Genomic DNA, 57,671 nt, shown 5'->3' on the forward strand with positions numbered 1-57,671 from the left:
TCGCCCGGCCGGGGTGACGGGGGAGTTGTTTATCGCCGGTTGCGGGCTGGCGGCCGGCTACTGGCGTGATGCAACACGTACTGACGCTGCCTTTATCTGCCATCCGCACAGTGGTGAACGACTGTATCGCACCGGCGATCTGGCGCGCTATGACCTGCAAGGCTGCATTGAATTTCTTGGCCGCCGCGATGCGCAGGTAAAAGTTGGCGGCCACCGGATTGAACTGGGTGAGATTGAAGCGGCGTTGCTGGCAGAGGAGGCGGTGCAGGGCGCCGTGGCTGATGTGGTCACCACACCAGCCGGCGCGCAACAACTGGTGGCATGGCTGGTGATCAAATCGCAGCCAGCGGAGGTCGCGCCGTTAATTGCCGCCGGTCAGCAGGCGGCAGAGCGTTTACCCGCGGCCAGTCGTCTGGCCGCGCTGGCGGCATTCCAGTCGGAAAGTGAAGCGCTGGCGCCGCTGATGATGCTGCACATTTTGCGTCAGCTGCGGTTTTGCCAGCCACCGGGCTGGACCATTGCCGCGCGACTGACGGCATTGCGCATTGATCCGCGGTTTAACCGTTTACTGACGCGCTGGCATCAGATTCTGGCGGCGGAAGGTATGCTGATATTGCAGGCGGGTCAATGGTATCAGAGCGATTGTGCACCAGGGGAGGTGGCGCTGGCGCAGCGACTTGATGATGGTAAACATCGTCTGCGCCAGTTCCTCAGCTGGCTGGATGAGGGCGAACTGTTTGCTGACTGGCTGTTTGCCAGCAGCAACGCCATCGAAACGGTATTGAAACAGCCGCAGCTGGCCAGTTCACTGCTGTTTCCCGATGGCGACAGCCGGGCATCAGAAGCGCTGTATCAGGGCAATATTATCGCCGATTACCTTGGCGCTATTGCCGCCGGGCTACTGTCGCAGCTGCTTGCTGCCCATCCGGCGCCGCGGGTGCTGGAGATTGGCGCCGGTATCGGCGGTCTGACCGCCAGCACCTTGCCCGCATTTGCCGCACTGACTGAGCAGGGGGAATATCATCACACCGACGTGAGTCCGTGGTTTTCCCACTACGCGATACAGCGCTTTGGCCACTTCACGGCGCTGCGCACCGGCCGTTACGACATTAATCAACCCGCGGCGCAGCAGAACTATGCCCCGGCCTCGATGGACGCCATTCTGGCGGCCAACGTACTGCATAACGCCCATCACCCCGATGCTGCGCTGAGTGAGATCTGGCTGCTGCTGAAACCGGGAGCCAGCTTACTGCTGCTGGAAGCGACGGTGGATAAACAGCTGCAATGGGTTACCGCTGCCGCGGTGCTGGAACATGCCGCCGAAGGTGGCGAGAGGAATGGCGATTCGCCGTTACTCAGTGAATGCCAGTGGCGCAGCGCCTTAGTTCACGCGGGATTTGAGCTGGTCGACGTCTGGCCGCATGCGGCGACGCCGATGGCGTTTACCGGTCAGCAACTATTTCTTGCCCGTCGTCCGCAGCAGGCGGTGACAACGCGCCAGTTGCAGCAGACGGTGGCGCAGCGCTTACCGCCGTATATGCTGCCCGATCATCTGATTAGCGTGGCGAAACTTCCCCTCAGCGCCAACGGTAAAATCGATCGTAAGCAACTGCCGCGTATTGCGCAGCTAATGACGCAACCGCAGAGTTACAGTCCGGCTCAGGGGCGCTCCGAACAGCGGCTGGCGGCCATCTGGTGTGAGCTGCTGCGTGTGGAGCAGGTGGGGCGCGATCAGGATTTCTTTACCGCCGGCGGTGACAGTCTGTTAGCCACGCGACTGGCCAGTCGCCTGAGCAGCGAGTGGGGAACACACGTGCCGATTCGGCTGATCTTCAGCCATGCGGTGTTACACAAAATGGCCGCCGCGCTGGATGCCTCCGGCGTTCAGACCCTGACGCTACCGCTGGTGGAGTTGAGTGAGTCGCGTGAACAGCAACTGATCTGTCTGCATGCCAGTGATGGTTTCGCCACCGCCTGGCAACGGCTGGCAGCGGCGCTCGGCGAACGGTTGCAGTGCATTGGGGTGCAGGCCAGTGGTTTACTGGCGGGCGAAACGCCAACAGAGGGTCTGGATTGTCAGGCGGAGCGCGCGTTGCATGCTTTGCGTCAGCAGGGCATCAGCGGCCCCTGGCGCCTTGCCGGCTGGTCGATGGGCGCGTATCTGGCGCTGGAGATGGCGCGGCGTCTGCAACAGGCGGGCGAACAGGTGGCTGCATTGATCCTGATCGACCCGCCGCCGCAGCAGGCGATGGCCGCTTGCGCCGCCAGTGAATATGCCCTCTGGCGTTCGATGGCTGATCCGCATCTGAGCAGCGAAATCAGCGGTTTTGACACCCTGACGACAGCGGAGACGCTCTGCTGCTGGCGCCAGGTATTACCGGCAGAATTGCGGATAGAGGATCAGGCGTTAACCCGGCTGATCGCGGTGATCCGCGCCAACGTGCGGGCGATGGTTAGCGCCCCCTGTCGTCCGCTGACGCTAACGGCAGATATTTTCACTGCCAGCGAACGGGCGGACGCGTGGGGCGATGACAGCCGGGTGCTGGAGCAATGGTTTAGCACCGCTCCCCGGCGACACACCATCAGCAACAGTAACCATCTGAATATCATTACACAGCCGGAACTGTTTGCCGCGCTGCAACACATAACACAAGGATAAGGGTGAATGGCAGAAGAGATTATTGATACCAGCCGCTGGCCGCTGGTGCACTATGTGATGCCTGAACAGGTTCCGGACTCGCTGGCGGAACAGCATGTGGCGGCGCTACAGGCGATACTCGACCGGCAGCAGCCGTTTGTGTTGATCTTCAGCGGCGTCGAGTTGCCGAAGAATTCCGCGCGCTTTTTCCGTCTGTATAAGCAGTGGGGCAGCCGCACGCGCGCGGCGCAGCAGCGCTACTGTCGTGGCGCAGTCCGCGTAGAACCGGATGATGCCAGGCGTCGTTCGTTCTGGCGTCAGGCACTGCGCTATCTGACTACCCGCGCCATTCCCTATCCCTACCAGCTGGTGGCCAGCCACGCTGAAGCTGAACAGCAGGCACAACGCTGGTTACAGGATAATCATTAACCTAAGGTCGGGTACCATGTCATCACCACAAAATGCAGCGCCAGTAGCGACGTTACTGGCGCTGGTTAGCAGTGAAAAACGCGCGTTGATCCAGGCGCTGAGCCTGGCCAGCCTGTCCGTGCTTCTGGAGTTGATCCCTTACTACCTGCTCTGGCTGGCAGCCAGCGTATGGCAGCCGGATTTGCTGGCTGCCGACCGGTTGCTGCAACTGGCCGGCTGGTTAGCGCTGGCGCTGGCGCTGAAATATTTGCTGCTGTCATTTGCCGGTTATTTTAGCCATCTGGCGGCGTTCCGCGTGCTGTATCAGGTTCGTCTGCGCATCGCCCGCGCGCTGACCCGCTTGCCGCTGATGCAGCTGGCCCCTTACAGTTCCGGCAGTTTACGCAAAATTATTATCAATGATGTCGAGCGGCTGGAGAGTTTTATCGCCCATCACACAGTGGACCTGATCTCCGCGCTGGTTAGTCCGCTGGCGGCAGCCCTGTTTCTGTTCTGGCTAGACTGGAAAATGGCGCTGGCAGCGTTGATCACCGTGCCGCTGGCGCTGATGGCGCAAAAGCTCTTTTCGCGCGGCATGGCGGAGCGCACCCGCGCTTATCACCGCGCCACTGAACAGCTGAATAATGCGATTGTGGAGTTTGTCCGCGGCATCCCGGTGATGAAAGCCTATCGCCAGACCGCGCAATCTTTTCGCTTACTGCATGACAGCCTGACACAATACCATCAGTTGGTGGAGGGGTTTACCCGCCGCGCGGTACCCGCATGGTCGCTGTTTGTCGTGCTGCTGAATGCCAATATTTTTATCCTGCTGCCGCTGGGTATCTGGCGGATCAGCAACGGCGCACTGACGCTAAGTGAACTGGTGTTGATCCTGATGCTCGGCAGCGGGTTGCTGAAGCCGCTGCTGCGCGTCACTTTCCTTGGCACCCTGATGCGTGAAATCCTCGCCGGAACGGCGCGAATTCAGCCGTTTCTACTGGCGGAGACGCCGGCAACCACCGGCATCATGCCGTCCGGTAGTCAGCTCTGCGCGGAAAAACTGTGCTTTCGTTACGATCAACGTGATGTTGTCACCGATGTTTCGCTACAGTTATCCCCCGGCGGATTCTATGCGCTGGTTGGCCCATCTGGCGCCGGAAAGTCGACATTAGCATGGTTACTGGCCGGACTGCTGCCGCCTGATGCGGGTGAAATCCGTCTTGGCGCCGTACCGCTGAGTGAGCTGGACGATCGGGCGCGCGCCGCGCTGATTGCCGTAGTCAGCCAGGAGGTATTTCTGTTTAAGGGCTCGCTGGCGGATAACCTGCGCATCGGTAACCCGCAAGCCAGCGACCGGCAGATTGCACAGGCGCTGGAGATCGCCCAGGCGCAGGCGTTTGTCAGCGCGCTGCCACAGGGGCTCGATACGCCACTGCATGAACGCGGGCTGCGTCTTTCCGGGGGGGAGCGCCAGCGTATTGCCATTGCCCGCGCGCTGCTGGCCGACACGCCACTGCTGATCCTTGATGAAGCCACCGCATTCGCCGATGCCATTACCGAAGCCGCTTTTTATCAGGCGTTACGCCGGGCGCGTCCGCAAACCTGCGTACTGACCATTGCCCATCGTCTGTTTGCGGTACAGCAGGCGGATGAGCTGCTATTGATGGAAAACGGCCAGCTGGTTGCCCGCGGCAGTCATCAGCAGTTAATCGCCGATAACCCGCTGTATCAGCGTCTCTGGCACAGTCAGTATCAGCTACAACACTGGCATATTCGCTCACAGGAGTGCCGCAATGTCGATGCTTAATCAAGTTCGCAGCGCAGGCGGCAGAGGCGTACAACGTATCTGGCTGGGCATTATACTGCGGGTTTTGGCACAGATTTTTGCCATCGCGCCGTTTTTTATCGCCTGGCTGGCGTTGCAGAAACTGGTGTTTCAGCAGGGCAACTGGCAATACTGGCCGCAACTAACGCTGGCTCTGCTGCTGTGCTTTTTCGCGCAACTGGTTTGCTCGCATTTTGGTCAGCTGGGCTGTTTTCTCGGCAGCTATGACATTATGCTGCGCTATCGTGAAGCGGTTGCAGACCATCTGCGTAATCTCCCGCTGGGCTATTTTCAGCGCCACCGACTGGGAGAAACCAGCGCGCTACTCACCGACCATATGCGCCGCGTCGAAGAGATCTTCTCTCATCTGTTGCCGGAAGTGATTGTCGGCCTTAGTGCGCCGCTGATATTTGTTGCTATGTTGCTGACAGTCAATGTGCCGCTCACGCTGGCACTGCTCGGCACTTTACCTGTGGGACTGCTGCTGCTGTGGATTATGTCGCGTTGTATGCTGCGCGCCACCCGCCAGCAGGGCGAACGTTTTGCGCTGGCTTCCGGGCTGTTGCTGGAGTTTATTGGCGGCATTAAAACCCTGCGTCTGTTTAACCGTCATCAAAGCATGATGGATAAGATCGAGCGCAATTTTGCCGACATTAAACAGGCCAGTATGGGCATTGAGGCCTGGGGTGGGGGGGGCGTGCAGCTGTTCCGCCTGTGCGCTGAGCTGGGATTGGTCACCCTGTTTATCTGTGCAGCGATGCTGGCGCAGCAACATGCGCTCGATCCTTTCAGCTGGCTGCTGTTTGTACTGGTGGCAGTGAAAGTAATCGATCCGCTGCTGGATGCGGCGGCCTGGTTCACATTAATGAGCGTCATGCGCCAGTCGTCACAGCGCCTGAACGCGCTGATGGCGGAACCCGTGCAGGCGGAACAGAGTGATATCCGCTTACCGGAACGCAATGATATTGCCTTCAGCGGCGTCAGTTTTGCCTGGGAGCCGCAACGGCCGGTACTCAACAATATCAGCTTTCGCGTGCCGCAGGGCACGGTGACCGCACTGGTGGGCGCCTCCGGCAGTGGTAAAAGCACCATTCTGCATCTGCTTGGGCGCTTCGCGGAGGTTCAGCAGGGCGAGATCACGCTGGGCGGCGTGCCGGTTTCCCGGCTCGGCAGCGCGCAGCTGTATGAACGCCTTGGCTACGTGTTCCAGGATGTTCAGCTGTTTGATGGTTCGGTACTGGATAATGTGCGCATTGGCCGCCCTGACGCCAGCGACGAAGAGGTGATCGCCGCCTGCCAGGCCGCCTGCTGTCATCGCTTTGTGCTGCGGCTGCCGCAGGGTTACCACACTCCGCTGGGCGAGGGCGCCGGCCGGCTCTCCGGCGGTGAACGCCAGCGGCTGTCGGTGGCGCGTATGATGCTGAAAAACCCGGCGGTGATCCTGCTTGATGAAGCCACTGCGCTGCTCGATCCGCTGACCCAGTCGGAGTTGCAGCTGGCGCTGTCGCGGCTGGCGGTAGGGAAAACGGTGCTGATGATTGCCCATCGCCTGCGTACGGTGGAGTATGCCGAACAGATTCTGGTGGTGGATAACGGTGAGATTGTCGCCCGTGGGGATCATCAGCAGTTACTGGCACAGCAGGGGATCTACCAGCGGCTGTGGCAGGCGCAGGAAGCCGGAGCTATAGCGCAATGAGTCAACTCACACAACAAGCGCAGCAGCGGCAGAAAAAACGACTGTTTACCCTGTTTGCCCTGTTGCTGCTGGTCGCCGCCTTACTGCTGGCGGGCTGGTGGTGGTTTTTCTTGCGCACGGTGGAGAGTACCGACGATGCTTTTATTGATGGTCATCTGGCGCAGATTTCCGCGCAAATCGCCGGACGGGTGGAGCGTATTGCGGTGCAGGATAATCAGCGGGTCAGCAAGGGACAATTGCTGATCGAGCTGGATCCTCGCGACCGGCAAATTGCCCTCGATAAAGCGCTGGCGGCGCGAGCTATTACCCAGGCGAAAATTGAGCAAAGTACGGCGGAACTGACGGCGCTGCAGGCCACTGTTGGCCAGGCTGAAGCCAATGCGCAACTGGCGGAAGCGGAATATCAGCGCGATCAGAAGCAGTATCTGCGCTATCGCCAGTCTGGCAGTGCGGTCAGCCACAGTGAACTTGATGCCAAAGCGGCCAGTGCGAAAACCAGTGCCGCCACACTGCTGGCACAGCGCAAAAATATCAGTTACAGCCAGGCGCAATGGCTGAAAGCACGCGCGGCGCTGGCGGAGAATCAGGCGACGCTGCGGCAGGACGAGGCTGAAATCGCCAGTGCGCGCCTGTTGCTCAGCTATACGCGCATTACCGCGCCCGCTGACGGCTATGTCGCTAAGCGCAGCGCTGAAGCCGGCAATATCGTCAGCAGCGGTAGTGTGCTGATGTATCTGGTTGATAATCACATCTGGGTCACCGCCAATTTTAAAGAGAGTCAGCTGGCGGCGATGCGTCCGGGACAGCGCGTGGAAGTGCAGGTCGATGCCTGGCCGCAGCAGCGTTTTCAGGCGCAGGTTGATAGTATTCAGCGCGCCACCGGCGCGGTGTTTAGTCTGTTACCGGCGGAAAACGCCACCGGTAACTATGTGAAAATTGTCCAGCGCGTGCCGGTAAAAATTGTCTTTACCGATACTGATATCACGCGCTATGCGCTGGCGCCTGGGATGTCGGTAGTGCCTTATGTCCACGTTAAACCCTGAGTTACCGCGTTCGGCTGCCGGGCGGCACAATCCATGGCTGGTGGCGGTGGTGGCGTCGATCGCTACCTTTATGGAGGTGTTGGATACCACCGTCGCCAGCGTTTCCCTCTATCATATCGCCTCCAGTATGGGCGTCAGCTATAACGAGGCGTTGTGGGTGATCACCAGTTATATCGTTGCCAATGCGCTGATCCTGCCGGTCAGTGGCTGGCTGGCGAATGTCCTCGGGCGCAAGCGCTACTATATGATCAGCGTGGCGCTGTTTACCCTGGCGTCGTTGCTGTGCAGCATCGCCCCGACGCTGGAGTGGCTGATTCTGGCCCGGGTGTTGCAGGGGATCGGCGGCGGCGGACTGGCGCCGGTAGAGCAGTCGATTTTGGTTGACTCTTTTAGCGTGAAAAAACGCCCGCAAGCCTTTGCGCTGTATGGTGTGGCGGTGCTGCTGGCGCCAGCCATCGGGCCGCTGGTCGGGGGCTGGCTGACGGATACGCTCTCATGGCACTGGGTATTTTTGATTAATCTGCCGGTGGGGCTGCTGTCGTTGCTACTGTGCTACTACCTGATTGAGGAGCCGCCGCTGATGATCGCTGAGCGCAGGCAGCGACTGGCTGCCGGAATTCGCATCGATTATATCGGACTGTTGCTGATAGTGGTGGGCTTTAGCGCGTTGCAACTTTGTCTCGATCGTTTTGACCTTTATGATGGTTTCTCCTCGCCGTTTATTGTGACTTGTATGCTGATTGCCGTGGTGTGTCTCAGTTTTCTGCCGCTATGGCAGTGGTTTCATCCGCAGCCGATCGTCGATGTACGGCTGTTCTTGCAGCGCAACTTTGCTATCGGCTCGCTGCTGATGTTTCTGATTGGTTTGCTGGTGGTCAGCACCACGCAGCTGTTGCCGCAGATGAGCCAGGAATTGATGGGCTATGATGCCTGGACCGCTGGGTTAACTCTGGGCGCCGGTGGTCTGTTTATTATGCTGGCGATGATGGTAACCGGCGCGATCGCCAGTAAAGTTGCGGCGCAGCGTTATCTGGTGGTACTCGGACTGGCCTGTAGCGCGTTTGCCATGTGGCATTTCAGCAGTTTATCGCTGGAGGTCGATTTCACCACGCTGATGTGGGCGCGGGTATTGCAGATGATCGGCCTGCCGCTGATTTTAATTCCGGTGGCCGCCCTCTCTTATCGCGGTTTACCGGCAGATAAGAGTAATGAGGCGTCGGCGATCTCGACCCTGTTACGCAATCTCGGCGGCAGTATCGGTATCGCCTGGGTAGTGAATTTGCTGCATCAGCGCACCCACCTGCATTATGAAAGGCTTGGTGAACATATTACGGCAGCTAATACCCCGGTCGCGACGCTCAAACCGGTAGCGCAGGCGCTGTATCAGCAGGCGCGCATCATCAGCTATCTCGATATTTACACCGTGATGGCGCTGGTGGCGCTGAGTGTGCTGCTGCTGCCGTTGCTGTTTAAGGAACAGTGATAGCGCCGGTCGCATGCTGAAGGCTTGCAGCGGCGGGAATAATTGCGCAGTATCAATCACCAGAAAACATTTTTATTTAACCACCGCCGCGCCGGGCTGTGGTCGGGGGAATGCTGATGTCCGAAATTAAAACGCTCTCTTCAACGGAAGTGTATCGCAATAAATGGATGGCGCTAAAAGAAGATCGGATACAGCGGGCCGATGGCAGTGAAGGGATCTATTCGGTGGTGGAAAAAGCGGATTTTGTGGTGATCATTCCGCTGGAAAATGATTGTATCTATGTTGTCGAGCAGTACCGCTATCCGCTTGGCAGAAGAACCACCGAACTGCCGCAGGGAGCGTGGGAGCATCTGCATGATGCCGATCCTCTGGCCCTCGCCGCCGGTGAACTGAAAGAGGAAACCGGCTTAATCGCCGGGCGCTTTACCTATGTTGGTTACCAGAAACTGGCGCAGGGCTACTCCAGCCAGGGCTATCATATCTGGCTGGCGCGCGAACTGACCTATGACCGGCAGGAACTGGATGCGGAAGAGTACGGCCTTACCGCGCGCAAAATGAAAATCAGTGACTTTACGGCGCTGATCCGCGACGGCAAAATCAGCGATGCCACCTCGGTTACCGCTTTTCTGTTAGCGCAAGTCAAGGGGATGCTTGACTGAACCGCAGGTGACTTTCCGCAGTCATCGGCGCGGCGGCGCCGGTTAACCTTTCTCTCTGCCGGACAGCTGCCTTTTGCTGCCCGTCACTCTCCGCACTGCACTTGGCCGGGTTTTTCGGCTGCAAACACACTATATTCGCAATGTTTTCAATTGTTTCATGGCGAAATGTTAACAATAAGTAATTAAACCCTAAAGTCAGCAACGCGTTTACCGATAATCACCGATATGCACGATTTCACAAGGTGATTATCGGCTGCCGGGGTTTTATCAGTTAATTCTGCCTGCTCTGCGAGCGGGCTAATCGCAGACAATTGAAAATAAGTAGTTAATAATATAGAGGTTTAGTATGACTATTACCAAAAGGCTATTGCTTGTTTTTACTTTACTGGCATTGTCGCTCTGTACACTGACTGTTCTTTCACTTTATACCATCACTGGGTTTCAGAACCGATTTGAATATGTGCAGGTAAATTCGCTGCCCAGCATTAAGGAGCTCAATCAGTCTAATAGCGCCGCAAACCGGCTAAAAGTTGCGGTCTATGAGCATAAGAGCACCGCTGACAACAGTATGCAGGCTGATATTGAAAAGCGCATTAATGACCTGATTCGTCAGCTAAAAGGTTTTTCCGAATACTATATGGCACACTATCTCTCCAATGAAATGGATAAAACCATGACGGAGAATTCGCTTAAAGAGATCGCTAAAATAGAAGCCGCATTGCCCGGCTTTATCGCCGCGTCGATGGCTCATGATGATATGGCATCACAAAGTGCTATGTTAAGTGACAGGGGGATTGCTACCGAAATTGATAAACTGACGGAACAGTTAAATCGCCAGATACAATTCAATATTGAAATTGGCGATGGCCTGCGGGCGGAAAACGCCGCAATTTATTCGTCGGTATTCTGGGGGATGCTGATCTCTGCGGTAACGGTAATTCTGCTGGTTGGCACGCTGGCGTTTAAAACCATCTTTAATGTGCGTAACAGCCTGAATAATATTCAACAGGTAATGGCTGATGTCAGTGAGAATCTTGATCTTACCCTGCGGGCGGATGATTCGCGCCAGGATGAGATTGGCAAAACCGCTGCGGCGTTTAACCATCTGACCAGCAGGGTCTCCGGCGTGCTGTCGGCGGTGACCTCTTCCGCACAATCGGTGAGCTCCGCTTCAACGCAAATTGCTGCCGGCAACGAAGATCTTTCGGCGCGTACCGAACAGCAGGCGGCATCACTGGAGCAGACCTCGGCCAGTATGAGTACCCTGAACGATACTGTGAAACTGAACGCGGAAAACGCCAGACAGGCCAGTGCGCTGGCCAGCAACGCTAATGTCTTTGCCGTCAATAGCGGCAATGCGGTAGCGGCGATGGTCGGCACTATGCAGAACATTAAAACCAGTTCGGCAAAAATTTCTGATATTACCGGTCTGATTGAAGGTATCGCTTTCCAGACCAATATTCTGGCGCTGAATGCGGCGGTAGAAGCGGCGCGCGCCGGTGAGCAGGGGCGTGGTTTTGCGGTGGTGGCCAGTGAGGTGCGTAATCTGGCGCAACGCTCGTCCACGGCGGCAAAAGAGATTAAAGACCTGATTATTACCTCTTCGCAGCTGGTGGAGAGCGGTTCAGTGCAGGCGGCGGATGTCGGCGAGAACATGTCAAAAGTACAGGGTTCAATTCGTCAGGTAGCGGATATCGTCGGTGAAATGGCGGCGGCAACTTCGGAGCAGAGTCAGGGGATTGAACAGGTTCATCTGGCCGTCGGGCAGATGGACTCGGTGACCCAGCAGAACGCCGCGCTGGTTGAAGAAGCCTCGGCCGCATCGCTGTCGCTGCAGGAGCAGGCAACCTCCCTGACTAACCTGGTGAGCGCATTTAAGGTGCAGGGCGGTACCGGTATTGCGCACCAGGCGCCGACATCTGCTGCTGCAAAACAGGCGCCAAAGAAAAATCTGGCGCTGGCGAATGCAGATGATAACTGGAGTTCTTTTTAACTGACTGTGGGCAGTGAGCGCCGGGAAACTGGCGCTTACCTTTACGGCGCTAGCTACAGTGTTTCAGATATTCCCGCCCGCGCCCATGATTCGCACCGGTCATGATAACGCCATTGATATTACGGGAGCCATAATTGGTTCCCGTACAGTGTTTCAGATATTGAGGTGAAACGAAATACCAGATCATTGATAACTTATTTACTGTGCCAGTAAGCCACGGCACGCAGCAGTTGTTGATCGATACCGTTATTCTCAAAAATCTGGCAATACTGTTTCACCGTTTCCCCTTCGCCCGTCAGCCACAGGAAATAATCCTCTGCCGGAACGCTTAGCTGCTGCAAACGTTCAGGGATCTGCGCGCGCTCTGCGCCAACAAACCACTGTAGATTAAACCCGCTCAGATGATCGAAATAGGCTTTACTGGCAGCATCTTCCAGCGCAATCAGGGCGGTAACGTCCACCGGCGTCGCCAGAGTGCTAAGTGCTTCCAGCCGACGCAGCAGTGCCGGCATACCGGTTTCATCACAGACATATAACTGCCAGTGATAATCTTCCGGCACCACCAGTGAACCGCGCGGACCGCCGATAATCAACGTATCTCCCGGCTTTGCCTGTTGCGCCCAGTCGCTGGCGATGCCGGACTGATGCAGATAGAAGTCGAAGGTCAGCTCATTACGTTGCGCATTAAACAGCGGGGTATAATCACGGGCAAGCGGGCGGGATTCCGCTGGCCAGATAATGCCTTCGTCGCCGACGGTCGGCGCCTGATAAGGAACGCCCGCCTGCGGGAAAAACAGTTTTGTATGGTCATCAAACCCTGCGGAGACAAAACCGGCAAGATCGGCGCCCGTCAGCACCACGCGCTGAAAATGGCTGGCAACACGCTCACTGCGTTGTACGCTCAGGGTACGAAAGCGCAGTTCATTACGTACGCGCTGCGGATATTTTGCCGGACGAATGTCACCGGAGAGTTCTGCTGTCATTACTACGACCTCGTATCAAAGAAAGTGAACAGGGGAGTCGCGGGCCACCCGCAATGATAATACGATATATCTAAATCATGTATCTGAAAGCAATCAGGAGTAACATAATATTACCAAATGACTTTCAGATATATCGAAATTAGCGGAATGCGGCGTCAGTGCCCGCAGGTTTATCATGGCAAAGATGAGAACGACAATCATTAATATCGCCAGCGGCAAGGCTGGCTGCTGGTTATATTCAGTTACATATTCGCCACTGTTATTGCCTGCGCGCTACCATGCACAATCCGCCAGAGGTTATAGCGAATGTTAAGAGGTCGACCCTATGTCACATCACTCCCGGCGCCCTACGGATTGCCACGACGAACAGCAGCCGGAGGAACGGCATCAGCCGCATCGTCGTCAGCGCCTGTTTGCCCATGGTGAGTTGCGCCTGCTGGTACTGGATATCCTCAGCCATCATGCCAGTCATGGTTATGAGCTTATCAAAGCGATCGAAGCGCTGACGTTTGGCCATTACACCCCCAGCCCCGGGGTAATCTACCCGACGCTCGATTTTCTGCACGATCGGCAGTTCATCACGGTTAACGACGCTGAACATGGTCGCAGGGAGATTGCCATTACCGATAACGGACGCTTCTGGCTGAATGAGCAGCGCGCGCCGCTGCAGCAGATTAAACAACGGATTAGAGCCCGCACCATTGGCCATGAGTTACGTAAAAATCCGGCAATGAAACAGGCGCTGGATTCGATGAAAGCGGTGCTGGATCAGAAGGTGAATCAGCAAAATGCCAGTGATGCGACGCTGGATAAAATTATCGCCATTCTGCAGCGGGCGGCAGAAGAGATTGCCCTGCTGGATAACGGCGCCGGCGACAGAGAATAACGCGGGGCGTCTGCTCTGAAAGTTGCCGGTGATAACAATCCTGCGTGGGGACTTGTCTGGCGGCTATCGTTCACGGCATGATAATCCCCCCATGCTTCTGAGTATCACCTTGATGCAGATAGAACCCCTACCGCCGTTGAACACCCTGATTGCCTTTGAGTGTGTTGCCCGCTACTGTAGTTTTTCCCGCGCGGCGGATGAACTGAGCCTGACGCAGAGTGCGATTAGCCGGCAGATTATTCAGCTGGAAGAGATGTTGGGCTGCAAACTTTTTCAGCGTACCCAGCGTCGGGTGATCCTGACGCCACGGGGTGAAGCCTATGCGGCACAGATCCGTAAACAGCTGGCGGAGATCTCGCAGGCCACTGCCGAAGTGATGGGCTGGAACGGATTACCGCAGGTTACCGTGGCCTGTACCAGCGCAATGGGATCGCTATGGCTGTCGCCACGTCTCTCCGCGATGCGCCGGGAAATGCCCGAATTGCAGATGCGGATGAAAATTTCCGACAGCTTTGCGGAACTGAAATCCTCCGAATTCGATCTGGCCATCTATTATCTGCGTTGTCCGCCGCCCGGGTTCCAGGCGATCCCGCTGTTTGATGAGGTCTGCTACCCGATGTGCGCTCCCGGTTACCTTGCCGGGCCACCAGCGCAGGCCGAGCAGCTACTGAACCATACGCTACTGATCCAGGATGACCCGCAACGTGAATGGACCGGCTGGCGTGACTGGTTTGCCGCCCAGGGGGTAACGACTTTTTTTCCGCGGCTGACGTGGCGGGCGAATAACTATCCATTTTTGGTGCAGGCGGCGCTCCAGGGGGATGGTATTTTGCTGGGCTGGGAAGGGCTGGTGCAGGACTATATTAATCGCGGTGAACTGCTGCCGGCGCATGGCAGCAAGCTGGCAGTCGACGGTAAATGTTATTTACTGATCCCGCAGGAGCGTTTTACCCGGCCGGTGATCCGCCGGGTGATCGAATGGCTGCAACTGTCCCTATAACAATAAATGGCCCGGACAACGAAATATAAGAAATTCCTATGAAAGATTACGGAATAATTCCCGGTTATTATTTAACCGGGTTAATTTATTTATCCGGCAGGAAATCGATCATTAGAGGAATATATTTTATCTGCACAACATAGCCATACCACTAAATAGCCATTTAAATATGATGGGTATTTTTTTCAGCATAACGCCTTTTTCTGGAGGTATGCATACCAATCAGGGTGAAAATTAACCACATGGTTTGCGAGATGAAAGCCGCCAGATTGAAATCATGGCTGAGTGAATACAGGCCAAACACGCCGCCAATAATGTTAAGAACAGCATAACGGTCTGAGCTGATTAGTAATTTCCTCATCTGCACCAGCGCATAGGCCAGTAAATAGCAGAATACCCCAATTAAGCCCACAAAAGTGTGCACTTCCACGCGTTAATTCCTTAGCAAAAGTCGATATCCGGCAAAGTATCGCGTTCGGGGGTGTTTTGCCGCGCATTTTTTGCATACTATCATGATAAATACTCATGCAAACACAACATGCTGTTTTGATATAAATCATGCTTAGCGTTTTTACGGCAAGTGAGCGAATTACCGGGCAGGCCGGGTCTGACACTATGGAGAAAATAAATGAAGAACGATAAATCACCGACAAGAACATTATTTCAGGATGCGCGGATGAATCGGCGTGATTTTATTACTGCTGCCGCATTATTAGGTATTTCCTCCGGCATATCGCTCTCGCCATTGTCGGCTTTCGCTGCGCAGGCCGCCGTGCCGAAAAAGGGCGGGACGCTGAAGCTGGGGATGTCCGGCGGTAATACCAGCGATACCCTCGATCCAACACTGTACAGTGACTGGGTGGCGCTGAATCAGGCGTATATGCTGATGAATGGCCTGGTGGAGATCGACGAGAATAATCAGGCGCAGCCTGAACTGCTGGCGAGCTGGGAAGCCAAACCAGGGGCGAAAGAGTGGCTGTTTAAGGTACGTCAGGGCGTCACTTTCCATAACGGCAAAACCCTGGATGCCGACGACATTATCTATTCGATTAATCTGCATCGCGGCGATAAATCGCGCAGCGCGATTAAGACCCAGCTTGCCGCCATTACCTCGCTGGAAAAAAGCGGCAATGACCAGATTGCGCTGACGCTGGACAGTGGCAATGCGGATCTGCCATTTCTGCTGGCGGATTATCATCTGGTGGTGGTGCCCAACGGTTTTACCGACTGGGCACGCCCGGTTGGCACCGGTGGTTTTATCTTTGAACATAATGAGCCGGGCGTGCGTTCACTGTTTAAGCGCAACCCAAACTACTGGAAGCCGGATCGCGCCTGGGTTGATGCGGTGGAAGTGCTGGTGATTAACGATCCGACGGCGCGGACTAATGCGCTGATTTCCGGCCAGGTGCATGCAATTAACCGGGTTGATTTTAAAACCGTCGATTTTCTCAAGCGCAGCCCGTCATTACAGATTATCCGCTCCGCCGGTGGCCAGCACTTCACCTTCCTGATGGACTGTCGTATTGCGCCGTTTAACAATAACGATGTGCGACTGGCGATCAAACACGGTATTGACCGCGAGAAACTGCTGGCGACGGTACTGCGTGGCTATGGCTCGCTGGGTAATGACCATCCGATCCCGAAAACTGACCGCTTCTTTAACCACCAGTTGCCGCAACGCGCTTATGACCCGGATAAAGCAAAGTTCTATCTGAAGAAAGCCGGACTGGATAGCCTGTCAGTAGAACTCTCCTCATCCGATGCCGCCTTTACCGGTGCGCTGGATGCCGCCGCGCTGTTCCAGGGACAGGCCAGTAAAGCCGGCATTCAGGTGGCGATCAAACGCCAGCCGGCCGACAGCTACTGGGATGACGTCTGGATGAAAGCGCCGTTCTCAATGGGCTACTGGGGTGGGCGTCCGACCGCTGACCAGATGTTTTCCACCGCCTATATGTCCAGCGCTAAATGGAATGATTCGCACTGGAAAGATGAGAAGTTTGACGCCCTGTTGCTGCAGGCGCGCTCGCTGCTGGATGAAGGTCAGCGTGCACAGTTGTACGGTGAAATGCAGGCGATTGTCTCCGATAACGGTGGCGCGATGATCCCGTTGTTTGGCGACTACCTCGATGCGGCCAGCAATAAAGTCGGCGGTGTGAAACCTCACCCGATGTTCAACTTTATGGGAGGCCGTCTGGCTGAACGTGTCTGGCTGGAGTCATAATGAGAAAGCATATTTTGCACCGCCTGCTACTTGGGGTGCTGACGCTGTTTCTGGTCTCGGTGCTGATTTTTGCCGGTACTGAACTGCTGCCTGGTGATGTCGCCAGCGCTATCCTCGGACAGAATGGTACGCCGGAAACCGTCGCCGCGCTGCGTACGCAACTGGGGCTGGATCAGCCGGCGCTGCAGCGTTACCTGAGCTGGCTGGTCGGTGTGCTGCATGGCGATCTGGGGCATTCGCTGGCCAGCGGCCGCGCAATTAGCGATGAGTTGCTGCCGCGCCTTGCTAATACGCTGTTTCTGGCAGGCTATGCCGCGGTGATTGCCATTCCGCTGGCGGTGACGCTGGGGATCGCCTCCGCTATCTGGCGCGGCTCCTGGTTTGACCGTCTCGCCAACACCCTGACGCTGCTGAGCATTTCAGTGCCGGAGTTTTTTGTTGGCTACCTGCTGGTGATTTTCTTCGCTATCCGCCTGACGTGGTTTCCCAGCCTGGCGCTGGTCGATGACAGCGCCAGCTTCACGCAGCAGTTGTATAACTGCACGCTGCCGATGCTGACGCTGGTACTGGTGGTACTGGCCCATATGCTGCGCATGACGCGCGCCTCGGTCGGCGCGGTGATGTCCAGCAGCTATATCGAAACCGCGGTGCTGAAGGGGATTGCCAAATGGCGCATTGTGCTGGGCCATGCATTACCTAACGCGCTGGCGCCGATTATCAATGTGATCGCCTTTAACCTCGCCTATCTGGTGGTGGGGGTGATTCTGGTCGAGGTGGTGTTTGTCTATCCCGGCATTGGTCAGCTGATGGTGGACGCGGTAACGAAACGTGATTTACCGGTAGTACAGGCTTGCGGCCTGCTGTTTGGCGGCACCTATATCCTGCTGAATACCGCGGCGGATTTACTCGCCATCTGGTGTAATCCACGACTGCGGCATGCGAGGTAAGCCATGAAACGAATTAAAGGCACATCGCTGCCGTTCACTGCCATTCTTGGTCTGCTGATTATTGCCCTCAATCTGGTCGGCGCACTGTTTGCGCCGTGGATCGCCCCCCATACCGAGACCGATCAGGTTGGCGATATCTGGATGCTGCCGTCGCTGCAGATGCCGTTGGGCACCGACAACCTCGGGCGCGATATGCTGTCGCGTATTCTGTTCGGTGCGCGCACCACCATCGCCATTGCGCTGACCATCACCTTCAGCTCCTTTGTTATCGGTATTATTACCGGGTTTACCGCCGCTATTTGCGGCAAATGGGTGGATGTGGTGCTGACGCGGATTGTCGATACCCTGATGTCGATCCCGGTACTGATTCTGGCGCTGATTGTGTTGTCAGTGATGGGCACCTCGATTCCGGTGCTGGTCGCCACCATTGCCTTGTTGGACGCCACGCGTGTATTCCGCCTGGCGCGTCTGGTGGCGCAGGGGATTGTCTGCCTTGAGTATGTGGAGGCGGCGCGTCTGCGTGGCGAGGGAATGTTGTGGATCCTGCGTAAAGAGATCCTGCCGAACGCCATCCCGCCGTTACTGGCGGAGTTTGGCATGCGCTTTTGCTTTACCTTCCTGTTTATTGCCGGTCTCAGCTTCCTTGGTCTTGGTATTCAGCCGCCTTACGCCGACTGGGGCAGCATGGTGCGCGACAACGCCCAGGCGATTAACTTTGGCCAGATGGCGCCGCTGTATCCCGCGCTGGCGATTGCATTGTTAACCATTGGCGTCAACCTGGTAGTGGACTGGCTGTTAGTGCGCAATAACCACGCGCTGGGAGATGAATAATGAGCGACTACATTCTGGAAATGCGCCATCTGGGGATCGAAACCCTGCAGGGAGTGCCGCTGGTACAGGATATCTCACTGACGCTGAAGCGTGGCGAAGTGCTGGGGCTGATCGGCGAGTCCGGCGCGGGAAAATCGACGATTGGTCTGGCGGCGTTAGGCTATGCGCGCCAGGGGTGCCGCATCAGTCACGGCGAGATCCTGCTTGATGGCGAAGATATTATGCAGCTGCCTGCATCGCAGCGTCGCGCGCTGCGCGGCAAAAAGGTCGCCTACGTGGCGCAAAGCGCGGCAGCGGCCTTTAACCCGGCGCTGACCATTGGTAAACAGGTGTGTGAAGGGCCGCTGCGCCACGGATTGATGAACAAAGCGCAGGCCAATGCCTGGGCCGTCACGCTGTTTCGTTCGCTGGATCTGCCGGATCCGGAGAATATCGGCAAACGCTACCCGCATCAGCTTTCCGGCGGTCAGTTACAGCGGGCGATGGCGGCGATGGCCATGTCCTGTAAGCCGGATCTGCTGGTAATGGATGAGCCAACCACCGCGCTGGATGTGACTACCCAGATTGAGGTGCTGGTGATGCTGCGCGACCTGGTGCGCAAGTTTAATACCGCCGCGCTGTATATCACCCACGATCTGGCGGTGGTGGCGCAGCTGGCCGATCGCATTATGGTGCTGCGCCAGGGTAAGGAGGTGGAAACCAACACCACCCAGGCGATTCTGCAGCAGCCGCAGCAGGCGTATACGCGCCAGCTGGTTGCCGAACGTGTGCACAGTTTTGAGCTGGAAGAGGAGAGTGCAGATCCACAGGCGGCGCCGCTTCTGGCGATTAACCAACTGTCGACCGGCTATAACCGCAAGCGGGTGGTGCATGAGGTCAGCCTGTCATTGCGTCGCGGTCAGACTCTGGCGGTGATTGGCGAATCCGGTAGCGGTAAAAGTACCCTGGCGCGCGCGCTTACCGGTTTGCTGGCGGATACCGAAGGCGAAATGCTGTTTGAGGGTAAACCGCTGGATAAACGTTATCAGCAGCGGGAAAAAGATACCCTGCGCCGCATTCAGATGATCTACCAGCTACCGGATGTCGCGCTCAACCCGCGCCAGACCTTAGCGGAGCTGATCGGCCGGCCGCTAGCATTCTATTTTGGTCATCATCCGCAGCAGGTACGTCAGCGGGTGGAACAGCTGATGCAGCTGACGGAGTTGCCGCTTAATCTGATGAACCGCTATCCGCGCGAGCTGTCCGGCGGTCAGAAACAGCGCGTCTGTATTGCCCGCGCGCTGGCGGCGCAGCCGGATCTTATTGTCTGCGACGAGGCCACCTCAGCGCTCGATCCGCTGGTGGCGGAAGGGGTGCTGAACCTGCTGCGCCGTCTGCAACAGCAACTGGGTCTTTCCTATCTGTTTATCACCCACGATCTCGGCACTGTGCGGCGCATCGCCCATGATGTGGCGGTGATGTATCAGGGACGGATTGTCGCCCAGGGACCAACCGCCGTGGTATTCAGCCAGCCGATGCACCGTTATACCGAGACATTGCTGAACTCGGTGCCGGAAATGCACTCAGGCTGGCTGGATGAGGTTCTGGGCAAACGGACGCCAACATTATCAACAGGAATATTATGAAACAGATCGTCAGTGATTTTCCCTATGCCGTAACGGTAACCGAACACCTGTGGATCACCCTGCGCGACGGCACCCGGCTGGCGGTGCGCAGGTGGCTGCCTGACTCTGCCGCAACTACTCCGGTTCCGGCGATCCTGGAATATATCCCCTATCGTAAACGCGATGGCACCCGTACGCGTGATGAGCCGATGCACGGCTATTTTTCCGGTCACGGCTATGCGGTATTGCGCGTTGATATGCGCGGCAGCGGTGATTCTGATGGCCTGCTGGCCGATGAATACCTGCTACAGGAACAAGAGGATGCGCTGGAGGTGATCGACTGGATCAGCCGCCAGAGCTGGTGTAATGGCGCCGTCGGGATGATGGGCAAGTCGTGGGGCGGTTTTAACTGCTTGCAACTGGCCGCACGCCGGCCCGCAGCATTAAAGGCGATTATCACCGTCTGTTCTACTGACGACCGCTATAACGATGATATTCACTATAAAGGCGGCTGCCTGCTGAATGACAATCTGTGGTGGGGCGGCATTATGCTGGCCTATCAGAGTCGTCCGCAGGATCCCCGGCTGGTCGGTGATAAATGGCGTGAAGAGTGGCTGGCGCGGCTGGATAATATGCCGTTCTTTCCGGCGTTATGGATGGAGCATCCGCTGCGCGACGCCTACTGGCAGCATGGTTCGGTATGTGAAGACTGGCCGGCGATCCAGTGTCCGGTACTGGCGGTGGGGGGCTGGGCGGACTCTTACAGCAATGCGCTGTTCCGCCTGATGGATAACCTGCAGGTACCGTCCCGGGCGATTATTGGCCCGTGGGCGCATATCTATCCGCAGGACGGCACGCCGGATCCGGCGATTGGCTTCCTGCAGGAGGGGGTACGCTGGTGGGATCACTGGCTGAAAGGGGTGGACAATGGCGCCATGGCGGGGCCGCGCGTACAGGCGTGGCTTTGTGACAGCCAGCCGCCTTCGTCGCAACGGCCAAAAGCCCGTGGCGGGTGGGTCGGCTTTAGCAGCGGTAGCGCCGATAATGTTACGCCGCAGCGCTGGTATCTGGATCGTGGCCAGCTGAACGCTGTCGCCCTGACGCAGTCCAGCTGGTATAGCGTCTGTTCTCCGCAAAACCATGGCCTGATGGGCGGTGAATGGATGGGGGCTGGGGTATTGGGTGAAAGCCCGCCGGATCAGCGTATCGATGATGGTCAGGCAGAGATTTTTGATGGTGAGCCGCTGGCGCAACCGCTGGCATTCTTCGGTTTTCCACAGTTTGAGGTGCTGCTAAAGAGTGACAGACCGGCGGCGATGTTATATGTGCGGCTGTCTGACGTCGCGCCGGACGGGGCGGTTAACCGCGTGACGCACGGCTGGGTGAATTTAGCCCATCTGCAGGGGCAGGATAAAAATGTGCCGCTGATCCCCGGTGAAGCGGTGAAGGTACAGGTACAACTCGACGGTATCGCCTGGCGTTTCGCTGCCGGTCATCGGATGCGCATCGCCGTTGCTACCACCTTCTGGCCAATGGTCTGGCCGATGGCGCAAGCGGCGACCTTAACCCTCGATCTGGCCAGCGCCTGCCTGACGCTGCCGGTTTGCGCTAATCCGCAGGCTATTGCCGGGCCGAACCCGCAGCCGGAAACCGCGGCCGATACGCCATTAACGCTGTTATCACCGGGACGCGTTGAGCGCAGTCTGCATTACGATGTGGTGAATGATAGCTGGACCAGTGTGACCGAAGGTATTGGCGGCGTATTTGGCGAAGGGGTGTATCGCTTTGATGATATCGATACCACGGTTGATCACAGCCTGCGGCGTCAGCTGACGGTTAGTAATCATGATCCGCTCTCTGCTCACTATCTGTTGACGCAGACGATGAAAATAGGGCGCGAGGGTTGGTGGACGGAAGCCGCTATTGTGCTGGAGATGCGCAGCGATCTGACGCATTTTATCGTTAGCGGCACGATGAAGGTGAAGTTTAACGGTGAAGAAGTGGCGGATAAAGTCTGGAATCAGCGTATCGCGCGTTAGTGGTTGATTATCATTCGCACGGGAGCCATCCGTGGCTCCCGTGATCACCCCACAAGGCCCTTGTCTGATTGAAGTGAATTGCCGGGTTATGGGACCGGTGCTCAGTGCCGATGCGTTCTACGCGGCATTTGGCTACAGCCAGCCTGCATTATTAGCGGAGTCGATAGTCGATCCTGATATTTTCAGCACCCGGCTGACAAATGTAACCCCCGCAGCAAAGAAACATTTTGCGATGATCTTTTTGCGTTGCCAGGCTACTGGCGCGGAGATGGATGCTGGCGTCGCAACGCTACTTTGCCTCGGGGTATCCGCGTCGTTGTTCCGGATATTTTTCAATGAGCGTCGGCGAGAGCTGCCGGAGGCGGTTTAACAGATGCCGCTCCTGCGCGCCGCAGAAGGCCAACGGCAGGTCATTTTCGGGAAAATTAGCTGTGTTTATATACACATAAACCCTGGCGGTATATGATAAGTGACAAGCCATCACTTATTTAACCCAGAGACGTAGAATGTCAGATTTGACGCTAATTGCTGAACAGCTGGCGCTGCAGGCCAGTGCCGAAATGGAAGATAAGCAGCATAAGGATCTGGCGCTGATTCAGCGCGTACTGGAGATCTACGGGCAGAAATATGTGGCTGAGTTGCTGCGTAAAGTGAGCCACGCCGAGTGGACGCGCGAAGGGATTAACCGTTGGGTAAAGGGAAAATGCCAGCCGAAAGTGCTGACCCATGCTGAGGCGACACTGCTGCATAAAATGCTGCCGGCGCCGCCGGCGTCACCAGCCGATTACCACTTTCGCTTTATCGACCTGTTTGCCGGTATTGGCGGCATTCGCAAAGGCTTCGATGCCATTGGCGGCCAGTGCGTATTCACCAGCGAGTGGAATCCCGAGGCGGTGAGAACCTATAAGGCCAACTGGTACAACGAACCGGGCCGGCATATTTTTAATCGCGATATCCGCGATGTGACCCTCAGCGCCGTAGCGGATATCAGCGAAGAACACGCCTACCGTCATATTGATAACAGCATTCCCGATCACGACGTGCTGCTGGCTGGTTTTCCCTGTCAGCCGTTTAGCGTCGCAGGGGTAAGCAAAAAGAACTCAATGGGCAGAAAACACGGCTTTGAGTGTGAAACCCAGGGAACGCTGTTCTTCGATGTGGCGCGCATTATTGCCGCCAAACAACCGGCGGTGTTTGTGCTGGAGAATGTAAAAAATTTAAAAAGCCATGATAAAGGCAATACCTTCCGGGTGATTATGCAGACCCTGGACGAGCTGGGCTACGAAGTGGCTGATGCTGCCGAAACCGGCAAGGACGATCCGAAAGTGGTGGATGGCAAACACTTCCTGCCGCAGCATCGTGAGCGTATTGTTCTGGTGGGTTTTCGCCGCGATCTGGATATTCACCACGGTTTTACGCTACGCGATATTGCGCAGTTTTATCCGGCCACGCGCCCGGCAATTGCCGATTTGCTGGAACCCCAGGTGGAGGAGAAATATATTCTGACGCCTAAATTGTGGCAGTACCTGTATAACTACGCCAAAAAACACCAGGCGAAAGGCAATGGTTTTGGCTTTGGTCTGGTTAATCCGCAGCAGCAGCAGGCGGTGGCCCGTACTTTATCCGCGCGCTATCACAAAGATGGTTCGGAAATATTAATCGATCGTGGCTGGGATCTGGCGAAAGGCGAGCTGGACTTCGGCGATGCGGAGAACCAGCAACACCGTCCGCGTCGCCTGACACCGCGTGAATGCGCCAGGCTGATGGGCTTTGAACAGCCAGGGGAGCGGCGTTTCAATATTCCGGTATCCGATACCCAGTCCTACAAACAGTTTGGCAACAGTGTGGTGGTGCCGGTATTTTCCGCTGTCGCCCGTCTGCTGCAACCCTATATCGCAAAGGCAGTGGCACTGAAAATGGCAACAGCCAGCTAAAAGCTATAATCCGCCGTGAACTTTTCCGTTACTCACATGACTAACTATATAGTGATATCTCACTGTAACGATTTTTTCGCCTCCTAATCAGGAGGTTTTTTTTTGCCCGTTAGCCGGCGCGCAGGGTGATAAAACGCGCCGCCCGGCGGCCATTGATCATTTTTTGACTAAAGACCCTTTAATATCAGTGGGATAAGATAAACTTGATATCATTTTCTGGCACGGATATTGCTGAGTCATTGTTTTTTCGATAAGGAATCATCAATGAAACTCAAGGCTGTCGCATCTTCTCTTCTGCTTGCATTTTGCTGTTCAGGTTTTGCTATGGCAAAACTGCCGCATGTGGTGATCCTCGCCACCGGTGGCACTATCGCCGGCTCCGCGCCTTCCAATACCCAGACGGTTGGCTATAAAGCCGGGGCGGTCGGTATTGATACGCTGATTAATGCGGTTCCGGCGATCAAACAGGTCGCGAATGTGGATGGCGAGCAGGTTGCCAATATTGGCAGTAATGAAATCACCAGTGATGTGATTCTGAAGCTGTCAAACCGGGTCAATGAGCTGCTGGCAAGGGACGACGTCGATGGTGTGGTCATTACCCATGGTACCGACACCCTTGATGAAACGCCGTATTTCCTCAATCTGACGGTGAAAAGCAATAAACCGGTGGTGTTTACCGCGGCGATGCGGCCCTCTACCGCCATCAGTGCCGATGGCCCGATGAATCTGCTGGAAGCGGTGACGCTGGCGGCTGACAAAAATGCTGCAGGACGGGGCGTTACCGTGGTGCTGAATGACCGAATTGGTGCAGCGCGCTTTATTACCAAAACCAATGCCACCACTATTGATACCTTTAAGGCGCCTGAAGAGGGCTATCTTGGGGTATTTGTCGGCGGCAAAGCGCAATTTGAAACACGCTCGGATAAAATCAATACACTGCGTTCGGTATTTGATGTGCGTAACCTGAAGAAACTGCCTCAGGTCGTCATTATCTATGGTTACCAGGATGATCCGGAATATATGTGGGATGCGGCGATTGCCAATCATGCCGACGGGATTATTTATGTCGGTACTGGCGCAGGCTCAACCTCAAAACGCAGCCGTGCCGGTATCGAGAAAGCCGAGAAACAGGGCATTATCGTGGTGAGAACCTCCCGCACCGGCAGTGGCGTAGTACCTGAAGATAACAGCCAGCCAGGTCTGGTCGGCGACTCACTGAATCCGGCGAAGGCACGTATTCTGTTAATGACCGCACTGACCGAAACGCGTGATCCTAAACTGATCCAGCAATATTTCCATCAGTATTAATAGTCGGTAATATATAAATAACTGCACCCTGACGTGTTGGATTGCCAACTTTTTGGGTGCAGTTAATCGGGTTATTATGGTTAAAAATTAACCGGCAATAATAAAGCGTTTATCGTCTTCAATATAGCTCTTTTCACCTGCTGGCGCGGTAATGGAACCGAAGTTCATATGCGCCCGAAGCTTCCAGCTGGCAGGAATATTCCAGGTGCGCTGAACATCGGCATCCACCAGCGGGTTGTAGTGCTGCAGATTAGCGCCAATGCCCTGTTCCGCCAGAGCCAGCCAGACCGCATACTGTGCGATACCGGTGCTGTGCTCCGACCATACCGGGAAGTTATCGGCATAGGCAGCAAACTGCTCCTGCAGGTTTTTTACCACCTCCTGATCTTCAAAAAACAGTACAGAGCCCGCTGCGGCGGCAAAGCCGTCAAGTTTGTCAGACGTGCTCTGAAAATTTTCGGCCGGGACAATCTTTCTTAACTGCTCCCGCGCCAGTTGCCAAAACGTATTATGCCCGGACCCCAGCAGGATCAGCACTCTTGAACTCTGTGAATTAAACGCTGACGGTGCCTGTCTGACGGCTTCTTTGATAATTTCAATCACTTTATCTTGCGAAACTGGCAGTTCTTTACCCAGGGCATAAATGGTTCTGCGCTGTTTGGCAATAGACAAAAATCCTTCTGACATATCTCCTCCTGTGGCGGTTTTAATATTTGAGTTAATGTCCGCAGATGTTTTATTCATCCCGGAGAGGAAATAAGACATTATTTTTTGCAGCATATCTTGTTATTCCCTGCTTTTTTGCATGTGAGTGACCAATTTCGATACAGATAACGGCAGGCGCATATTTTAGCACCGGCAGAGATCGCTGATACGGGCGACCGGTTACCCGGGCGATCAGCCGTGATGTTTTGTCTGGGAACAGGCTGTTGCCCCGATGGAAGAAAGGATAAGGCTGATAAACAGTGATTGAAAGCAGAGTGATTTGCTTTACTTGCTCAAAAAAAATGAACAATTGACAGCGGAAGTTGCCCCGCTAAATCCCCGCCTGCGGTAGGTAGTAAGGGCGTTTTTATGCCGCACGCAGGATTAAGTTATACCGCAGTCAATGGCATATTATTCGGCTACTTATCTCTTTGCTACCTGATGGAATCTCCGATGGATAATAATATTGCCCCTGTGGCGCCTGAGAAAGCCTGGCGTCTGATCAACCACGGCCCGACTGCGCTGGTTTCCGCCCGCTATGACGGGGTGGATAATGTGATGGCGGCATCATGGGTGTGTGGTCTGGATTTTAAGCCAGCGAAATTAACCGTCGTGCTGGACAAAATTGCCCGCACCCGCCAGTTGATTGAGCAAAGCGGTAGTTTTGTGATTCAGATACCGACGGTAGCGCAGGTGCGCTTAACCCATCAGCTGGGTAATACCAGCCTGTTTAGCGCGCCGGATAAATTAGCCCGCGCCGGGGTGGAGCTGTTCAGCATTGACGGCTACGATTTGCCGTTTGTCGCCGGATGCAGCGCATGGCTCGCCTGCCGTTTGATTCCTGAACCCCACAACCAGCAAACTCACGATCTGTTTATTGGCGAGATCACCGCTGCATGGGCTGATACCCGGGTATTCCGCGACGGGCACTGGCATTTTGAAACGGCGGACCCGGCATTACGCAGTTTGCACTACATCGCCGGTGGGCAGTTTTACGCTACCGGCGACAGTATTTTTCTCGATGATGTTGCCGCAGACTAATTCAGCCGGCGACGGTAAAAACGGCGCAAAGCCGCTGCGCGGTTAACCGGCCGGGCGTGAGCAATTCTTTCCAATACGCGACAGCCGGTAAATGATGTAGTCAGCGTCTGTTTTATCTCAGAGGATCGATGGATGCTGACTCATATGTTGCGGTTATCCTGGATGCCAGCAGGCAGCCAGCGATGATGCCGTTTTCCAATGGTTTTTTGCTCAGTTTGTCACTGTGCCTGGATATTGGTATTGCCAATATCGCGATGATCACCCTTGCGATGCAACGCGGCTATTTGCACGGTTTCTGGCTGGGCATCGGCACCTGCGTTGGCGATCTGATCTATGCGCTGCTGGCGCTGAGCGGTATGACCATTTTGCTGCAGTTTACCGCGGTGCGCTGGGTGCTGTGGATCGGTGGCGGGGCCATGCTGTTATGGTTTGCCGCTAAAATGGCGCTGGCGGCGTATCGTCAGGTCAGCGCTTTACCGGCAGAGGAGAAACATCAGCTGCGACCGTTGCTGACCGAGTTCCGGCGCGGAGTGCTGCTGGCGATGTCATCGCCGACGGCGATCCTGTGGTTTGCCACGGTCGGTGGGGCGCTGATTTCACGGATCGGGCAGAGCAGCGCCGCGGCGTCATCATGGTTTCTTAGCGGCTTCTTTCTTGCCGGGGTGTTCTGGACCTGCGTACTCTGCCTGGTGGGGAGCTTTGGCGGGAAATTACTTGGCGCGCGTCTGCTGAAATATTCCTCGATCGCTTCGGCGGCGATCTTCAGCTATTTTGCCGTTTACGTCATTCTGTCAGGCTATCGGGAATTTATTCTACCCTGAGCGAACCTGTAATGCGTAGTGATGGGGCGTAATCCCCATCACTTTACGAAAGGCGTTAATAAAATGGCTCTGGTCATAGAAACCGAGCTGCAGCGCGGCATCCAGTGGCGCCACATGATTGCGCAGCAGATCGCGAGCCTGATGCAGGCGCAACTGCATATGGTACTGCAGTGGCGGCATCCCGACCTGCTGACTGAAGCAGCGTACAAAATGATATTTGCTCAGGCCGCTGATCTGCGCCAGCGTATCCAGCTGCGGTTTAACCGCTAAATTCTCCCGCATATACGCCTGTACGCTGTCAATCGCCAGCCCGTTGCCATGGCCTGACTGCTGCGGATCTTCCAGCAGTTGCGCGCAGAGTAATAGCAAATCCTGCTGCTGGCATGGTTCATCCGCCGTCCCGGCCTGCGCGGCATATTGGCAGATAGCCGTAAACAGTGCGGGATTGCTGAAGACGCCTTCACGCAAAACCGGCGCGGCGCTGCTGCTGCGCAGATTATGCTGGCTGACGAGGGTTTGCAGCAGGGACTGCGGCAGATGGACGCTGACAAACTCCACGCGCTGTTTGCCAAAACGTGACGCCTGTACTGCTGCCGGATTATAGAGGGTGATCTGTCCCGGGCTGACGCTGGCGGTTTTGCCATCCAGCCAGATCTCTTCTGTGCCGCTGAGATTGGCGCTGATCACATACTCATCGTGCCAATGACGCGGAAAGGCGTCGTTCTCGGCTCTAATCCGTGAACACTCAATGCCATTGCGGCTGAACCACTCTGCTGACTGAAGAGACACGGTTGTCCTTGCACCAGAAATAACAGTAAACCTCGATAAAATCATGGCGTTGTCGCCAGTGCAAGCCTGAACGGTATTTTTTGCTGCTTAACGGCTGTGCGGCTGCTGGCCACAGGGGGAAACCCTACTTATTGTATGTGATTCATTTTTCCGTCACATAACTGTCACTATTATTTGCTATATTTTTCTATCTCTTTGAATTATACAAGAAATACTTATGAGTCACTTTCAGGTTGCACCCGCTCACGCCAGAGGCGAATGGTTTAAAAAAAGCCTCCATACCCTTCTGCGGGCATTAATGCCTGGAGGTGTTAAAACGCGTACCTTCAGTATTCTCACCGGCTGTATTGCGATTATTTTGCTGTTCTCTTCGTTACAGCTGTTCTCGACTTTTGTGCTATCGAAAATCCTGCATGTGGCGGATAGCAATACGGCCGCCGCCGCTGAACTGCGCCAGCAGCAACAGACACTGGATCGCGCCCGTATGGCGCTGGTTATTGCCAGCGATAAACTCAACCGTGCCGGAGTTTACTTTATGGAAGATAAAGAAACCGGTTCGGTGGGCAGCTGGAATAGCCTGGTGGATGAAGCGCAGACGGCATTAAAGGAGTCGCAGCAGTCTTACCAGCACTTTACCTTACTCAGCCAGCAGACGGCGCCGGAGCAGAAGGAAGCGCTGGCGGCGCTGAAGGCCAGTTATGAAATGTTTTTTAGCGGTATTGTTGAAGAGGCCGACGGGCTGAGTAAAAAAGGCAATATTGATGCTTTTTTTAACGTGCCAATTCAGGCGTTTCAGAGTGACTTTAACGATAAATATTTCCAGTTTCAGTCCGTCAGCGCGCAGCAGTCTGACCGGCTCAGCGACAGTCTGCTGCACGCGCTGATGCAGGCAAAATGGCTTTCGGTTGCCACTCTGCTGTTATTACTGCTTATCGCCATTGCCGTCTGGCAGGGGGTAAACCGCTGGGTGATCCGTCCGCTGAAACAGGTAAACGCGCAGTTGCATATTATGGCCGATGGCGACCTGGCGGCCAGTGTATTGCCGGCCGATAAGGGCAGCCGTGAAGTTCGGCAGCTGGCGCAGAATATGCGCATTATGCAGCAGGGGCTGGTAAAACTGGTGGCGGATGTCCAGCAGGCATCAGGATATATCAGCATTAATATTGACCAGATCGTCAAAGGAAACCAGGAGTTGTCGCTACAGTCATCAACCCAGCATCAGGCGCTGACACAGGCCAGCGACCATCTCGCGGCGCTTAATCAGCAGGTTAAGAACAATGTACTGCATGCTCAGGCGGCAAATTGCCAGTCAGAGCAGGCGCGGGTGATGGCTGCAGGCGGCAATCTGGTGATGCAGAAAGTCGATCAATCGATGAAAGGGATTGTCAGCCACTCAACGGAAATGAGTAGCATCGTGGAGATCATTGAAAGCGTGGCGTTCCAGACCAATCTTCTGGCGCTGAATGCCGCAATAGAGGCGGCCCATGCCGGCGCACAGGGGCGCGGATTTGCCGTGGTTGCCCGTGAAGTGGGTGCGCTGGCCAGTAAAAGCAGCCAGTCCAGCCGCGATATCCAGCAATTGATTCGCAGTTCGGTCGAACAAATTGGCAAAGGTGCGGATTCCGTCGGCCAGCTGGGGATCCGCCTGCAGGAAGTGATCGGCGTCATCGCCGGATTAAATGCGCTGGTGCAGGAAATCACCGCCGAGTCGGTTCATCAGAGCCAGAGTATTGACGATGTGGCCGAGCGCATAGCCACCCTTGATAAGGTTACGCAACGTAACCATACGCTGGTCAGTAATACCGCCTCTTCGTCGACAAAACTGTCCGGACAGTGTCAGCAGCTGGCACAGGCAATTGCGCGTTTCCGCTTGCCCGCCTGAGCGATTCAGCTAACCATCAATCCGGCTGATTTTTGCTATTGCCAGCAGTACAGCGGGCGGTGAAGGGCGCCGCAGAATAACCGGTTGGCCGCCGAAGAGCACTAAGCCCGGGGCCTGTGGCCGCGGGCTTAGCGCGACTATTTACGTGCATGCTCCAGCATACGGATAACCAGACCCGCTGCCGCTGCGAGGGTTGCCAGCGCTACCACGCCGCTCCAGCCAAAGTTTTCCAGCGCTTTGCTGCCCAGCGCGGCGCCGGTCGCCATGCCGATAAATACCACGGTAAACATAATGGCGTTCAGACGGCTGCGCGCTGCCGGATTAATGGCATAAATAATCGTCTGATGGGCTACCAGCGTTGCCTGTACGCCAAGATCAAAACCGACCGCGCTTAACACAATCAGCGCCAGCTGAGCAGGCAACGGCAGCAGGGGTAACAGAAACATCAGGGAAAATGATACCACCACAATGGCGGCACCGACCCGGGTGACATAATTAGCGCCATGACGGTCAGCCAGCATACCTGCCAGCGGCGCCGCCAGCGCGCCGGCGGCGCCGGCCAGACCAAAAGCCCCGGCGACAGCGCTGCCCAGCTGATAGCGCTCTGCCAGCATAATCGCCAGTGTGGACCAGAAAGCGCTAAAACCGATGGATAACATACCCTGAGCCAGCGCCGCATGGCGGAGCTCGGCGTGGTCGGCCCATAATTTACCTAAAGATCGCAGCAGCGCCGGGTAACTTAAGGTGGTTTGCACCTTAAACGCGGGTAGCGCACGCCAGATGGTCAGGGTGATCAGTAATACCCCTGCCGCCGCCAGGGCATATACCGCCCGCCAGCCAAAATACTCTGCCACCAGGCCGCTAAATACCCGCGACAGCAATATCCCCGCCAGCAGCCCGGTCATTACCATGCCGACGGTTTTACCGCGGCTTTTTTCCGAGGCCAGCGTCGCCGCTGCCGGGATAATATCCTGGGCCACCGTCGCCATTAAACCTATCGCCAGACTGCTTAACAACAGCAAAGGGAACGAAGAGGATATACCGCACAACAGCAGGGTAACGGCCAGTAGTATGCCTTTTATCAGAATAATTTTGCGCCGGTCGTGACGGTCGCCCAGTGGCGCCAGCAGCAGGATCCCCAGCGCATAACCGATTTGCGTCAGCGTTGGCACCATGCCGCTATCACTGACGCTGCTGTGAAAAGCATGACCGATAATGCTGAGCATCGGCTGGCTATAGTAGATGGAGGCCACGCTCAGCCCGGCGCCGGTCGCCAGAAGAAAGACAATTTTGGTCGACAAGGCGCTTTCGGTTGGCGCAGAACAAGTTTCTGCGGGTAATATCTGGCTCATGATGGGATCCGAAGCAAGTGAAAGTAGGGCTATTCTTGCGGTTATTGATCACAAACTGTAGCCCGCGCCAGGGTAAAACTGTTATACATAATACGTATGAATAAAAATCCCTCCGCCACTGGCGACCGTATATCCCTGCTGCAAACTTTCGTGCGTATCGTCGAGAGCGGCAGCCTCTCGGCGGCCTCAGCCCAACTGGGGACTTCGCAACCGACCATCAGCCGGCGGCTACAGACGCTGGAGCAGTTGCTGGGAGTGAAGTTAATTCAGCGCACCACCCACACCATGAAGCTGACCGATGACGGTGAGCGCTGCTATCGCCAGGCTTACAAGCTGATTGAACACTGGCAAATTATGGAGGATGAAGTCAGTGCGGTGCGCGATGAACCGGTCGGCGTGCTGCGGGTACGGGCACCCCATGCTTTTGGTCAGGACCAGTTGATCGGTCCGCTGGCTGATTATCTGCAGCGTTATCCGCAGGTGAGTATTGAATGGACGCTTAACGATCATTCGCCGGAGTTTATTTCCGAAGGGATAGATTGTGCCATCCATGTCGGCGCGGTGACCGATGCGAGCGTGGTGGCGGTACTACTGGCCGAAGTGCCGCGCATTGTTGTGGCGGCACCCGCATTGCTGGCGCGCTATACGCCGATCCGCGAGGTATCAGAGCTGGCGCAATTACCCTGGCTGGCGCTGAACAGCTTTTACCGTAATGAGGTCACACTGCAGCATATTGCCGCTGATAATCTCTACCGTTTTGATATTGCGCCGAGGTTAAGTACCGACAGCCTGTATGCGGTACGTAAAGCGGCGCTGAACGCGATGGGGGCGGCGATGGTATCATCCTGGGTAGTGCAACAGGATCTGGAACAGGGAGCGTTACAGCAACTCTTACCTGACTGGCAAGCCGCCCCGTTGCCGATTTATCTGCTGTATCCCTATGCCAGCTATTATCCGGCACGCTTGCGTAAATTTCTTGAAATGATGAAAGCGGTAATGCCCGGCCTGACCGGCACGCGTTTACCGGCGAGCAGGAATAGTGCGGCAAACCACCGACCGGGCTGAGGATGTGGCGCTGGTTTCAGTATAACTCAGCCAGCGCCACAGCATCGGCGCCGGCGGCGATACGCAGCGGAGACTCAGGCTCATTCACCGCGCGCCATACCGCTTCTGCTACATCAGACGCTGTGGTGATGGCAGACGACTGCGCCCATTCGCTGAAAACACGCTGCGCCAGAGCGGCGTAGGCCTCGGGAATGGCATCCTGCATGCGGGGTTGGGCATTTTCGCCAAAACGCGTCTCCGGTGCGCGTCCGGGCAGCACCAGTTTCACCCGGATATTGAATTGTTGCAATTCCAGCGCCAGAGACTCGGAGAATGCATTCACCGCCGCCTTGCTGGCGGTATACACAGCCAGCAATGATAACGGAGCCAGGGTCACACTCGAGGTAACGTTGACGATAATCCCCGCCTGGCGTTGCCTGAATTGCGGCAGCACCGCCTGGGTCATGGCGATGGTACCGAGGGTGTTGGTAGCAAAAATATCGTGCACCGTCTCCATCCGCATGCCTTCAACGGCGCCCAGCGCGCCGATCCCGGCGTTATTAACCAGCACATCAATCGGCCCCGCAGCCGCAACCGCCTGGCGAATACTCGCCGGATCGGTAACATCCAGCGGCAGCAATTGAAGATGTGCGGAGTCCGGCAGCAGCGCTTTGCTCGGGGTGCGCATGGTGGCGATGACTTTCCAGTCGCGTTCAAGAAGGGGCCCGCTTGGAAAACGGAAAATATCCTACGCTAAGCCTGTTTTTTGTACAGACCACTGGTTACTGAGCGTAACGAACGGTATTTCCCATGTCCCAGCTTGAGGTTTGTTCGCCAGACGTAATCCCCACTCAGGTTGATGTGTTCCCATCCTAGCGGGGACAGATGAGAAATCAGCTGGTCATTGAATGGGATCCCTTTTCGCTTCAGAGAATCTAGGGCTCTTTCTATATAGACCGTATTCCAGAGTGAGATTGCCGCAGTCAGCAACGTCAGCCCACTGGCCCGGTAGCTCTGGTTTTCAAGTCCCCGATCTCTGATTTCCCCCAGCCGGTGCATAAAGACTGCGCGCGCAAGGGCATTGCGTGCCTCACCTTTATTCAGCCCGGCCTGTACGCGTCGACGCAGGGAAGGATCCCGGAACCAGTCCAGCATAAACAATGACCTTTCGATGCGACTAATTTCCCTCAGCGCTTTTGCCAGACCATTTTGTTTCGGATAGCTGGCCAATTTTTTCATCATCAGCGATGCTGTTACCGTTCCCTGCTTTATAGAACTCGCCAGACGTAGCACCTCACTCCAGTGAGTTTCAATGTCCTTTAGATTCAGGCTGGTTGTGGAGATGATAGACTGAAGCCTCGGATACAACTCGGGTTTTCCATGAATAAACAGCCGCTTGTCATGAAGATCCCGGATCCTTGGCGCAAAAGCGAATCCGAGCAGATGCATCAGCGCGAAAACATGCTCAGTGAAACCTGCTGTGTCGGTGTAATGCTCTGTAATTTCCAAATCAGTTTCGTGGTACAGCAGACCATCAAGTACATGTGTTGAGTCCCGCACGCGACTGATGACTTTGGTATAAAACGGGCTGTACTGGTCCGAAATATGTGTGTAAATCTGCACGCCGGGCTCCTGGCCGTATTTCAGATTGACCTGACCCGCATATCGACCATGGCTGCCTACCCGAAAGTTCTGCCCATCAGACGATGATGTTGTCCCATCACCCCAGAATGCAGCCAGAGGCCGCTTTTTCTGGGCATTGACCAATTCGGCCAGAGCAGCTGAATAGGTTTCATCTCTGATGTACCAGGCCTGAATGCCCTCAAGGGACGATTTGGTCGTTCCAGGACAGGATTCAGCCATTTTTGTCAGCCCAAGATTGATGCCATCGGCCAGTATGGTGGTCAGTAACAACTTTCTGTCTTTAGGTCTGACGTGATGATTTTTGAGATGGGTGAAATGGCGGGTAAAACCGGTCCAGCCGTCCACTTCATCCAGCATTTCAGTAATTTTAGGATGAGGCAGCATGCCATAAACCAGATCGGCAAATGGGGATACTGCTGAAGGGACGCTGTTGTCCAGTGGGGTAATCTTCACGCCTTTATCCGATATATCAACATCGGGCAAATCACCGGCCAGCGCCATCGCATTCACTTCCTCCAGACGCGATGCCAGAAGCGTCATACGGCTCTCGATGTATTAGTCGGTCGGAATAGCAAGGGGTAGCTGGTTATTCAGGAGTGATTTTTCAAAATCACCTGATGGGATCAGATAATCATCGAAATTCCGGTAGCGGCGAGATCCCTTTACCCAGATGTCACCAGAACGTAAGGCTCCCTTCAGTTCATTCAGCACGCAAAATTCGTAATATTTTCGATCAATGCCAGAGGGCGTTATCACCACTTTTCTCCAGCTTTCCGGGATGAACCCGGTTGGCGCAGAAGACGGTACTTTTCGGAGTTGCTTTCGATACATCTCTCTGACGGTATCAAGCGCGTCACTGAGTTGCATTGCGGCGGGTGCCGCCATGAACTGCAACGCGACCAGCATCCGGGGGGCGTATTTACGCAGCGTACTATATTTTTCTGTGATCAGATGCAACGGGTCGAAGTTGTCCTTACGTGACAGGAACCGCGTCTCCTCCACGCTGTTGATGAATTCCTGCCAGGGAAGGACGTCTTCTATTGCGCCCCAGGGATCTTCACCGGACTCTCTGGCGTTAAGCAATGCCTGCCCGACGGTAACGTATTGCTTCAGCTTACTTTGAATCAGCTTTCCCGTTTGCTGGAGTCGTTCGGCCTGCGTGCGTTTTGCCCTGCTGAACAGACTGCCCAGAATACGCTCGTGCAGCTCAATAACTTCGTCTGTTAGGGTGGCTCTGGCTTCTGATATGACACAAACCAGCGAGGCATAACGGCGAACATCAGTGAATTTTGCCAGATCACGGCTACTCATTTTCCTGCCTTCCCGTGCGAGTTTCAGGAGCCGGTTCTGGTGAACGGAAAGCGCAATGCCGTCAGGTAGCGCCAGCGACTCAATCGAGTTTAACCGGTCGATATGTTGCAGGACATTCTTACCATTAATTTTCCCGGGAGGCTGGAGCAGCCAGGCCAGCCTAGAGGGTTGCTCACCCTCAGATACCAGCAGACGGTCCAGCGCCGCTTTATGCCTCGGTTCAAGCTGCGCGGTCAGCGCAGAAAAAACTGCCCTGTCTGCAAGCGTTGTTGCTTCGGCCAGAGTTCGCTCGATGACATCAACAGAAGGGAAAATGACATTATTAGTGTGGAGCCAGGAGAGCATTTCTTCCGCCAGCAAAAAACCTTTGTCTGTCCGCATGGCGTGGGGATGAAGGTGGCGAATGCAGTTTTTTTGCAGCACCCGGTTGAAGGGGGATAATTCCAGGTAGCGGTAGAGTTCAGCCAGATGCTCCCAGCGGGTGACTTCTCTTGAAGCATACTCAGCCCACAAATCAGGCTGAAGTTTCAAATGAGCTGCCAACCGGGAAACCACTTCGTCATGAGGGGAGATATTTTTGTCTGGAGGAAACCCTGGCCCTCGCAAATAGCAGAGTAAAACAGCAAAGCCCAGGCGATTTGCGGGTCTGCGGTGTTTATTAATAAGCGCGAGGTCATGTTCATTCAAAAAGCACATGCGCGTCAGAAGAACGTCATCGTCCGGCACAACCAACAAGCGTTCTTTTTCTTCACTGCTGAGTATTTGTCTCCGTGGCATAGATGCTTCCTCTGCATATAGTTTATTTTTGTTATCACTTTACACTGACCGAAACCGGTCGGTTTCGTACACCAGTCAAACAGCGTGTCCGAAAGTTAGTAAAATTATTTTCGTACAAGTGTTATAATCCGTACATCCATTTCGTACAGTAAGTAACCCTATGTCACGAGTTTTTGCCTATTGCCGCGTGTCCACACTGGAGCAAAACACTGAAAACCAGCGCAGAGAAATTGAGGCGGCAGGTTTTGCCATCAGACCACAGCGTTTAATCGAGGAATACATCAGCGGCTCGGTGGCTGCAGGAGAGCGCCCCGGATTTATTAGGTTACTTGATCGAATGGAAAATGGTGACGTTCTGATCGTGACAAAACTTGATCGACTAGGGCGTAATGCGATGGATATCAGGAAAACGGTGGAGTTGCTCACCGCGTCAGAAATCCGTGTTCATTGCCTTGCATTAGGTGGTGTGGATCTTACAAGTCCGGCCGGAAAGATGACGATGCAGGTTATTTCTGCAGTCGCTGAGTTTGAGCGAGACCTTTTGCTTGAGCGCACCCATGCAGGTATTGCCCGTGCCAAAGCGTCGGGAAAACGTTTTGGGCGCCCGCCAATCCTGAGCGATGAGAAAAAGCGCATAGTAGCAGAACGACTTAATGCCGGAGTGAGCACGAGTGCCGTTGCCCGTGAATTTAATACAACACGGCAAACTATACTCCGGGTAAAAGTAGAATCGCGATAACCATGAATATAAACATTGCTCAAACGCGACTGAATATCAATGTCTGCTATGAGCCCAAACCTGGTAGTGTTAATATTTAAATATATTATCAATACCAGGATTTAACTCCAATATATGATTTAGAAGATTGTTTAATCAGAGGAATAACAAATCATATTATAGATAAAAAGCATACTATAACAGTATGCTTTAGTTAAGATTAAGAATTAGAAGGTTCTGAAAGCGCCTGCCCTTCAACTCCTGCATAAGTAATAATCACTTCGACCGGTTCATCAGTGGTAAAACCGCGATGTACATCATCAACAGATTCGTTAAACGCTTCACCTGCGGTAAATTTCCGACTTTCGCCCGTTTCTTTGTCTTCAATAGTTAGAGACCCAGAAACAATATAGGCAACATTAGGCATCGGGTGAGTGTGCCAGGGCAAAGTGGTATTCGGCTCAAAGTGCATTTTCATGACGGTTAAATGCGGCTTACCTTCCGGGTATTTTTCATAAATTTTTCCGTTCCATGCGCTGCCACTACTTACCAGTTCTTCCGATTTTACACCTTCTGATTCAAACTCAGATGTTTGGTCGGCTTGTTCTTTAGAATGAGTAGACATAATTCGCTCCATATTTTCGTTGAACTTTCATTACCTGTAAAAAAATATTTTCGACATGTTTATGAATACTTAAAAATATCGAATACCTTGCATTACCTCCCTTTCAGGTCTTTACCTGGACTTTTTCCCGATGCAATACCAGTGTGTTAATACCTATGCAAATAAGTAGACAAAACGCAGATAACCACATGCCATATGCCATACCGGTAGAAAATGAACGCAGGTCACTGTGGGCAATCATGGAACCAAACAAACCCACACCAATAACGCCACCAATTTGCCTTGCAGATGCCATCAGGCCAGAAGCCATTCCCGCGTCATCCAGAGATACTGAAGAGAGCATAGAATTGGTAATTGAAGGTACAGACATTGCGCTACCAATACCGACCATCATGAGAGTACTGTTCATGAACCATAAAGAACTGGACTCTGTTAACTGTGACAGCAAAATAAATCCAATTATCTGAACACTAAAGCCTGTGGTGATGATACGGATATCGCTGACTTTTTTTGCTACTCGTGTGGAAACCATTGTAGATATTGTCAGCACAGCCGTTAAAGGAATAAAAGATAGTCCCGTTTTGATTGCATCGTAATGAAGAATGCTCTGGAAATAGATGCTCAGGTCAAAGACTGTTCCATAAAAGGTGAGATTGATTACCGCACCACAGAGCGCTGTGGTGGCCAAAATTTTATTTTTAGCCAGGCGCGGGGGCAGCATAGGGGACGCAACGCGTCTTTGAACCTGGATGAACAGCACTAAAAATATCGCTGCAACGGCCATCATGGCTACAGGCCCCCGGGACCATCCTTCAGAGCTTGACTGAGTTAATCCATAGGTTAATGCCGCAATGCTTACCGCAATCGTTCCCTGGCCTAATCCATCGACTTTTTTATCTACCCGTGGCGATGGCGGTGCTGAACGCAAAATCAGGAAAATCGCGAGTAAGCCCAGTGGCACGTTTATAAGGAAAACGCTGCGCCATCCGAAATACTGAATTAACATGCCGCCCAAAACTGGCCCCGCAGCTAAGGCTATCCCCCCACAGGCTCCCCAGGTTGCCACTGCGGTCCTTCTCATACCCGGGTCGATAAATGACAGTCTGATCAGTGTCAGAGAAGTAGGCACAAGCAGGGCTGCCCCCATACCCTGAACTCCTCTCAGGGCAATGAGCAAAGACAGGCTATTGGCAAGGCCACATCCGATGGAACCCACCGTAAATAATGCGAATCCCCAGGTAAAAATATTTCGCGCCCCGAACTTATCCCCAAAGGCTCCACCAATGATCAGCAATGCTGCAAACACCAATGCGTAGCTGTTAATCACCCACTGAAGACCAGTAAGGTTGGTATTGAAGGCATTTTTAAGTGAGCCTAAGCCAACATTGACTACGCTCACATCCAGTTGAACCACCAGGAATCCCATACAGGTGGCGAGCTGTATGGCTATCAACGAAGGGGTGTATTTTGACATTATGTCTATCCAGAAATAAAAAACTAATGTCATGATAGGACTTGCAGGACTATGTATAAATATTAAAATATGCACAATATCCATGCAAAAGTGCATACAAAATGAATTGGGAAAATCTTCGTTTTTTCGTTGCCGTAGTAAGAGCTGGTACCCTATCAGGGGCTGCTAAGGCTCTGGAGGTTGACCAGGCAACGGTAAGCCGCCGTCTGATGTCACTCGAAGCTGAACTTGGGTTGAAACTTATCGAGCGCCACCCGCGTGAGGCAAAGTTGACGGCACAAGGAAAGATTATTCTTACAGAAGCGCTTGAGATAGAAGCCTGTACGTTTAAAATAAAGCGCCTGTCGATTGCGAATAAAGAAAAAAGAGAGAAGTTGGCTATTTCCGCACCCCCCGTTCTTGCCAGACATTTTTTTGCTACTAACATGTTGAAATTATCGCAGGAACTATCTGGCGTCCTTATCTCCATTTTAAGTGATGTCCACTTTGTTTCTCTGTCCAGGCTTGAGGCAGACCTTTCCATCAGACTATCCCCTGGAGTTAAAGATACAGATATAATCAGGAAAATTGGAAAAATGGATTTTGCGCTTTATGCTGCAAGTCGTTACAGCCATCTTAAGACACCAGAATCCTGGGAATTTATAGCCTATCCTGAACGCGTTACCAATTTTGAACATAAGCAGTGGCTTGATAAAATAATAGGCGAAAAGCATGTTTTATGTGAGATGGCCGATCTCAGTCATCAGTATGAAACGGTTTGTTCAGGCGTGGGAGTTGCAGGTTTGCCATGCTTCCTTGCAGATAGCGATAAACGGCTGGTTAAGCTCGAGGTAAATGAACCTATGCTCAGCCTTGACATTTGGATAGCAAAGCACCCGGATCGGCGCAATGATCCCTTAGTGGTACGCGCCTCGAATGTCATATCGGATATACTGAACAAGGTTGGGTTAGGTTTGAAATAAGTAACAATATTCCCCCTGAAAATAGAGCCAACCTTAAGTGATGAACAATTAAACTATGTATGATTAACAGTAAACACATGTGCCTGAGTATGAATTGGATTCTAATAAACTATGAGAAGCTGTAAAACACGTTTCGTTACTGGAGATTAAAGTTGGTAATATATTGAAAATATCTTGGCCAACAGGTTTCAGGGGTTGCCAGGTTTGCGACAGAGAAGCAGGTCTGTCTTATGTGATGTACACATAAAACAGACTGTTGCTCTTTTCTGACTCGATTAAGGATCTCTCAGGAAATCCCCAAAAAGGAATACAGCGCCGATTACTATACCTTTTATCCGCCACGGATTGTAAGCTCCCGGAAATACGCCACAGTCCCCGACTCAAGCCATACGCCAACGCCACCACGCTGATCTGCTCCCAGTTTAAGGTCATTGACGATTAAAGCAGGCTTATCAGAATGATTCAGGTAAAGTACTGCGCGTTCTCCTTTTACATCAATCCGCATATGCATCCAGCAAGCTAACTCCAGTTCAGCATAGGTTTCATATTTCTCAGGTGATTCAAGCCTGAGACGATCAAATCGATATTCCGGGAACGCCACGTATTGTACGCTATGGTTTCGTCTGACCTGATCATCGGACTGACTGTTTGTTGGCCGCAAATAAATGCTTTCAAACTGGCCTTGTTCATTAATACGGAAACTCACGCCTATAAAGCCACGAGCATAGGCAGGAGCCTCAGGAACGAGTTCACTGGCAACCCAGAGTTCAATTTCTCCGTCACAAAAATCAAGGGGCAGCCAGGCCATCAAATTCCTGTCTGTCAGACTCTCTTTTTCCGGGTCCTGGATGGTCTCTCGCGGCATTGTCATACGAAAAGCCGGATAATGCTGGTATAAGCATCTTTCGAGGCTGACTCCGGAAAGAATGAAATCTTCTGGTTGCAAAAGCGGCTGTATCAGTGATGACATGGTAAATTCCTGTATATTGTCAGATTGGCTCATTTCACTATAGCTCGCGCTCAAACGACAACGTTATTATGCGCGTGAAGCGGACAGGCATCCAGTAATACTGCCAGAAACCTTATTTGCTTCCCAGAAAAGGCGCGATATTCGCCCAGACTGCATCAAAATTGACAGCGAAAGCCGGATGCGGAGCTCCGGGAATAATTGCGAGCTGGGCATTTGGCAGCATTTTGTAGGCAGCGATCACAGTATCGAGTGGCGCATTCATATCTTTTTCACCTGCCAGAACAAGCACTGGAGCATGGATAGCCTGGAACAGTGACTTACCTACAGTAGTCTGGTCGTATTGTTGGTTAGCTTGTTTATACCATTCGGTGATTTTGTCATGCTGTGGTCGTATTTCAGCTTGCTCTGCCCAGTATCGGGGATCGAGGTCGATAACGGACTGTAAGGGGGTATTACGATCTTTACGCCCACCCTGAACAAAGCCTTTTGCCCATTCACCTGCACCAATCGCAACAAGTTTATTGATTTTCTGCGGATAATCTGCGGCAAACTGGTAGCCCGTATAGGCGCCATCGCTAAAACCGATTACATCAGCTTTTGAAATGTTTACGGCCGAAAGTACTTCATGCAGGTCTTTTGCTTTTTGTTTATAGCTCGGCGGGACGTTACCAACATCAGATTTTCCGTGTCCACGTGTGTTCACCATTATCACGAGATGGTTGTCTTTAAGTTTGTCGGCAAATTCGCCCATCTCAGCCATGGAACCGACAATCCCCCCGTGCAACAGCACTACGGGTTTGCCGGAACCATAGACTTCATAATAAATTTTTGCGTCGCCAGACTGCACATAATGTCCGGCTTTTGCGTTGTTACCGTAAGGCGTTGAGCTCCGGTAGCTGTTTGGCTGCTCTCCGAACCAGTGTAAAGGTTGATTTGGCTGAATCGGGGCTGCCTGAACCGTAACTGAAAACATGCAAAATGCGATAAGGCTTGCGCCAATTTTCTTCATTAACAACCTCCTGACTGATTAGATTAAAAGCTTCTAAGCTTGTACCAGAAACTCTGGCTGGTGCGGATTCAGATAGCAATATTGTCATTGAGATTAACCCGCGATCTCTCGGCCATCTCTTTCATCGATTCATGAACCCGTGGCGGCCAGTAGATCCCTTTAACAATAGATAGCGAGCGCAGCAGCGGGAAAAGGCGAATATCGGTGAGGGAGAAATGCCCGGTCACTCTCTCTTGCCGCACTAACAAACTATCAAGAATCTCAAGTTTTGCGTTTATCTCAGTAACCATCGTTTCGGTTTGATCCAGCAAGCGCGAAAAGGGGCCAAAAAAGGCTTCTTTCTTCTGAAGAAAATATTGCATCGCCGCATCCTGACGGAACTCTTCAAAGTCAGAACTTGCCCAGCGGGGGATTGCCAGCGGAAAAATCACATTCGTAGCGTCTTCCATCCAGGCTTCTATGGCTGAATCATCAGATACTGTTAATACAGGCGTTCCGTAGGTTTCATCAATATATTTGACGATGTCCATACTCTCACCGATCGCATCATGGCTTTCAGTGACCAGTATGGGGAGCATTTTTTTTCCAATAAGGCTCACAGGTGTTTCTTCATCATCATTTGGCAACGTGATGATTTCACATGCAACATCTTTCAGGCCAAAGATCATGCGTGAACGTACGCAGAACGGGCAGTGGTCGTAGATATAAAGTTTCATAGGGAAGTCTTTAATCATTTAAGTTGTAAAACTAGCGAGTAAATCCATCGAAAGGTTTCATATACACGGCCCCAAAGGGGTCTAACCGTTTACGGATTTCATCATCAGGTTCACCGTAAACTGTCAGGCCGGTGATGTTGACTAAAGAGAGAAAGGTTTCGGCGAAAGGTGCAAACGTGTGGTCAACATGGCTCACCAGGTCTTGTTGACGATATCGCTCAACAATATGTGCTTTTTGCTGATCTTCACTGACACTGTAAACGTAACTTAACGTACCTGGTTCTTTACTGGTGGCTTCTACCACGCGTGAAACTAACTCTTTAAATGCCGGGAGTTTTCCGTCATTGACGGACAGGTTAAACACACAGGTGATTTCATTTTTCATCGTAATCTCCAGAACTGTGGGGGCAGGTGAACCAGCAAGCAGGAACAGGATGTTCTCCGCAAGAGGATGATGCCGTTACGCGCGGAAACATAACGGCAGGTACGAATCAGGAGCAGGAACTGTTAACCCGATTTTTTCAGTGTCTCAGAAAAAATCTCACCTGAAATTGCCCAGTTGTCGGTAGTTACGTCGTTAAAAATGACATAGACGTACTGTGGATCCACTTTGGCATGTGTTGCGATAGCTTCTGTGACTGCTTTTGCGATAGCAGGTTTAGCATCATCACGGCCTTCGAACATCTGGATATTAACTACTGGCATGGCAGAACCCCTTCATAAGTGGACGAATTGTCAGATTATCTGACCATGAAGAAATCCTACGCTGATAACAGAAGTCGATAAACAGGCTAAAAGAGGACAGAGTGTAGAACTGAGTTCTACAATCATTCGAATGCGTTTTTTGCAGCAAGCGTAATCAACTCATCAATGATAAAGCGTACTCCGGGCAGCAGATGGCGCGCTCGCGGCCATATCACGTTGAGTTCGGTGGGGGCAGGATTGCAGGTTGCAAGCAGTGGCACCAGCTTTCCAGTCTGGATATGGGGTCGCAAAAGCGCTTCAGGAAACTGTATCAGGCCAGCTCCGGCAATACAGGCATCGATCATTGCGTCGCCATCGCTGATTTGATGAAAAGGTGCAGGTTTGAATCTTATGTCCTTTCCGTTTTCATCGCGTATCAACCAGCTGAGTGGGGCTCCCCCCCGCCAGGCGAGAATACAGCGGTGATTAGCCAGTTCGGCCAGCGTTTCAGGCGTGCCGAAATTAGAGATATAGGCGGGAGAGGCACAGATAATCAGATGTTGATTATTCAGTTTACGGGCGATGAGGTCGGTGGTGTCTTTCACCGGACCAAAACGGATAGCGAGGTCAAAACCAACATCAAGCGGATCAATAATACGATCATTGAAAGTGATGGTCAGCTTCAGATACGGATAGCGTTTTGTCATATCCATCAGCACCGGCATCATCACCGAGCGGCCAAATGCGGCAGGCAGATCTATCCTGACTGTACCGGAAGGTTCCGTGAGCTTTGAACGCAGCGCCATTTCTGCCATCTGCAGGGTTTGAAGCGCGCTCTGGCAGCTTGCCAGATATGCTTCCCCTTCGGTGGTCAGGCTGATTTTACGCGTTGTGCGATGAAATAAGGTAACACCGAGATTGTGCTCAAGCCGCTGAATACTCTTGCCTATTGTCGATTTCGATATGCCCAGTTGTTCAGCCGCTTCGGTAAAACTGCCAGAATTTGCGGCCGTCACAAAGTGGACGATACTGCTAAAAGATTCGGTAGAAATCACGGTTGACATCGGATAAGCCAGAATGAATAACCAAAAGATACGCTAGCGTAAAGCCGAAACATAAAAAGACGCAAGCGAAGGGTGTTAAAACGGCACGTCTACTTCGCGCTCAAATCTGCCCCAGCTCGAGAAGATGTCTTAGCGTAGGATATTTTCCGTTTTCCAAGCGGACCCCAAGAAAGTAGCGGGCGGTCTCAAGACCGAACCCGGACGAGCATCCGGTGATCAGGATAGTGTTCATGGCAAACTCCTCAGGTAGTAGGCAGTAGCGAAAGAATAGGTTGGTTGCTGTTTTTATTCATCATTTCCGTTTTTAAGTTTTTGAAAAGAATTAGCGGGAATTTTTCTTAAAAAAATAACTGTGCCTATAATTCATTGGGGATTTAAGCAGGTGACGCCAGATATTCAGACGCTTAATAAATATTGTCATATCACTGATGCGCAGAAAGAAGCGGCGAGCCATCCTTCTTTCCGTATCGTGCTGGCTATTATTTAGCGCTCAACTGGCGCTGGCGTCACATTATTGCGCTATGCCGGGCTGTTGCCGATTATGTGGGGCGGCGGCAGCGGCTCTGAGGTCATGCAGCGCATTGCCGCGCCGATGATTGGCGGCATGGTCAGCGCGCCATTATTATCAATGCTGGTGATCCCGGCGTTTTATTTGCTCACGCACCGGCAGAAAAAACGCGATTAAAAAAAAGACGCCCGGCATGCCGGGCGTCCTGTTAGCTGCATTCTCTGCGGTGATTAATGCGCGTTTTTTTCCAGCCGGAAATGATTCACCAGATTTTCCAGCAGTACCGCCTGTTCTTCCAGACTATTCGCCGATACGGACGAGGCCAGCACCAGTGAGGCATTTTGCTGCGTGGTGGTGTCCAGCTCACTGATCGCGCGGGCAATCTGCGCAATACCGAGGCTCTGCTCTTCTGACGCGGTAGAAATTTCTCCCATAATATCGTTAACCCGTGTAATTGCGCTGACCACGTTTTCCATGGTGTTACCGGCATGGGCCACCAGCGCGTTGCCGTTATCAATACGGGTAACGGATTCGTTGATTAACTGGGCAATATCTTTCGCCGCCTGCGAACTGCGCTGTGACAAATTGCGCACTTCACTGGCGACCACCGCAAAGCCACGTCCCTGCTCACCGGCGCGAGCGGCTTCAACGGCGGCATTCAGCGCGAGGATATTGGTCTGAAAAGCAATACTGTTAATCACGGCGGTGATATCGGCAATTTTCTTCGAACTGGCGGAAATATCACCCATGGTTTTCACCACATCACGCACCGCCGTACCGCCATCAATAGCGGTTTTGGATGCCTGGGCGGCAATTTCGCTGGCGTGACGCGCATTATCGGCGTTGTTTTTCACCGTAGAGGTTAACTGCTCCATGCTGGCGGCAGTCTGGACTACGGCAGCGGCCTGCTGTTCGGTCCTTGATGACAGGTCGGTATTGCCGCTGTTAATGGTGCTGGCGGCGTGAGAAACGGTGACCACGCTGTTACGCACATCGCCAATCACGCTGCGCAGGCGTTCATTCATTCGCCCCATGGCTGTCGTCAGCTGGCCTAATTCATCACTGCTGTTGGTGGTAAAATCAGAGCTGAGATCGCCGCTGGCGATACGTTCAGCGAGGGCCAGGTTCTGCCGTACCGGACGGGTAATCTGTCGAATGATCGACCAGGCGACAATAACGCCAAACAGGATCGCCAGTGCGCCCATGATTAACATGATATTGGCGGAGCCAAAAGCCAGTTCATCATTTTCGACTTTAACTAACGCCATAATTTGTTTCACCGCGGCGCTGCTCTTATCACCGGCGGTTTTCACTAAATCTTCTGCGGCGCGTAATTGGGCATAAGTGGCATCATACTCTTCACTCAGCTGCTTATAGCTGACCGCATTATCCCACAGCGCTTTCAGCGCGTTCTGGCTGGCGACGGGCAGTTGCGACAACAGCTCTGCCATCGCGCTTTGCGCGCTGGCAAAATGACTCTCTAACACCTTGCGCAGTGCGGGATTGGCGCTGAAACTGAGGACATAGGCTTCTTCGCGGATTTGGCTGATTGCCAGCAGCTGAGCAAATACTTTGCTGGTTGTCGCCTGGTCGCTAATCAGCAGACGATAACTGGCTGACAGATCCTGATCGTTAAAGTTGTTTAGCTGCGTACGCAGCGCGGCTAATTTCACCGTAGCGGCGGTCATGGCGCCGATGCTGCTCTGGAAACTGTTCAGATGACCGGCAATATCTTCAATAATTTGCTTTTGCGCCGGCGCCCAGTCGAGCTGACTGGCCTGCCCGGTGAGTTGCGAGGCGTGGGTGACAAAATCCGACATCACCTTGCCCGATTTCTCGTCACCATTATACAGATATTTAAGACGGTTTATTTTGGCCTGAAACACTTCAATATTGATGTCATACACCAGGTTGGTTTTTTCATACACGGTGCGAATGGCTTTAAATCTGCCGATGCTGAGCATGGTAGCCAGCGCCACCAGAAACAACACCAGACCGAACCCGATTGACAGCTTGTATGAGATGCGTACGTTGCGTAATCGGGATCCTATACTTGTTATCATTATTTGTTCCTCTGCCTTACCCGTTGTGGACGATGGAGATAACACGTAATCAATCAAATCAGTTATCGGCCGTCGCTGACATTAGTTTAGGGGGGCGGAGGGGGGGAAAGAGGCAGGGGAGCCATCAATGGCTCCCGTGGAAAAGAGGGAGAGTTATAACGCCAGCGGTTCGCCGAAGGCGCCATGCAGGGCGCAAATCTCACTGGCGAAAACCGCAGCGGCATCAAGACTCGCGCTCAGTGTTTTATGTTGCAAATGCGCCAGCAGAAATGCGGTGATAAAGCCATCGCCGGCGCCTAAGGTATCAACCGGCCTGATAGCCACCGGTTTCACCTCGTGCCAGTGAACACCATCAAACAGAATCGCGCCGTCAACGCCACGGGTGGCCACCACCAGCGGGCATCCCTGCGCCTGCGCCGCTGTCAGCAGATGTTGCGTTTCCCGCAGGCTTTTACCGGCGCAGGAGAAAAACGCATAGTCCAGCCATTTGCACAGCGGCAGCGCCTGCCCGGGTAAAAAATCATCTGAAAAATCATACGATAATTTCCCTGGCAGGGTCGAAAGCGCCGGCAGCAGATGATCGATATAGCTATAAGCGCTGGTATGGATCAGGGCAAATTCCGCCAGCCAGTCGCGGGTTGCGAGCATAAAATCCATCGCGGTGCTCTGACGGACGCCGCCGGCGTTCGACTCGAGGAAAATACGCTCGCCATCATTGATGGTCAGGCTGGCATAGCCGCTTTCGCCCGCCACCGTAAGGCAGTGGCTGATATCAATCTGCCGGGCCGTTAACACCTTTTTCAGATGTTCTGCGGCCCGATCGTCGGCAAAGATCCCCTGATAGGCGGCGTTAACCCCCAGCATGGCGGCATAAACGCTAAAGTTAACGGCATTTCCTCCCGGATAGCCCACTCCGGCATGACAGTAGCGATCAATGACATTATCACCTGCGCCTAACACTTTCATTTTTAACCTCAATAATGCGTTTTGCCCATATAACGGCGGGTTTCCAGCGGGTGATGACGGATCCCGGCCAGGGCGGAACGATAGGTGCACATCACGCTATAGAACAGAACCGGATTAAAATAATCAACAACGTTAGCGGCGATCTGTTGCAGGCCCAGTTCGCGCGCATCGATAATTTCAATTTTTTTGGCATAGCGTTGCAGGAATGCGACTACGCGTTCATCCAGCGGACGGGTCTGTCCTTCATTGACCATTACCAGCCACGGTGTGGTTTCATCCGTCACCTCAAAAGGCCCGTGGAAGAATTCACCACTATGAATACTGGCGGCATTTAGCCACTGCATTTCCATCAGTGAGCAGATGGCGAACCCATAGGCATGTCCGTAGGACGCGCCGCTGGACAGCACATAGAATAACGATTCGTGCTGAAAGCGGGCGGCAAAATCAGCGCTGCGCGGCAGAGTTTGCTGACAGGCGCGGGCAATAATGCCATCAATCTGCGCCAGTCCGTGCTGGAAATCAGCGTAACCGGCAAAGCCTTCCGTCTGTTCGACCGCTTCGACGCAGTAGCTCAGAATTTGCGCCATCGGGTTGTTGGTGACCTGACTTTCGCCACCCCATTCATACAGCACATTATGATTCGACCAGTTAAGCAGTCCGGCTTCCGGGTTATGGGTTAACGTAATGGTTACACTGCCATGCTCACGCGCCAGTCGCGCGGCGGCAACTGATTCCGGCGTATTGCCGCCGTGTGAGCAGACAATCGTCAGGGTCTGTTTACCCAGCGTTTTTGGCGGCGCATAGACAAACTCATTGGCGGTCATCATATAACTGTGCAACTGCGCGGATTCGCGGTTAAGAAAATAGTGCGCCGGATACATATCGACCAGTGAACCGCCACAGGCCACCAGAACTACCTGGCGCAGCGGATTGTCAGCGCTAAAATGTTGCTCAATCAGGGTGGCCATTGCCGTTGCTGCTTTCATTGCTTAATCACCATAAATATTGAAATTAAAGTATTTTTTTGCCAGCCGGTCATAGGTGCCATCGGCACGAATGGCACTTATAGCCTGGTTAAACTGCGCTAAGGTAACCTCGTCACCTTTGCGCACGCCGATGCCGGTGCCCGGGCCAAAAATAGCCTCGTCTTTAACCTGCTCGATAAGGGTGAATCCCTTGCCCTGGGGGCGACTGAGCAGCGACTGGGTAACCACCGTGGCATCATCAAGGGTGGCATCGAGACGACCGGCGACCAGATCGGCATAGACCGCATCGGCACTTGGATAGGAGATCACTTCAGCGCCAGCCGGACGCCAGTGTTTAAGCGCGTAAACCTCAAAAACCGATCCCTGCTGAACACCGATATGCTTACCCTGCAGTGTCGCCGGCGCGGCAGTAAGGGCGCTGCCTTTGGCGGCGACCAGATACGCCGGGGTATTAAAGAGCTTGTCACTGAAATCGATGGATTTCTTTCTTTCATCCGTGATCGATAACGACGACAGAATGGCGTCAAACTTACGCGCCTTCAGCGCCGGGATCAGGCCATCAAAGGTGTTTTCGGTCCAGATGCATTTCGCCTGCAGATGAGCACAGATAGCATTGCCAAGATCAATATCAAACCCCTGTAGTTCACCGCTGGCGGAACGGGACTCAAACGGGGGGAAAGTAGGATCGGTACCAAAACGGATTTGTTTTTCCGCACCCATCGCCGCAGCGGAAGCAAGGCAGGCAAAACTCAGACACAACCTCGACATTGACAGTTTCATTGTTTACCCCTGTAACCTAACCATTAAATAGACCATAAATATATATCTGCAGCCGCGACCATCCGCAATCTATTTATGAAAAATTTTATAAAACAATTAGTTATTGCATTTTATGGTCTGTTTGCACCATCACGGTGACGTCGCGATCGGGCAAAAAAAAGGCTTGATTTACCAACGATTAAATTAGACCATCTGCGTTTCAGACCGACACGGATAACCAGTTAAATAGACCATGAGCGATCAAAGCAGTGGGCAACGACGCCCGCGGAAATCCTATCTGGAAGCAAAGAAGAAGATTCTGGCGCTGCTTGGCACCGCGGAGTTCAATACCGGCGATCAGATCCCGGCGGAACGTGAACTGGTGGCGATGATCGGCCTCAGCCGCATGACGCTGCGCAAGATTCTGGCGGAGCTGGTTGACGCCGGGATCCTGGAGCGCCGCGGCAATCAGGGAACCTGGATTCGGCAAACGGTCATTGAGCGGCCACTGACCAGCCCGGTGGAGCAGGGCATCAGTCAGATCACCGAAGTCAATGGGGCGATACCCGGCAGCCATCTGCTCTATTTTCAGCATGCCAGCGCCAGCGTGCGCATTGCCCGGTTGCTGCATATTGAAGCTGGCGACCCGATTGTTATGATGAAACGTTTACGCTTTGCCGATGCGTCGCCATTTTGTCTGGAAACCAGCTACCTGCCGCTGCATCGGGTACCGGGGCTGACCGCCAGCATGCTTGAGCAACACGGCTCGCTGTATAAGCTGTTAAGCGGTCTTTACCATATTCATATCGCCTCGGATGAAGGCACCATCAAAATCGCCACCATGAGTGAAGAAGAATATACCTTGTTGCAGGTGCCGCCCGACACGCCGGCGCTGGTCTACCGCGGAGTGATCACCGATACTCAGGGCAGCCCGGTGGAATATCTGGTATCGGTCAATCATCCGGAAAAGGTCTCGTTTAAAATTCGCAATCCGGTAATGACTTCAGTTAGCTGAAAAAATCATGCAATATCAATCCGGCAAGGGGTTGATAACGGCGGCAGGCCGTCAATAATCGATCGACTGCAGGTCGACGCTGGCGCAGTGCGCCTGACAATAAAATATAGGGATGGCATATGGTTCCACTGGCAACAGCAACCGGCAGTTCGTTGCTGCGACATCGCGCTTTTGTCGCATTCTGGCTGGCGCGCACCTGTTCTTCGTTTGGTTTTCAGATGTTTTCGGTGGCGGTAAGCTGGCAAATCTATGCTCTTACCAACAGTGCCATGGCGCTCGGTATGATTGGCCTGATGCAATTCCTGCCGTCAGTATTGCTGGCGTTACCGGCCGGACATTTAGCCGATCAATATGATCGCCGGCGCATCGCACTCTTTGGTCAGATACTGGAGTGGGGCGCGCTGGTCGCGCTTATCCTGCTGACGTTTTATCAGTGGTCGGATAAAAATGCGCTTTGGGGGCTGGTCTTTCTGATTTCGCTGGCCAAAGCGCTGGAAGGACCGGCGATGCAATCGATGCTGCCGTCACTGGTGCCGCCCGACGTGCTGGCGCGCGCCACTGCCGCTAATGCGGTCGGTGGCCAGGCGGCAGTGATTATCGGCCCCACCCTTGGCGGGTTTTTATATGTCGCCGGGCCTGATGTGGTGTATGGCGTCGCCGCCGCGTTTTACCTGCTGTCGATTATTATGGTTAGCCGCATTCGCTATGTCAGACCGCCGCAGCCGCGCCTGCCCGCCACCCTGAAAACGCTGTTCGCCGGGGTGGGATTTATCCGCGCCCGTCGCGATATCCTGGGCGTGATTTCCCTCGATCTGTTTGCGGTGCTGCTCGGCGGGGCAACGGCATTGCTGCCGATTTTCGCCAAAGATATTTTGCACACCGGCCCGTGGGGCCTGGGGATGCTGCGCGGGGCGCCGTCGGTCGGCGCTTTGCTGGTGGGTATCTGGCTGAGTCGTCATAAGCTGGAAAAAAATGTCGGCATGATTATGTTTGGCTCGGTCGCCGGCTTCGGTTTCGCCACGCTGGTATTTGCTCTCTCCAGCCAGCTATGGCTTTCACTGCTGGCGCTGGCCGCCCTCGGCGGCTTCGATATGATCAGCATGGTGATCCGCGGCGCGCTGGTTCAGCTGGATACGCCTGACGCGATGCGTGGGCGCGTTAATGCGGTTAATGGTATTTTTATCAATACCTCAAATCAGTTGGGTGAGTTCGAATCTGGTTTACTGGCGGCGTTGATGGGCGCGGTACCTGCCGCCGTATTAGGCGGGGTCGGTACCCTGGTGGTAGTCGCGGTCTGGATGAAGTTATTTCCTCATTTGCGCCGCCGTCAGCGTTTAGAAACGGACACTGCCGCCAGCCGGTAAACGCCGCGGATTGGCTGCCGCCATTATGCCAGCGCCGGGACAAAATGATGGCGGCCAGCGAGATGATAAGTCGCAAAAATAGCTATATATCATAAGCTAATGGTATTACCCGCATCCTGGAAGTTGTGCTTATTGTTAACAACTTTCACATGGCTGGTTAATATCAGGGATTGCAACTATGAATGTCGCAGTTATTGGTGGTGGCGTTATCGGGGTTTCCTCTGCATTGCACCTCGCACGTGGCGGTGCAAAGGTGCAGCTGTTTACCGAAGCAGAATTAGCTTCCGGCGCTTCCGGTCGTTCACTCTCATGGTTAAACGCTTCGGGTCTCTGGCCGGCGGATTATTATCAACTGCGCATGGCGGGCATCGACCGCTTCCGTACGCTGTACTGTAACCATCCCGAATTGAGTTGGTTGAAATTTGATGGCGGGGTGTACTGGTCAGATAATAATAATGAAGTGCGGCAATGGTATACGGCAGAGAGCGCCCGCGGCTATGACGCGCAGTTGCTCTCCGCGCAGCAGGTTGCCGATCTCGACCAGGCGATTACCCCGGCGGCAGTTATCGAGCCGGCAATATCTAATCCTGGCGAAGGCTGGGTCAACCTGCCGGATTTTATTGCGCACTGTATTGCGGAGTTTACGCATCTCGGCGGAACCCTGATTGAGAATGCCGGCAAAACCGTGCCGCTCTATGATGCGCAGCAGGGCGTTACCGGGGTTCACTCGCAGAATAATGGCGAATTTCTCTGTGATAAAGTTTTACTCGCCTGCGGCGCCTCAACCGTCAGGTTGTTAGCGGAGTTAGGTGTCGATTTGCCGGATGGCTCGGTATTATCCATGCTGGCGATTACCGATCCGGTTGATCAGCGTCCGGCAGTAGTGCTGAATACCCCGCGGGTGGCGATGCGACCGCATCCTGGTAAGGCGCTGGCGGTAGACCATAGCTGGTATACCGACGAGATTAAACCGGATGCCGCGGGTAACTTCTCGGTTCCGGATGCGGTGATTAATGAGCTCCTCGCCGCCGCCGATCAGATCCTGAGCACTTCTGGCGCGCTGTCGCTGGCCAGTTATAAAGCCGGCTGGAAACCGGTTCCGGCTGATGGCTTCCCGGTTCTCGGGGAACTGGAACCACTACCGGGAATTTACCTTGCTTTTACCCATTCAGGCGCAACGCTTTCATTGATCATCGGCGAGTTGCTAAGCCAGGAAATCATTACCGGCAAGCCGCATCCGATGCTGGCCTCATTTCGTCCGGGAAGATTCATGACCAGATAATGATTATTTAAAAAGGTGATGTAATGAAAAAAATACCCCTGGGAATTATTTTAGCGTTAATGAGTTTTAATGTGTTTGCCGCAGGCGCCGCCACGATATTAAAACTGGGTATTGATCCCACTTTTCCGCCATTCGAATATAAAAATGCTCAGGGTGAAATTGTTGGTTTTGATGTTGATATCGGTAAAGCAGTGTGTGCGAAAATGCAGCGGAAATGTGTATTTGTTGAGAATAGCTTTGACGGTCTGATACCGGCGCTGAAGGCGCGTAAGTTTGACGCCATCCTGTCATCGCTATCGATTAATGATGAAAGAAAAAAATCGATTGATTTCTCCGCACCGCTATTCACCACACCGGCTTATCTGATTACCCATAAAAATTCCGGACTGTCGTCAGGTGCGGATGATTTAACCGGCAAGCAGGTTGGCGTACAACAGGGCTCGGTATTTGAAACCTATGCCCATAAACACTGGCAGAATAAAGGCGTTAATATTGTCGCCTATGCATCATCCGATCAAATCTACGCCGATTTGGCGCTTGGCAGACTTGATGCCACCCTTGATGACGCCACTTCGGCGACCCTCTCTTTTCTCAGTAAACCGCAGGGCGCCGGTTTTGAATTAAATGGTGAGGAAGTGCGCGACAATGATCTGTTTGGAAAAGGCACCGGTTTTGGACTGCGCCAGGGCGATGATAAATTAAAAGAAAAAATCGATAAGGCGATAGCCGAAATCAAAGCCGATGGCACGTTCAGCAAACTGAACAAAAAGTACTTTACCTTTGATGTCAGCCCGCGCAGCTAGGATTGCAGGCAGGCCACGCGTTTGCGGCCTGTCTGTCATTTGGCGAACCACTCAGCTCCAGCTCGCAGCCTTCACATTGTTGCGTACCATGCAGTTACGCCAGGCGCTGCCAGGCGAGCCTCTGTCCACTGAGGTGGCCTCAAAATAGGGGATCGCCCGGTAGCTGGTCTGGCTTACGGCTTTATCATCGCTATGGTTAAACTGGCGATTAACATACAGAATTGGCGCCAGTATTTTCTTACCGGTATTATATTGGTTTGCAACCTGCAACTGCCGGGTGCAGCTGATCGCCGCCTCATTGGCGGAGGCAAAACTATCATTCTGCTGGTTACTGGATGCGCATGCCGTGAGGAGCGCACAGCAGGTGACCACAAATGTCACGAATCTGAATTTCATTATTAGCCTCTGTCGAAAGTATAGTGAGGGGATATTCACTGTTACTATCGGCATCGGTTGAGCGAGCTTTAGTGGCGTTGCAGCGCGCGGGTCGGCGATGAAAGGTTTTTGTGCGTGGTGCAGCAAAAATGCTGCACCACGCCAGCACCGCCCGTGGCGCCGCGGCGATCGGCAGCCTTATCGCCGCTGATGGCATATTTACCACTTCACCGCATTTTGCTGCCATTTCAGCATACGGTCGCGCAGGGCAAATAACAGCGTGATCAGTGATGAGAACAGCAGCGCCATGACAATGAGCGCGCCATACATATTGGCATAGGCCGCCCATCCTTGCGCCCACTGCAGATACCATCCGAGTCCGGATTTTACTCCCATCATTTCAGCGGCGACCAGTACCGAAAAGGACGCGCCCAGCCCCATAAACAGCCCGACAAAAACATGCGGCAGGGAGGCCGGAACCGCGACGCGCACAATCAGAAACAGATTACTGGCGCCGAGGGTTCTGGCAACGTCGTAATAGCGATTATCCACGCTACTGACGCCTGACCAGGTCAGTACCGTCACCGGAAACCAGGTCGCCAGCGCAATCAGGAAAACGGCGGCAGAGAAGCTGGAGGGGAAGAAATAGAGCGACAGCGGCAGCAGCGCGGTGGAGGGCACCGGACCTAAAAAGCGCAGCAGCGGATGCACCCAGTAGCCCAGCCCGCGCGACCAGCCAATGGCCACGCCGGTGGCAAAACCGCTCAGGCTGCCAAACAGAAAGCCGAGCGCCAGTAGTCTGAGAGAGTTCAGCACACTGTCGCCAAGGCGAAACCAGTCAGTCGCCCAGGCTTCAATCAGCGCACGGGGCGGGGCAAAGAAAGGGGCCGGAAGCAGCGCCAGTTTTGCCGTTACCGTTTCCCACAGGGCAATCAGCAGCGCCAGCGCGACCAGCCAGCGCGCCGCCAGTTGCAGTGGCTCCAGCAGCAGACGCCATGTCAGCAGCCTGCTGAGCAGCGCGGCAACCGTCAGGGCTGCAGCGAGGATGACAAACAGCCGATGCGTTTCCGCCACAAACCGCGGCGCGGCAAACCCCACGGGTTTATCTGGCCAGACCATCATTAATGCGACCAGCGCCCACCAGGCGACGATCGCCAGCAGCAGCGCTGGCGTTAGTGTCGCTGCCGGGCGGCGGGCAACCGGATTCAGAGGTGCAAGGGCATCACTGGACATTTCGCCTCCTTCTCAGGCCATAGGGTGGTGCTGCGGCGCCGACAGCAGGTCCGGTACATAGTGCTCGGCAAAGCGTCGGGCGTCAGTATCAGGACGGATAACGTTAATGGTTTTCAGCTGATCAACATACAGCGCCACTTCTTTGCGCAGCTGCTCGCCGGTGGAGTGATGGTGGTGAGTATGTTCACTGAGCATGGCGGTAATATCCGCAATCGGCACCTGGCCGGGGACAAAGGGGGCGAAGATTTTTGCCGTTTCCGCCGGATGGTCGGCGGTCCATTGCTGGGCATCGACAATCGCCTGGCTGATGGCCGTGGCGACGTTGGGATTATCACGCACCAGCGAGCCGCGCAGCCCCAGTACGCAGCAGGTCAGATTTCGGTATTCGCCATTCAGGTTGTTATCGACTTCGAGCAGGTCGTTATGGTTTTTGATCAACCAGCCTTGTGGATCGTCGGTGGCCAGCGCCTGTACCTCGCCTTTGCGTAACGCTTCACCAAACAGATCGGCCGGATATTGCACCCAGTTGACCTGTTTATCCGGATCGATACCCTGTCTGGCTAACTGAATGGCAAAGAAGTTGCGGATGGGACTGGCCTGATCGGTTACCGCCACACTTTTGCCCACCAGGTCACGTACGCTGTTGATGCCGGCATTTTTTGGCGCCAGCAGGCGCATACAGCCGCCATGGGTACCGACGGTGAGATCGACATCGAAACCCTGTTCCAGCGGCTTCAGCCAGCGCAGCGCCATGCCAATTCCGCCATCGGCCTGGCCGGTGGCGATCGCCTGCAGCAGGGCATCGGTGGGGCCGCTAAAATTCACCGGTTCCACATTCAGGCCATATTTTTTAAAAAAGCCCTGTTTTAGCGCAACGGAAATCGGCGCCTGACATACCGCCGTCTGTCCCCAGGCAAGTCGGACAGTGGTCAGCTGACCGTCAGCGGTAGCCGCTGTTTCGGCCCAGGCCGGCAGCGTGGAGCAGAGGCTGAAGCCCGCCCCAATTAATCCCAGTTTATGAATAAAAGAGCGTCGTGAATGTCCGGCCATTATTATCTCCCTGCTGGATGAATTATTCCTTACTGTTGCAGTCTTCGATATCACGGTGAAATAACAATAGTGCATTAATAAATTCATTATCGATTAATGGCGCCCCAACGATGTTTCAGAAAAAATTATGTAGGGGCGGCATTTATGCCGCCCGTGCCTTTGGACGCTATCAGTTATATTT

General features: G+C 53.8%; 51 protein-coding genes and 1 pseudogene (1 of these 52 only partly in view). 30 read left to right on the top strand and 22 right to left on the bottom strand.

What is annotated here, in order from left to right; translation table 11 throughout:
* From JWF83_RS26005 to JWF83_RS26040, 8 genes are all read left to right on the top strand, one after another.
* A protein-coding gene (locus JWF83_RS26005) for an amino acid adenylation domain-containing protein (protein WP_413653405.1) crosses the window boundary here: on the top strand, positions 1–2,659 show its final stretch. The gene continues 2,768 nt to the left of window position 1, outside the view; only the last 2,659 of its 5,427 coding nucleotides appear in the window; its start codon lies beyond the left edge, outside the window; its stop codon occupies positions 2,657–2,659.
* Positions 2,660–2,665: 6 nt separating this feature from the next.
* Positions 2,666–3,067, top strand: a complete 402-nt coding sequence (locus tag JWF83_RS26010; protein ID WP_413653406.1) for a hypothetical protein — start codon at positions 2,666–2,668, stop codon at positions 3,065–3,067.
* 16 nt (positions 3,068–3,083) lie between these two features.
* On the top strand, positions 3,084–4,853 hold the full coding sequence (locus tag JWF83_RS26015; protein ID WP_413653407.1) for an ABC transporter ATP-binding protein: 1,770 nt from the start codon (positions 3,084–3,086) through the stop codon (positions 4,851–4,853).
* On the top strand, positions 4,840–6,567 hold the full coding sequence (locus JWF83_RS26020) for an ABC transporter ATP-binding protein (protein WP_413653408.1): 1,728 nt from the start codon (positions 4,840–4,842) through the stop codon (positions 6,565–6,567). Before JWF83_RS26015 ends, JWF83_RS26020 begins: the two co-directional genes overlap by 14 nt.
* Positions 6,564–7,610, top strand: coding sequence for an HlyD family secretion protein (locus tag JWF83_RS26025; RefSeq protein ID WP_413653409.1), 1,047 nt, complete (start codon positions 6,564–6,566; stop codon positions 7,608–7,610). Before JWF83_RS26020 ends, JWF83_RS26025 begins: the two co-directional genes overlap by 4 nt.
* Complete coding sequence (locus JWF83_RS26030) at positions 7,591–9,093, top strand: DHA2 family efflux MFS transporter permease subunit (protein ID WP_413653410.1); 1,503 nt, start codon at positions 7,591–7,593, stop codon at positions 9,091–9,093. Before JWF83_RS26025 ends, JWF83_RS26030 begins: the two co-directional genes overlap by 20 nt.
* Positions 9,094–9,209: 116 nt before the next feature.
* Positions 9,210–9,752, top strand: coding sequence for an ADP-ribose pyrophosphatase (locus JWF83_RS26035; RefSeq protein ID WP_413653411.1), 543 nt, complete (start codon positions 9,210–9,212; stop codon positions 9,750–9,752).
* Positions 9,753–10,098: 346 nt separating this feature from the next.
* The gene (locus tag JWF83_RS26040; protein WP_413653412.1) at positions 10,099–11,745 is read left to right on the top strand and encodes a methyl-accepting chemotaxis protein; all 1,647 of its coding nucleotides are present in this window, start codon (positions 10,099–10,101) and stop codon (positions 11,743–11,745) included.
* A gap of 194 nt (positions 11,746–11,939) precedes the next feature.
* Here JWF83_RS26040 and JWF83_RS26045 read toward each other — a convergent pair whose 3' ends face one another.
* The gene (locus JWF83_RS26045) at positions 11,940–12,728 is read right to left on the bottom strand and encodes a siderophore-interacting protein (RefSeq protein ID WP_413653413.1); all 789 of its coding nucleotides are present in this window, start codon (positions 12,726–12,728) and stop codon (positions 11,940–11,942) included.
* A 325-nt stretch (positions 12,729–13,053) separates the two neighbouring features.
* Between JWF83_RS26045 and JWF83_RS26050 the strand changes: the two genes are divergently transcribed.
* The gene (locus tag JWF83_RS26050; protein ID WP_413653414.1) at positions 13,054–13,614 is read left to right on the top strand and encodes a PadR family transcriptional regulator; all 561 of its coding nucleotides are present in this window, start codon (positions 13,054–13,056) and stop codon (positions 13,612–13,614) included.
* A 112-nt stretch (positions 13,615–13,726) separates the two neighbouring features.
* Complete coding sequence (locus JWF83_RS26055; protein ID WP_413653415.1) at positions 13,727–14,614, top strand: LysR substrate-binding domain-containing protein; 888 nt, start codon at positions 13,727–13,729, stop codon at positions 14,612–14,614.
* Positions 14,615–14,777: 163 nt separating this feature from the next.
* Here JWF83_RS26055 and JWF83_RS26060 read toward each other — a convergent pair whose 3' ends face one another.
* The gene (locus JWF83_RS26060) at positions 14,778–15,044 is read right to left on the bottom strand and encodes a CBU_0592 family membrane protein (protein WP_413653416.1); all 267 of its coding nucleotides are present in this window, start codon (positions 15,042–15,044) and stop codon (positions 14,778–14,780) included.
* Positions 15,045–15,242: 198 nt separating this feature from the next.
* Between JWF83_RS26060 and JWF83_RS26065 the strand changes: the two genes are divergently transcribed.
* The 8 genes from JWF83_RS26065 to JWF83_RS26100 all read left to right on the top strand — a co-directional run bounded on the left by JWF83_RS26065 (position 15,243) and on the right by JWF83_RS26100 (position 25,498).
* Positions 15,243–16,835 carry an ABC transporter substrate-binding protein gene (locus JWF83_RS26065; RefSeq protein ID WP_413653417.1) on the top strand — a complete coding sequence of 531 codons (1,593 nt, stop codon included), beginning with the start codon at positions 15,243–15,245 and terminating at the stop codon, positions 16,833–16,835.
* Complete coding sequence (locus tag JWF83_RS26070) at positions 16,835–17,782, top strand: ABC transporter permease (RefSeq protein ID WP_413653418.1); 948 nt, start codon at positions 16,835–16,837, stop codon at positions 17,780–17,782. The genes JWF83_RS26065 and JWF83_RS26070 overlap by 1 nt, the downstream gene beginning before the upstream one ends.
* Before the next feature lie 3 nt (positions 17,783–17,785).
* Positions 17,786–18,613 carry an ABC transporter permease gene (locus JWF83_RS26075; protein WP_413653419.1) on the top strand — a complete coding sequence of 276 codons (828 nt, stop codon included), beginning with the start codon at positions 17,786–17,788 and terminating at the stop codon, positions 18,611–18,613.
* Positions 18,613–20,238 (top strand): ABC transporter ATP-binding protein, encoded by a 1,626-nt coding sequence (locus JWF83_RS26080; protein WP_413653420.1) that lies wholly within the window; start codon positions 18,613–18,615, stop codon positions 20,236–20,238. The genes JWF83_RS26075 and JWF83_RS26080 overlap by 1 nt, the downstream gene beginning before the upstream one ends.
* Positions 20,235–22,256, top strand: a complete 2,022-nt coding sequence (locus tag JWF83_RS26085; protein ID WP_413653421.1) for a CocE/NonD family hydrolase — start codon at positions 20,235–20,237, stop codon at positions 22,254–22,256. Before JWF83_RS26080 ends, JWF83_RS26085 begins: the two co-directional genes overlap by 4 nt.
* A 31-nt stretch (positions 22,257–22,287) precedes the next feature.
* A complete protein-coding gene (locus JWF83_RS26090) occupies positions 22,288–22,626 on the top strand; it encodes a hypothetical protein (protein WP_413653422.1) in 339 nt (112 codons plus the stop codon).
* Between the two features lie 136 nt (positions 22,627–22,762).
* Positions 22,763–24,190: a DNA cytosine methyltransferase gene (locus JWF83_RS26095; RefSeq protein ID WP_413653423.1), complete on the top strand. Its 1,428-nt coding sequence runs from the start codon at positions 22,763–22,765 to the stop codon at positions 24,188–24,190.
* 264 nt (positions 24,191–24,454) lie between these two features.
* Positions 24,455–25,498, top strand: coding sequence for a type II asparaginase (locus tag JWF83_RS26100; RefSeq protein ID WP_413653424.1), 1,044 nt, complete (start codon positions 24,455–24,457; stop codon positions 25,496–25,498).
* An 87-nt stretch (positions 25,499–25,585) separates the two neighbouring features.
* Here the strand turns inward: JWF83_RS26100 and JWF83_RS26105 are convergent, their stop codons facing one another.
* Positions 25,586–26,185 (bottom strand): nitroreductase family protein, encoded by a 600-nt coding sequence (locus JWF83_RS26105; RefSeq protein ID WP_413653425.1) that lies wholly within the window; start codon positions 26,183–26,185, stop codon positions 25,586–25,588.
* A 471-nt stretch (positions 26,186–26,656) separates the two neighbouring features.
* Between JWF83_RS26105 and JWF83_RS26110 the strand changes: the two genes are divergently transcribed.
* Positions 26,657–27,244, top strand: coding sequence for a flavin reductase family protein (locus JWF83_RS26110; protein ID WP_413653426.1), 588 nt, complete (start codon positions 26,657–26,659; stop codon positions 27,242–27,244).
* A 182-nt stretch (positions 27,245–27,426) separates the two neighbouring features.
* A complete protein-coding gene (locus JWF83_RS26115; protein ID WP_413653547.1) occupies positions 27,427–28,065 on the top strand; it encodes a LysE family translocator in 639 nt (212 codons plus the stop codon).
* Here JWF83_RS26115 and JWF83_RS26120 read toward each other — a convergent pair.
* The gene (locus JWF83_RS26120) at positions 28,057–28,854 is read right to left on the bottom strand and encodes an AraC family transcriptional regulator (protein WP_413653427.1); all 798 of its coding nucleotides are present in this window, start codon (positions 28,852–28,854) and stop codon (positions 28,057–28,059) included. The two genes, JWF83_RS26115 and JWF83_RS26120, sit on opposite strands and share 9 nt — an antisense overlap.
* A 298-nt stretch (positions 28,855–29,152) precedes the next feature.
* Between JWF83_RS26120 and JWF83_RS26125 the strand changes: the two genes are divergently transcribed.
* Positions 29,153–30,736, top strand: a complete 1,584-nt coding sequence (locus JWF83_RS26125; protein ID WP_413653428.1) for a methyl-accepting chemotaxis protein — start codon at positions 29,153–29,155, stop codon at positions 30,734–30,736.
* 137 nt (positions 30,737–30,873) lie between these two features.
* On the opposite strand, the gene JWF83_RS26130 is transcribed toward JWF83_RS26125, so the two are convergent.
* Entirely contained in the window at positions 30,874–32,088 is a 1,215-nt protein-coding gene (locus JWF83_RS26130; protein ID WP_413653429.1) for an MFS transporter, read from the bottom strand.
* A gap of 96 nt (positions 32,089–32,184) precedes the next feature.
* Between JWF83_RS26130 and JWF83_RS26135 the strand changes: the two genes are divergently transcribed.
* Positions 32,185–33,153: a LysR family transcriptional regulator gene (locus JWF83_RS26135; RefSeq protein ID WP_413653430.1), complete on the top strand. Its 969-nt coding sequence runs from the start codon at positions 32,185–32,187 to the stop codon at positions 33,151–33,153.
* A 16-nt stretch (positions 33,154–33,169) separates the two neighbouring features.
* Here JWF83_RS26135 and JWF83_RS26140 read toward each other — a convergent pair whose 3' ends face one another.
* Positions 33,170–33,877 carry an SDR family NAD(P)-dependent oxidoreductase gene (locus JWF83_RS26140; RefSeq protein ID WP_413653548.1) on the bottom strand — a complete coding sequence of 236 codons (708 nt, stop codon included), beginning with the start codon at positions 33,875–33,877 and terminating at the stop codon, positions 33,170–33,172.
* Between the two features lie 8 nt (positions 33,878–33,885).
* Positions 33,886–36,864: pseudogene (locus JWF83_RS26145) on the bottom strand (Tn3 family transposase).
* Positions 36,865–37,024: 160 nt separating this feature from the next.
* On the opposite strand from JWF83_RS26145, the gene JWF83_RS26150 reads away from it, so the two are divergent.
* Positions 37,025–37,603, top strand: coding sequence for a recombinase family protein (locus JWF83_RS26150; RefSeq protein WP_413653431.1), 579 nt, complete (start codon positions 37,025–37,027; stop codon positions 37,601–37,603).
* A 199-nt stretch (positions 37,604–37,802) separates the two neighbouring features.
* Here the strand turns inward: JWF83_RS26150 and JWF83_RS26155 are convergent, their stop codons facing one another.
* Both JWF83_RS26155 and JWF83_RS26160 read right to left on the bottom strand, forming a co-directional pair.
* On the bottom strand, positions 37,803–38,207 hold the full coding sequence (locus JWF83_RS26155) for a cupin domain-containing protein (protein WP_413653432.1): 405 nt from the start codon (positions 38,205–38,207) through the stop codon (positions 37,803–37,805).
* A gap of 103 nt (positions 38,208–38,310) precedes the next feature.
* On the bottom strand, positions 38,311–39,681 hold the full coding sequence (locus JWF83_RS26160) for an MFS transporter (protein ID WP_413653433.1): 1,371 nt from the start codon (positions 39,679–39,681) through the stop codon (positions 38,311–38,313).
* Positions 39,682–39,782: 101 nt separating this feature from the next.
* On the opposite strand from JWF83_RS26160, the gene JWF83_RS26165 reads away from it, so the two are divergent.
* A complete protein-coding gene (locus JWF83_RS26165) occupies positions 39,783–40,643 on the top strand; it encodes a LysR family transcriptional regulator (protein WP_413653434.1) in 861 nt (286 codons plus the stop codon).
* A 331-nt stretch (positions 40,644–40,974) separates the two neighbouring features.
* Here the strand turns inward: JWF83_RS26165 and JWF83_RS26170 are convergent, their stop codons facing one another.
* The 6 genes from JWF83_RS26170 to JWF83_RS26195 form a co-directional block, all read right to left on the bottom strand.
* Complete coding sequence (locus JWF83_RS26170) at positions 40,975–41,613, bottom strand: hypothetical protein (RefSeq protein WP_413653435.1); 639 nt, start codon at positions 41,611–41,613, stop codon at positions 40,975–40,977.
* 112 nt (positions 41,614–41,725) lie between these two features.
* Positions 41,726–42,622: an alpha/beta fold hydrolase gene (locus JWF83_RS26175; protein WP_413653436.1), complete on the bottom strand. Its 897-nt coding sequence runs from the start codon at positions 42,620–42,622 to the stop codon at positions 41,726–41,728.
* A 68-nt stretch (positions 42,623–42,690) separates the two neighbouring features.
* Positions 42,691–43,338 carry a glutaredoxin 2 gene (gene grxB / locus JWF83_RS26180; protein WP_413653437.1) on the bottom strand — a complete coding sequence of 216 codons (648 nt, stop codon included), beginning with the start codon at positions 43,336–43,338 and terminating at the stop codon, positions 42,691–42,693.
* A 31-nt stretch (positions 43,339–43,369) separates the two neighbouring features.
* Positions 43,370–43,723, bottom strand: coding sequence for a putative quinol monooxygenase (locus JWF83_RS26185; RefSeq protein ID WP_413653438.1), 354 nt, complete (start codon positions 43,721–43,723; stop codon positions 43,370–43,372).
* 122 nt (positions 43,724–43,845) lie between these two features.
* Complete coding sequence (locus tag JWF83_RS26190) at positions 43,846–44,043, bottom strand: tautomerase family protein (protein WP_413653439.1); 198 nt, start codon at positions 44,041–44,043, stop codon at positions 43,846–43,848.
* A gap of 122 nt (positions 44,044–44,165) precedes the next feature.
* Positions 44,166–45,086 carry a LysR family transcriptional regulator gene (locus JWF83_RS26195; protein WP_413653440.1) on the bottom strand — a complete coding sequence of 307 codons (921 nt, stop codon included), beginning with the start codon at positions 45,084–45,086 and terminating at the stop codon, positions 44,166–44,168.
* Positions 45,087–45,438: 352 nt separating this feature from the next.
* On the opposite strand from JWF83_RS26195, the gene JWF83_RS26200 reads away from it, so the two are divergent.
* Together JWF83_RS26200 and JWF83_RS26205 are read left to right on the top strand one after the other, a co-directional pair.
* The gene (locus JWF83_RS26200) at positions 45,439–45,573 is read left to right on the top strand and encodes a hypothetical protein (RefSeq protein ID WP_413653441.1); all 135 of its coding nucleotides are present in this window, start codon (positions 45,439–45,441) and stop codon (positions 45,571–45,573) included.
* 27 nt (positions 45,574–45,600) lie between these two features.
* Positions 45,601–45,771 (top strand): efflux RND transporter permease subunit, encoded by a 171-nt coding sequence (locus tag JWF83_RS26205; RefSeq protein ID WP_413653442.1) that lies wholly within the window; start codon positions 45,601–45,603, stop codon positions 45,769–45,771.
* A gap of 53 nt (positions 45,772–45,824) precedes the next feature.
* Here the strand turns inward: JWF83_RS26205 and JWF83_RS26210 are convergent, their stop codons facing one another.
* The 4 genes from JWF83_RS26210 to JWF83_RS26225 form a co-directional block, all read right to left on the bottom strand.
* Positions 45,825–47,657: a methyl-accepting chemotaxis protein gene (locus JWF83_RS26210; protein WP_413653443.1), complete on the bottom strand. Its 1,833-nt coding sequence runs from the start codon at positions 47,655–47,657 to the stop codon at positions 45,825–45,827.
* Between the two features lie 153 nt (positions 47,658–47,810).
* Positions 47,811–48,623, bottom strand: coding sequence for a PfkB family carbohydrate kinase (locus JWF83_RS26215; protein WP_413653444.1), 813 nt, complete (start codon positions 48,621–48,623; stop codon positions 47,811–47,813).
* Between the two features lie 8 nt (positions 48,624–48,631).
* Entirely contained in the window at positions 48,632–49,609 is a 978-nt protein-coding gene (locus JWF83_RS26220) for an SIS domain-containing protein (RefSeq protein WP_413653445.1), read from the bottom strand.
* 3 nt (positions 49,610–49,612) lie between these two features.
* Positions 49,613–50,377, bottom strand: a complete 765-nt coding sequence (locus JWF83_RS26225; RefSeq protein WP_413653549.1) for an ABC transporter substrate-binding protein — start codon at positions 50,375–50,377, stop codon at positions 49,613–49,615.
* Between the two features lie 244 nt (positions 50,378–50,621).
* On the opposite strand from JWF83_RS26225, the gene JWF83_RS26230 reads away from it, so the two are divergent.
* From JWF83_RS26230 to JWF83_RS26245, 4 genes are all read left to right on the top strand, one after another.
* Positions 50,622–51,383: a GntR family transcriptional regulator gene (locus JWF83_RS26230; protein WP_413653446.1), complete on the top strand. Its 762-nt coding sequence runs from the start codon at positions 50,622–50,624 to the stop codon at positions 51,381–51,383.
* A gap of 119 nt (positions 51,384–51,502) precedes the next feature.
* Positions 51,503–52,747, top strand: coding sequence for an MFS transporter (locus tag JWF83_RS26235; RefSeq protein ID WP_413653447.1), 1,245 nt, complete (start codon positions 51,503–51,505; stop codon positions 52,745–52,747).
* A 178-nt stretch (positions 52,748–52,925) separates the two neighbouring features.
* Positions 52,926–54,029 (top strand): NAD(P)/FAD-dependent oxidoreductase, encoded by a 1,104-nt coding sequence (locus JWF83_RS26240; protein WP_413653448.1) that lies wholly within the window; start codon positions 52,926–52,928, stop codon positions 54,027–54,029.
* Between the two features lie 23 nt (positions 54,030–54,052).
* A complete protein-coding gene (locus tag JWF83_RS26245) occupies positions 54,053–54,832 on the top strand; it encodes a lysine/arginine/ornithine ABC transporter substrate-binding protein (protein ID WP_413653449.1) in 780 nt (259 codons plus the stop codon).
* A 51-nt stretch (positions 54,833–54,883) separates the two neighbouring features.
* Here the strand turns inward: JWF83_RS26245 and JWF83_RS26250 are convergent, their stop codons facing one another.
* The 3 genes from JWF83_RS26250 to JWF83_RS26260 form a co-directional block, all read right to left on the bottom strand.
* Positions 54,884–55,228: a hypothetical protein gene (locus tag JWF83_RS26250; protein WP_413653450.1), complete on the bottom strand. Its 345-nt coding sequence runs from the start codon at positions 55,226–55,228 to the stop codon at positions 54,884–54,886.
* 198 nt (positions 55,229–55,426) lie between these two features.
* The gene (locus tag JWF83_RS26255) at positions 55,427–56,440 is read right to left on the bottom strand and encodes an ABC transporter permease (RefSeq protein WP_413653451.1); all 1,014 of its coding nucleotides are present in this window, start codon (positions 56,438–56,440) and stop codon (positions 55,427–55,429) included.
* Positions 56,441–56,452: 12 nt separating this feature from the next.
* A complete protein-coding gene (locus tag JWF83_RS26260; RefSeq protein WP_413653452.1) occupies positions 56,453–57,490 on the bottom strand; it encodes an ABC transporter substrate-binding protein in 1,038 nt (345 codons plus the stop codon).
* Between the last annotated feature and the right edge of the window lie 181 nt (positions 57,491–57,671).

Origin of the sequence: Pantoea sp. B65 (assembly GCF_047308185.1) — a bacterium.
Taxonomy (GTDB): Bacteria; Pseudomonadota; Gammaproteobacteria; order Enterobacterales; family Enterobacteriaceae; genus Erwinia.

Coding starts and splice junctions, on each gene's coding strand:
- JWF83_RS26010 (WP_413653406.1), top strand. CDS start 2,666: ATGGCAGAAGAGATTATTGATACCAGCCGCTGGCCGCTGGTGCACTAT.
- JWF83_RS26015 (WP_413653407.1), top strand. CDS start 3,084: ATGTCATCACCACAAAATGCAGCGCCAGTAGCGACGTTACTGGCGCTG.
- JWF83_RS26020 (WP_413653408.1), top strand. CDS start 4,840: ATGTCGATGCTTAATCAAGTTCGCAGCGCAGGCGGCAGAGGCGTACAA.
- JWF83_RS26025 (WP_413653409.1), top strand. CDS start 6,564: ATGAGTCAACTCACACAACAAGCGCAGCAGCGGCAGAAAAAACGACTG.
- JWF83_RS26030 (WP_413653410.1), top strand. CDS start 7,591: ATGTCCACGTTAAACCCTGAGTTACCGCGTTCGGCTGCCGGGCGGCAC.
- JWF83_RS26035 (WP_413653411.1), top strand. CDS start 9,210: ATGTCCGAAATTAAAACGCTCTCTTCAACGGAAGTGTATCGCAATAAA.
- JWF83_RS26040 (WP_413653412.1), top strand. CDS start 10,099: ATGACTATTACCAAAAGGCTATTGCTTGTTTTTACTTTACTGGCATTG.
- JWF83_RS26045 (WP_413653413.1), bottom strand. CDS start 12,728: ATGACAGCAGAACTCTCCGGTGACATTCGTCCGGCAAAATATCCGCAG.
- JWF83_RS26050 (WP_413653414.1), top strand. CDS start 13,054: ATGTCACATCACTCCCGGCGCCCTACGGATTGCCACGACGAACAGCAG.
- JWF83_RS26055 (WP_413653415.1), top strand. CDS start 13,727: ATGCAGATAGAACCCCTACCGCCGTTGAACACCCTGATTGCCTTTGAG.
- JWF83_RS26065 (WP_413653417.1), top strand. CDS start 15,243: ATGAAGAACGATAAATCACCGACAAGAACATTATTTCAGGATGCGCGG.
- JWF83_RS26070 (WP_413653418.1), top strand. CDS start 16,835: ATGAGAAAGCATATTTTGCACCGCCTGCTACTTGGGGTGCTGACGCTG.
- JWF83_RS26075 (WP_413653419.1), top strand. CDS start 17,786: ATGAAACGAATTAAAGGCACATCGCTGCCGTTCACTGCCATTCTTGGT.
- JWF83_RS26080 (WP_413653420.1), top strand. CDS start 18,613: ATGAGCGACTACATTCTGGAAATGCGCCATCTGGGGATCGAAACCCTG.
- JWF83_RS26085 (WP_413653421.1), top strand. CDS start 20,235: ATGAAACAGATCGTCAGTGATTTTCCCTATGCCGTAACGGTAACCGAA.
- JWF83_RS26095 (WP_413653423.1), top strand. CDS start 22,763: ATGTCAGATTTGACGCTAATTGCTGAACAGCTGGCGCTGCAGGCCAGT.
- JWF83_RS26100 (WP_413653424.1), top strand. CDS start 24,455: ATGAAACTCAAGGCTGTCGCATCTTCTCTTCTGCTTGCATTTTGCTGT.
- JWF83_RS26105 (WP_413653425.1), bottom strand. CDS start 26,185: ATGTCAGAAGGATTTTTGTCTATTGCCAAACAGCGCAGAACCATTTAT.
- JWF83_RS26110 (WP_413653426.1), top strand. CDS start 26,657: ATGGATAATAATATTGCCCCTGTGGCGCCTGAGAAAGCCTGGCGTCTG.
- JWF83_RS26115 (WP_413653547.1), top strand. CDS start 27,427: ATGATGCCGTTTTCCAATGGTTTTTTGCTCAGTTTGTCACTGTGCCTG.
- JWF83_RS26125 (WP_413653428.1), top strand. CDS start 29,153: ATGCCTGGAGGTGTTAAAACGCGTACCTTCAGTATTCTCACCGGCTGT.
- JWF83_RS26130 (WP_413653429.1), bottom strand. CDS start 32,088: ATGAGCCAGATATTACCCGCAGAAACTTGTTCTGCGCCAACCGAAAGC.
- JWF83_RS26135 (WP_413653430.1), top strand. CDS start 32,185: ATGAATAAAAATCCCTCCGCCACTGGCGACCGTATATCCCTGCTGCAA.
- JWF83_RS26150 (WP_413653431.1), top strand. CDS start 37,025: ATGTCACGAGTTTTTGCCTATTGCCGCGTGTCCACACTGGAGCAAAAC.
- JWF83_RS26155 (WP_413653432.1), bottom strand. CDS start 38,207: ATGTCTACTCATTCTAAAGAACAAGCCGACCAAACATCTGAGTTTGAA.
- JWF83_RS26160 (WP_413653433.1), bottom strand. CDS start 39,681: ATGTCAAAATACACCCCTTCGTTGATAGCCATACAGCTCGCCACCTGT.
- JWF83_RS26165 (WP_413653434.1), top strand. CDS start 39,783: ATGAATTGGGAAAATCTTCGTTTTTTCGTTGCCGTAGTAAGAGCTGGT.
- JWF83_RS26170 (WP_413653435.1), bottom strand. CDS start 41,613: ATGTCATCACTGATACAGCCGCTTTTGCAACCAGAAGATTTCATTCTT.
- JWF83_RS26175 (WP_413653436.1), bottom strand. CDS start 42,622: ATGAAGAAAATTGGCGCAAGCCTTATCGCATTTTGCATGTTTTCAGTT.
- grxB (WP_413653437.1), bottom strand. CDS start 43,338: ATGAAACTTTATATCTACGACCACTGCCCGTTCTGCGTACGTTCACGC.
- JWF83_RS26185 (WP_413653438.1), bottom strand. CDS start 43,723: ATGAAAAATGAAATCACCTGTGTGTTTAACCTGTCCGTCAATGACGGA.
- JWF83_RS26190 (WP_413653439.1), bottom strand. CDS start 44,043: ATGCCAGTAGTTAATATCCAGATGTTCGAAGGCCGTGATGATGCTAAA.
- JWF83_RS26195 (WP_413653440.1), bottom strand. CDS start 45,086: ATGTCAACCGTGATTTCTACCGAATCTTTTAGCAGTATCGTCCACTTT.
- JWF83_RS26210 (WP_413653443.1), bottom strand. CDS start 47,657: ATGATAACAAGTATAGGATCCCGATTACGCAACGTACGCATCTCATAC.
- JWF83_RS26215 (WP_413653444.1), bottom strand. CDS start 48,623: ATGAAAGTGTTAGGCGCAGGTGATAATGTCATTGATCGCTACTGTCAT.
- JWF83_RS26220 (WP_413653445.1), bottom strand. CDS start 49,609: ATGAAAGCAGCAACGGCAATGGCCACCCTGATTGAGCAACATTTTAGC.
- JWF83_RS26225 (WP_413653549.1), bottom strand. CDS start 50,377: ATGTCGAGGTTGTGTCTGAGTTTTGCCTGCCTTGCTTCCGCTGCGGCG.
- JWF83_RS26230 (WP_413653446.1), top strand. CDS start 50,622: ATGAGCGATCAAAGCAGTGGGCAACGACGCCCGCGGAAATCCTATCTG.
- JWF83_RS26235 (WP_413653447.1), top strand. CDS start 51,503: ATGGTTCCACTGGCAACAGCAACCGGCAGTTCGTTGCTGCGACATCGC.
- JWF83_RS26240 (WP_413653448.1), top strand. CDS start 52,926: ATGAATGTCGCAGTTATTGGTGGTGGCGTTATCGGGGTTTCCTCTGCA.
- JWF83_RS26245 (WP_413653449.1), top strand. CDS start 54,053: ATGAAAAAAATACCCCTGGGAATTATTTTAGCGTTAATGAGTTTTAAT.
- JWF83_RS26250 (WP_413653450.1), bottom strand. CDS start 55,228: ATGAAATTCAGATTCGTGACATTTGTGGTCACCTGCTGTGCGCTCCTC.
- JWF83_RS26255 (WP_413653451.1), bottom strand. CDS start 56,440: ATGTCCAGTGATGCCCTTGCACCTCTGAATCCGGTTGCCCGCCGCCCG.
- JWF83_RS26260 (WP_413653452.1), bottom strand. CDS start 57,490: ATGGCCGGACATTCACGACGCTCTTTTATTCATAAACTGGGATTAATT.